General features: G+C 74.4%; 59 protein-coding genes, 1 other RNA gene and 2 pseudogenes. 31 read left to right on the top strand and 31 right to left on the bottom strand.

Features of this window, described 5'->3' with window-relative positions; all coding sequences use genetic code 11:
* Window positions 1–1102: ATP-binding protein (locus tag PH191_RS14350; RefSeq protein WP_274195304.1), on the bottom strand; the 1102-nt coding region annotated here is incomplete at its 3' end.
* Between the two features lie 50 nt (window positions 1103–1152).
* On the opposite strand from PH191_RS14350, the gene PH191_RS14355 reads away from it, so the two are divergent.
* Entirely contained in the window at window positions 1153–1491 is a 339-nt protein-coding gene (locus PH191_RS14355) for a DUF3140 domain-containing protein (RefSeq protein ID WP_274195305.1), read from the top strand.
* Between the two features lie 60 nt (window positions 1492–1551).
* Here the strand turns inward: PH191_RS14355 and npdG are convergent, their stop codons facing one another.
* Window positions 1552–2250, bottom strand: a complete 699-nt coding sequence (gene npdG, locus PH191_RS14360) for an NADPH-dependent F420 reductase (RefSeq protein ID WP_274195306.1) — start codon at window positions 2248–2250, stop codon at window positions 1552–1554.
* A 43-nt stretch (window positions 2251–2293) separates the two neighbouring features.
* Window positions 2294–3208, bottom strand: coding sequence for an alpha/beta hydrolase fold domain-containing protein (locus tag PH191_RS14365; protein WP_274195307.1), 915 nt, complete (start codon window positions 3206–3208; stop codon window positions 2294–2296).
* Window positions 3209–3524: 316 nt separating this feature from the next.
* Between PH191_RS14365 and PH191_RS14370 the strand changes: the two genes are divergently transcribed.
* The 8 genes and pseudogenes from PH191_RS14370 to PH191_RS14400 all read left to right on the top strand — a co-directional run bounded on the left by PH191_RS14370 (window position 3525) and on the right by PH191_RS14400 (window position 8970).
* A complete protein-coding gene (locus tag PH191_RS14370; RefSeq protein WP_274195308.1) occupies window positions 3525–3806 on the top strand; it encodes a hypothetical protein in 282 nt (93 codons plus the stop codon).
* Window positions 3807–3932: 126 nt separating this feature from the next.
* Window positions 3933–4481, top strand: a complete 549-nt coding sequence (locus PH191_RS14375) for a hypothetical protein (protein WP_274195309.1) — start codon at window positions 3933–3935, stop codon at window positions 4479–4481.
* A 411-nt stretch (window positions 4482–4892) separates the two neighbouring features.
* Window positions 4893–6059, top strand: a complete 1167-nt coding sequence (locus PH191_RS14380; RefSeq protein WP_274195310.1) for an alpha/beta fold hydrolase — start codon at window positions 4893–4895, stop codon at window positions 6057–6059.
* A gap of 77 nt (window positions 6060–6136) precedes the next feature.
* A pseudogene (locus PH191_RS30105) lies at window positions 6137–6316 on the top strand (catalase); the annotation flags it as partial.
* 22 nt (window positions 6317–6338) lie between these two features.
* Complete coding sequence (locus PH191_RS14385) at window positions 6339–7205, top strand: catalase (RefSeq protein ID WP_274195311.1); 867 nt, start codon at window positions 6339–6341, stop codon at window positions 7203–7205.
* 181 nt (window positions 7206–7386) lie between these two features.
* Complete coding sequence (locus PH191_RS14390; protein ID WP_274195312.1) at window positions 7387–7836, top strand: DUF6918 family protein; 450 nt, start codon at window positions 7387–7389, stop codon at window positions 7834–7836.
* 92 nt (window positions 7837–7928) lie between these two features.
* Complete coding sequence (locus PH191_RS14395; RefSeq protein WP_274195313.1) at window positions 7929–8225, top strand: EthD family reductase; 297 nt, start codon at window positions 7929–7931, stop codon at window positions 8223–8225.
* A gap of 106 nt (window positions 8226–8331) precedes the next feature.
* Window positions 8332–8970: a class I SAM-dependent methyltransferase gene (locus PH191_RS14400; RefSeq protein WP_274195314.1), complete on the top strand. Its 639-nt coding sequence runs from the start codon at window positions 8332–8334 to the stop codon at window positions 8968–8970.
* A gap of 1 nt (window position 8971) precedes the next feature.
* On the opposite strand, the gene PH191_RS14405 is transcribed toward PH191_RS14400, so the two are convergent.
* Window positions 8972–9631, bottom strand: a complete 660-nt coding sequence (locus PH191_RS14405) for a biliverdin-producing heme oxygenase (RefSeq protein ID WP_274195315.1) — start codon at window positions 9629–9631, stop codon at window positions 8972–8974.
* Between the two features lie 102 nt (window positions 9632–9733).
* On the opposite strand from PH191_RS14405, the gene PH191_RS14410 reads away from it, so the two are divergent.
* A complete protein-coding gene (locus tag PH191_RS14410; protein ID WP_274195316.1) occupies window positions 9734–10609 on the top strand; it encodes an NAD-dependent epimerase/dehydratase family protein in 876 nt (291 codons plus the stop codon).
* A gap of 20 nt (window positions 10610–10629) precedes the next feature.
* Here PH191_RS14410 and PH191_RS14415 read toward each other — a convergent pair whose 3' ends face one another.
* A complete protein-coding gene (locus PH191_RS14415; protein ID WP_274195317.1) occupies window positions 10630–11310 on the bottom strand; it encodes an MmpS family transport accessory protein in 681 nt (226 codons plus the stop codon).
* A 156-nt stretch (window positions 11311–11466) separates the two neighbouring features.
* Here PH191_RS14415 and PH191_RS14420 point away from each other — a divergent pair, with 156 nt between their 5' ends.
* Window positions 11467–11754: a putative quinol monooxygenase gene (locus PH191_RS14420; protein ID WP_274195318.1), complete on the top strand. Its 288-nt coding sequence runs from the start codon at window positions 11467–11469 to the stop codon at window positions 11752–11754.
* A 57-nt stretch (window positions 11755–11811) separates the two neighbouring features.
* The gene (locus PH191_RS14425) at window positions 11812–12303 is read left to right on the top strand and encodes a pyridoxamine 5'-phosphate oxidase family protein (RefSeq protein WP_274195319.1); all 492 of its coding nucleotides are present in this window, start codon (window positions 11812–11814) and stop codon (window positions 12301–12303) included.
* A 15-nt stretch (window positions 12304–12318) separates the two neighbouring features.
* Here PH191_RS14425 and PH191_RS14430 read toward each other — a convergent pair whose 3' ends face one another.
* Complete coding sequence (locus PH191_RS14430; RefSeq protein WP_274195320.1) at window positions 12319–13200, bottom strand: polysaccharide deacetylase family protein; 882 nt, start codon at window positions 13198–13200, stop codon at window positions 12319–12321.
* 166 nt (window positions 13201–13366) lie between these two features.
* Here PH191_RS14430 and PH191_RS14435 point away from each other — a divergent pair.
* Window positions 13367–13558, top strand: a pseudogene (locus PH191_RS14435) (MOSC domain-containing protein); the annotation flags it as partial.
* Window positions 13559–13613: 55 nt separating this feature from the next.
* On the opposite strand, the gene PH191_RS14440 reads toward PH191_RS14435, so the two are convergent.
* Window positions 13614–13754: a hypothetical protein gene (locus PH191_RS14440; RefSeq protein WP_274195321.1), complete on the bottom strand. Its 141-nt coding sequence runs from the start codon at window positions 13752–13754 to the stop codon at window positions 13614–13616.
* A gap of 85 nt (window positions 13755–13839) precedes the next feature.
* Here PH191_RS14440 and PH191_RS14445 point away from each other — a divergent pair, with 85 nt between their 5' ends.
* From PH191_RS14445 to PH191_RS14455, 3 genes are read left to right on the top strand one after another with little or no spacing between them, the layout of a single operon-like run.
* On the top strand, window positions 13840–14703 hold the full coding sequence (locus PH191_RS14445; RefSeq protein WP_274195322.1) for a dioxygenase family protein: 864 nt from the start codon (window positions 13840–13842) through the stop codon (window positions 14701–14703).
* Window positions 14704–14762: 59 nt separating this feature from the next.
* A complete protein-coding gene (locus PH191_RS14450; protein ID WP_274195323.1) occupies window positions 14763–15077 on the top strand; it encodes a metalloregulator ArsR/SmtB family transcription factor in 315 nt (104 codons plus the stop codon).
* Window positions 15074–15499, top strand: coding sequence for an SRPBCC family protein (locus tag PH191_RS14455; RefSeq protein ID WP_274195324.1), 426 nt, complete (start codon window positions 15074–15076; stop codon window positions 15497–15499). Before PH191_RS14450 ends, PH191_RS14455 begins: the two co-directional genes overlap by 4 nt.
* Here PH191_RS14455 and PH191_RS14460 read toward each other — a convergent pair.
* Window positions 15484–16062 carry a dihydrofolate reductase family protein gene (locus PH191_RS14460; protein ID WP_274195325.1) on the bottom strand — a complete coding sequence of 193 codons (579 nt, stop codon included), beginning with the start codon at window positions 16060–16062 and terminating at the stop codon, window positions 15484–15486. The two genes, PH191_RS14455 and PH191_RS14460, sit on opposite strands and share 16 nt — an antisense overlap.
* Window positions 16063–16164: 102 nt before the next feature.
* Here PH191_RS14460 and PH191_RS14465 point away from each other — a divergent pair, with 102 nt between their 5' ends.
* Entirely contained in the window at window positions 16165–16653 is a 489-nt protein-coding gene (locus tag PH191_RS14465) for a pyridoxamine 5'-phosphate oxidase family protein (protein WP_274195326.1), read from the top strand.
* Window position 16654: 1 nt separating this feature from the next.
* On the opposite strand, the gene PH191_RS14470 is transcribed toward PH191_RS14465, so the two are convergent.
* Both PH191_RS14470 and PH191_RS14475 read right to left on the bottom strand, forming a co-directional pair.
* On the bottom strand, window positions 16655–17197 hold the full coding sequence (locus PH191_RS14470; protein ID WP_274195327.1) for a dihydrofolate reductase family protein: 543 nt from the start codon (window positions 17195–17197) through the stop codon (window positions 16655–16657).
* A gap of 65 nt (window positions 17198–17262) precedes the next feature.
* Window positions 17263–17952, bottom strand: a complete 690-nt coding sequence (locus PH191_RS14475) for a helix-turn-helix domain-containing protein (RefSeq protein ID WP_274195328.1) — start codon at window positions 17950–17952, stop codon at window positions 17263–17265.
* 775 nt (window positions 17953–18727) lie between these two features.
* Between PH191_RS14475 and PH191_RS14480 the strand changes: the two genes are divergently transcribed.
* Window positions 18728–19105 carry a cupin domain-containing protein gene (locus PH191_RS14480; protein ID WP_274195830.1) on the top strand — a complete coding sequence of 126 codons (378 nt, stop codon included), beginning with the start codon at window positions 18728–18730 and terminating at the stop codon, window positions 19103–19105.
* 184 nt (window positions 19106–19289) lie between these two features.
* On the opposite strand, the gene rnpB is transcribed toward PH191_RS14480, so the two are convergent.
* An RNA gene (rnpB, locus tag PH191_RS14485) (RNase P RNA component class A) lies at window positions 19290–19709 on the bottom strand.
* A 48-nt stretch (window positions 19710–19757) separates the two neighbouring features.
* Here rnpB and PH191_RS14490 point away from each other — a divergent pair.
* Both PH191_RS14490 and PH191_RS14495 read left to right on the top strand, forming a co-directional pair.
* Window positions 19758–20516, top strand: coding sequence for a sulfite exporter TauE/SafE family protein (locus PH191_RS14490; protein WP_274195329.1), 759 nt, complete (start codon window positions 19758–19760; stop codon window positions 20514–20516).
* Between the two features lie 4 nt (window positions 20517–20520).
* Complete coding sequence (locus tag PH191_RS14495) at window positions 20521–21774, top strand: SLC13 family permease (protein ID WP_274195330.1); 1254 nt, start codon at window positions 20521–20523, stop codon at window positions 21772–21774.
* A gap of 19 nt (window positions 21775–21793) precedes the next feature.
* Here PH191_RS14495 and PH191_RS14500 read toward each other — a convergent pair whose 3' ends face one another.
* Both PH191_RS14500 and PH191_RS14505 read right to left on the bottom strand, forming a co-directional pair.
* Entirely contained in the window at window positions 21794–22189 is a 396-nt protein-coding gene (locus tag PH191_RS14500; protein WP_274195331.1) for a nuclear transport factor 2 family protein, read from the bottom strand.
* Between the two features lie 72 nt (window positions 22190–22261).
* Entirely contained in the window at window positions 22262–23110 is an 849-nt protein-coding gene (locus PH191_RS14505; protein ID WP_274195332.1) for a helix-turn-helix domain-containing protein, read from the bottom strand.
* A 102-nt stretch (window positions 23111–23212) separates the two neighbouring features.
* Between PH191_RS14505 and PH191_RS14510 the strand changes: the two genes are divergently transcribed.
* Both PH191_RS14510 and PH191_RS14515 read left to right on the top strand, forming a co-directional pair.
* Window positions 23213–24073: an oxidoreductase gene (locus PH191_RS14510; protein ID WP_274195333.1), complete on the top strand. Its 861-nt coding sequence runs from the start codon at window positions 23213–23215 to the stop codon at window positions 24071–24073.
* 61 nt (window positions 24074–24134) lie between these two features.
* Complete coding sequence (locus PH191_RS14515) at window positions 24135–25268, top strand: DUF2332 domain-containing protein (RefSeq protein ID WP_274195334.1); 1134 nt, start codon at window positions 24135–24137, stop codon at window positions 25266–25268.
* 33 nt (window positions 25269–25301) lie between these two features.
* On the opposite strand, the gene PH191_RS14520 is transcribed toward PH191_RS14515, so the two are convergent.
* The 11 genes from PH191_RS14520 to PH191_RS14570 all read right to left on the bottom strand — a co-directional run bounded on the left by PH191_RS14520 (window position 25302) and on the right by PH191_RS14570 (window position 38922).
* A complete protein-coding gene (locus PH191_RS14520; protein ID WP_420791809.1) occupies window positions 25302–25967 on the bottom strand; it encodes a histidine phosphatase family protein in 666 nt (221 codons plus the stop codon).
* Complete coding sequence (locus PH191_RS14525; RefSeq protein ID WP_274195335.1) at window positions 25964–26713, bottom strand: zinc ribbon domain-containing protein; 750 nt, start codon at window positions 26711–26713, stop codon at window positions 25964–25966. The genes PH191_RS14520 and PH191_RS14525 overlap by 4 nt, the downstream gene beginning before the upstream one ends.
* Window positions 26710–27555 (bottom strand): Nif3-like dinuclear metal center hexameric protein, encoded by an 846-nt coding sequence (locus PH191_RS14530; RefSeq protein WP_274195336.1) that lies wholly within the window; start codon window positions 27553–27555, stop codon window positions 26710–26712. Before PH191_RS14530 ends, PH191_RS14525 begins: the two co-directional genes overlap by 4 nt.
* A 47-nt stretch (window positions 27556–27602) precedes the next feature.
* The gene (locus PH191_RS14535; protein WP_274195337.1) at window positions 27603–27761 is read right to left on the bottom strand and encodes a hypothetical protein; all 159 of its coding nucleotides are present in this window, start codon (window positions 27759–27761) and stop codon (window positions 27603–27605) included.
* Entirely contained in the window at window positions 27758–29350 is a 1593-nt protein-coding gene (locus PH191_RS14540; RefSeq protein ID WP_274195338.1) for a TRAFAC clade GTPase domain-containing protein, read from the bottom strand. The genes PH191_RS14535 and PH191_RS14540 overlap by 4 nt, the downstream gene beginning before the upstream one ends.
* A 3-nt stretch (window positions 29351–29353) precedes the next feature.
* On the bottom strand, window positions 29354–31966 hold the full coding sequence (locus tag PH191_RS14545) for a GAP1-N2 domain-containing protein (protein WP_274195339.1): 2613 nt from the start codon (window positions 31964–31966) through the stop codon (window positions 29354–29356).
* Window positions 31963–33156 (bottom strand): zinc ribbon domain-containing protein, encoded by a 1194-nt coding sequence (locus PH191_RS14550; RefSeq protein ID WP_274195340.1) that lies wholly within the window; start codon window positions 33154–33156, stop codon window positions 31963–31965. Before PH191_RS14550 ends, PH191_RS14545 begins: the two co-directional genes overlap by 4 nt.
* Window positions 33156–35831, bottom strand: coding sequence for a SaeA-related protein (locus PH191_RS14555; protein ID WP_274195341.1), 2676 nt, complete (start codon window positions 35829–35831; stop codon window positions 33156–33158). The genes PH191_RS14550 and PH191_RS14555 overlap by 1 nt, the downstream gene beginning before the upstream one ends.
* Window positions 35831–37483, bottom strand: coding sequence for an Hsp70 family protein (locus tag PH191_RS14560; RefSeq protein WP_274195342.1), 1653 nt, complete (start codon window positions 37481–37483; stop codon window positions 35831–35833). Before PH191_RS14560 ends, PH191_RS14555 begins: the two co-directional genes overlap by 1 nt.
* A complete protein-coding gene (locus PH191_RS14565; protein ID WP_274195343.1) occupies window positions 37476–38108 on the bottom strand; it encodes a hypothetical protein in 633 nt (210 codons plus the stop codon). The genes PH191_RS14560 and PH191_RS14565 overlap by 8 nt, the downstream gene beginning before the upstream one ends.
* A gap of 154 nt (window positions 38109–38262) precedes the next feature.
* Complete coding sequence (locus tag PH191_RS14570) at window positions 38263–38922, bottom strand: DUF1345 domain-containing protein (RefSeq protein ID WP_274195344.1); 660 nt, start codon at window positions 38920–38922, stop codon at window positions 38263–38265.
* Between the two features lie 83 nt (window positions 38923–39005).
* On the opposite strand from PH191_RS14570, the gene PH191_RS14575 reads away from it, so the two are divergent.
* The 3 genes from PH191_RS14575 to PH191_RS14585 are packed head-to-tail and all read left to right on the top strand — an operon-like array spanning window position 39006 to window position 41167.
* Window positions 39006–39479, top strand: a complete 474-nt coding sequence (locus PH191_RS14575) for a low molecular weight protein-tyrosine-phosphatase (RefSeq protein WP_274195345.1) — start codon at window positions 39006–39008, stop codon at window positions 39477–39479.
* Complete coding sequence (locus PH191_RS14580) at window positions 39476–40312, top strand: fructosamine kinase family protein (protein ID WP_274195346.1); 837 nt, start codon at window positions 39476–39478, stop codon at window positions 40310–40312. The genes PH191_RS14575 and PH191_RS14580 overlap by 4 nt, the downstream gene beginning before the upstream one ends.
* A 9-nt stretch (window positions 40313–40321) precedes the next feature.
* A complete protein-coding gene (locus PH191_RS14585) occupies window positions 40322–41167 on the top strand; it encodes an SURF1 family cytochrome oxidase biogenesis protein (protein WP_274195347.1) in 846 nt (281 codons plus the stop codon).
* A gap of 34 nt (window positions 41168–41201) precedes the next feature.
* On the opposite strand, the gene PH191_RS14590 is transcribed toward PH191_RS14585, so the two are convergent.
* Window positions 41202–42170 (bottom strand): cobalamin biosynthesis protein, encoded by a 969-nt coding sequence (locus tag PH191_RS14590; RefSeq protein WP_274195348.1) that lies wholly within the window; start codon window positions 42168–42170, stop codon window positions 41202–41204.
* A gap of 153 nt (window positions 42171–42323) precedes the next feature.
* Here PH191_RS14590 and tenA point away from each other — a divergent pair, with 153 nt between their 5' ends.
* Window positions 42324–42986 carry a thiaminase II gene (gene tenA / locus PH191_RS14595; RefSeq protein WP_274195349.1) on the top strand — a complete coding sequence of 221 codons (663 nt, stop codon included), beginning with the start codon at window positions 42324–42326 and terminating at the stop codon, window positions 42984–42986.
* Here tenA and PH191_RS14600 read toward each other — a convergent pair.
* Together PH191_RS14600 and PH191_RS14605 are read right to left on the bottom strand one after the other, a co-directional pair.
* Entirely contained in the window at window positions 42983–43156 is a 174-nt protein-coding gene (locus PH191_RS14600; RefSeq protein WP_274195350.1) for a hypothetical protein, read from the bottom strand. The two genes, tenA and PH191_RS14600, sit on opposite strands and share 4 nt — an antisense overlap.
* 149 nt (window positions 43157–43305) lie before the next feature.
* Window positions 43306–43680, bottom strand: a complete 375-nt coding sequence (locus PH191_RS14605) for a hypothetical protein (RefSeq protein ID WP_274195351.1) — start codon at window positions 43678–43680, stop codon at window positions 43306–43308.
* A gap of 126 nt (window positions 43681–43806) precedes the next feature.
* Here PH191_RS14605 and PH191_RS14610 point away from each other — a divergent pair, with 126 nt between their 5' ends.
* From PH191_RS14610 to PH191_RS14625, 4 genes are all read left to right on the top strand, one after another.
* Window positions 43807–44046 (top strand): hypothetical protein, encoded by a 240-nt coding sequence (locus PH191_RS14610; protein WP_274190297.1) that lies wholly within the window; start codon window positions 43807–43809, stop codon window positions 44044–44046.
* 58 nt (window positions 44047–44104) lie between these two features.
* Window positions 44105–44659: a GNAT family N-acetyltransferase gene (locus PH191_RS14615; protein WP_274195352.1), complete on the top strand. Its 555-nt coding sequence runs from the start codon at window positions 44105–44107 to the stop codon at window positions 44657–44659.
* A 652-nt stretch (window positions 44660–45311) separates the two neighbouring features.
* Entirely contained in the window at window positions 45312–46736 is a 1425-nt protein-coding gene (locus PH191_RS14620; protein ID WP_274195353.1) for an MFS transporter, read from the top strand.
* 101 nt (window positions 46737–46837) lie between these two features.
* On the top strand, window positions 46838–48256 hold the full coding sequence (locus PH191_RS14625) for a glucose-6-phosphate dehydrogenase (RefSeq protein WP_274195354.1): 1419 nt from the start codon (window positions 46838–46840) through the stop codon (window positions 48254–48256).
* A gap of 1 nt (window position 48257) precedes the next feature.
* Here the strand turns inward: PH191_RS14625 and PH191_RS14630 are convergent, their stop codons facing one another.
* Complete coding sequence (locus PH191_RS14630; protein WP_274195355.1) at window positions 48258–49031, bottom strand: bestrophin-like domain; 774 nt, start codon at window positions 49029–49031, stop codon at window positions 48258–48260.
* A gap of 98 nt (window positions 49032–49129) precedes the next feature.
* Entirely contained in the window at window positions 49130–51505 is a 2376-nt protein-coding gene (locus tag PH191_RS14635; protein WP_274195356.1) for a xanthine dehydrogenase family protein molybdopterin-binding subunit, read from the bottom strand.
* A gap of 331 nt (window positions 51506–51836) precedes the next feature.
* Here PH191_RS14635 and PH191_RS14640 point away from each other — a divergent pair, with 331 nt between their 5' ends.
* Window positions 51837–52772 carry an SCO6745 family protein gene (locus PH191_RS14640; RefSeq protein ID WP_274195357.1) on the top strand — a complete coding sequence of 312 codons (936 nt, stop codon included), beginning with the start codon at window positions 51837–51839 and terminating at the stop codon, window positions 52770–52772.
* 1 nt (window position 52773) lies between these two features.
* On the opposite strand, the gene PH191_RS14645 is transcribed toward PH191_RS14640, so the two are convergent.
* A complete protein-coding gene (locus PH191_RS14645) occupies window positions 52774–54828 on the bottom strand; it encodes an NAD(+) synthase (protein WP_274195358.1) in 2055 nt (684 codons plus the stop codon).
* A 71-nt stretch (window positions 54829–54899) separates the two neighbouring features.
* Window positions 54900–55172: a PspC domain-containing protein gene (locus PH191_RS14650; RefSeq protein WP_274195359.1), complete on the bottom strand. Its 273-nt coding sequence runs from the start codon at window positions 55170–55172 to the stop codon at window positions 54900–54902.
* Window positions 55173–55377: the final 205 nt, after the last annotated feature.

Raw genomic sequence — 55377 nt, forward strand, 5'->3', positions numbered from 1 at the left:
CGGCGGCGAGCACCGAGCGCTCGGGGCCCGTCAGGGCCGCGAGCACGGCGTCCTGGGTCAGCGCGTGGCGCCAGCGCAGCCCGCCGTCGGCCGTGGCGACGAGCAGGCGGGCGTCGACCGCGCGACGCAGGGCCGCGGCAGCTGTCGCCGCGTCGGTCCCGGTGGCCGCCGGCAGCAGGTCCCACGGCAGGTCCCGACCGAGCAGGGCGGCGACGCGGACGACGTCGCGATCACCGGGGGCGAGGGTGGCGACGCGGTCGGCGACGGCATCGGCGAACGCCTCGGGCACCTCCGTCGCGAGCGGGCCCGATGCGTGCCAGCGGCCGTCGCGCCGCACGATCGCCCCCGAGTCGGCGAGGCGGGCCGCGAGCTCCTCGACCAGCAGCGGCAGCCCGTCCGCGGCGGTCAGGACGTGGTCGCGGACGTCGTCGGCGGCCTCGTCGCCGAGCACCGCGCGTGTGAGGGCGGCGGCGTCGGACGGGCCGAGGCGCCCGAGGTCCACCGTCGCGACCCGGGCGCGGCGCAGCGGCGTCAGCCCGTCCGGCGGTCGCTCGTCGGAGCGCATCGCGCCGAGCACCCGGACGTCGGTGGCCGCGAGGCGCCCGGCGAGGTACTCGAGGACCGCGAGGGTGTCGCGGTCGGCCCAGTGCAGGTCGTCGAGGACCACGACGGCGCGCCCCGACCCGGCGATCACCCCGAGCAGCTCGCCGACGGCCTCGCCGAGCACCAGGACGGGGTCGACGAGGTGGGGGCCGGCGCCACCGTCGGCCGGGCCCGCGCTCCAGGCGGGCAGGAGGCGGGCGAGGACGGCCCGGAACGGTGCGATCCGCTCGTCCTGCGCGAGGGCCGGCCCCGCGGCGGCCGTCAGGGCCTCGGCGAGCGGGCGGAAGGGGCCGCCCCCGGGCACCGCGTGCCCGCGCAGCACCCGCGCGCCCGCCGCGGCGGCCCGGCCGGCGACCTCGTCGAGCAGCCGGGTCTTCCCGCTGCCCGCCTCGCCGGCGACGAGGGTGACCCCGCCGGGCCCGGACAGGGCCGCGCCCACCAGGACACCGAGCTCGTCGTCGCGTCCGACGAGCGGCGCCGCTCCGGGCCCGACCCGCATCGACCCAGTATCCGGAGGTGTCGAGGCCCGGACCCGGGTACACGCGGGCCATGGCCGGAAAGGACACGCAGCAGATCCGTGACGAGTTCGACGAGGTCGTCAACATGGACCCCGGGGAGCTCGAGAAGTGGTTGGGGACCGACGAGTCGCAGTCGGTGGGCCAGTCGTCGGGCGACTCCGACGAGTCGACGGGCCACTACATGGGCCGGCGCATCGTCGAGATCCAGAAGAAGAAGGCCGACGACCTCGACGACGACGACCTCGCCGCCATGAAGAAGGTCCACGGCTACGTCGCGCGGCACCTGAAGCAGAAGCCGTCGAAGGAGGACGTCGAGACCTCGAAGTGGCGCTACTCGCTCATGAACTGGGGCCACGACCCGCTGAAGTGAGGGCCTCCGGCCCCGGGAGGGATCCGGGTCGTCGGGACGACCCGGATCCCTCACGTGGCGTCAGCCATCGAGATCGGTGATCTTGATGCCGGCGTGGACCTTGTAGCGGCGGTTGATCGCGATGAGGTTCGCCGTCAGGCATTCGACCTGGTAGGCGTTGCGCAACCGCCCGCCGAAGACCCCGCGCACGCCGGGGATGGCGTCGGCGAGGGCGCGGACGACGTCGGTGGCCTCGCGGTCGTCGCCGAGCACGAGGACGTCGCAGTCGACCTTCGGCTGGTCGAGGTCGGCGAGCAGGACCGCGGAGACGTTGTGGAACGCCGCGGTCACGCGAGTCTCGGGCAGCAGCTGTTCGGCCTGCTGGGCGGCGCTGCCCTCCTCGACGGGCAGGGGGTAGGGCCCCTTCTTGTCGAAGCCGATCGGGTTGACGCAGTCGATGAGGATCTTGCCCTTGAGGGGCTTGGTGAGGCCCTGGAGCGTCTCAGCGTGCGACTCCCACGGGATCGCGGCGAGCACGACGTCGGCCTCGGTGGCGCACGTCGCGTTGTCCGTGCCGCGCACGTGATCGACGCCGGTGGCCTCGCAGTACTCGCTCGCCGAGTTCTCGGCGCGCTCGGCGACCCGGGAGCCGATGATCACGCGGATCCCCGCGGCCGCCCAGCGCAGGGCCAGGCCCTTGCCCTGGTTGCCGGTGCCGCCGAGCACTCCGACGGTCAGGGTCGTCGGGTCGATGGCCTCACCGGATGACGGTGCACTCACGGGGTCGCTCCCTGCTGCAAACGGTCAGAATGGACTGTTCCTATCACGCCAAGACCTGCGCCAGCTCGGCGTGCAGCGCCGACACCGCCGCGTCCGCGGCCGGCACGGCGGTGAAGCCGTAGAAGCCGTGCACGAGGCCCGGGTGCTCGCGGCGGCGGGCGTCGACACCTGCCGCGATCAACGCGTCGGCGAACGCGTGCCCGGCGTCGCGCAGCGGGTCGAAGCCGGCCGTCGCGACGATCGTGGGCGGCAGCCCCGCCAGCGAGGGCGCACGCAGGGGCGAGAGCCGGGCGTCGCCGCGGGGATCGTGGCCGGCGAGGTAGAGCTTCGAGCACGCCCGCACGTCGCGGGCGGAGATCCAGTAGCCCTCGGCGTTCTCGGCCAGCGAGGGGTAGCGAGCCTCGAAGTCCGGCGGCGGGTAGACGAGCAGGAGCGCGTCCGGGGCCCGGCCCTCGTCGCGCAGCGCCAGGGCGGCCACGGCGGCGAGGTTGGCGCCGGCGCTGTCGCCGACGAGGGCGTAGCGCTCCGAACCGTGGGCCACCAGCGCCCGGACCGCGGCGAGGACGTCGTCCAGGGGCGCCGGGAACGGGTGCTCGGGGGCGAGCCGGTAGTCGACGGCCGCCACGACCGCGCCCAGGTCGTCCGCGAGCCGGTCCGCGGCCGCGTCGTACACGTCGCCGCCGCCCAGCACCCAGCCGCCACCGTGGAGGAACACCACGAGGGCGTCCGACGTCCGGGTCGCGGGACGATGCGTCCGCACCGGCACACCGCCGGCCTCGCCCAGCTCGGGCTCCCGCGGCGGGGCTCCCCCGGCCTCGCGCATCTGCGTGACGAACCGGGCGCGGGACTCGTCGATGGTGCCGTCGAACATCTCCGGCTCGTCGGTCCACCGGTCGAGCAGGGCGCGGATGCCGGGGTCGAGGGCGGGCTCGGCGGCGGGCTCGGTCTGGGCGCTCATCGAGGCCAGCCTAGGAGGATTCAGGATCACCTTTCCGGGTCATCCCGTCCGTTCGGGTGAGGGACGAAGATGTCGTCCGGCGGCGGGCCCGAACCCGTCGTTGCCGAATCGATACCGAAACCGCGGAACCTCCCTGGGGCCGCAGGCGTCATCCCGGTGTCGATCCCCGCGACGCCCCGGAGTTCCCCCCGGCCCCACGGCCGGTCACCCCGGCGCGGCACCCGACTCGCCCCCGCTGGATCACGAACCTCGAAGGACCGGACCCACCCCGATGGCTCTCCCCTGGCCGCACAGCACGCCCACCCTGCCCCGTCCCGTGCCCGCCGCACCGCAGCCCGCGCCGGCCGGACGCGCCGCGAGTCTCGCCGGTGTCGCAGATCGCGTCGGCACCGCCGCGCGTCGCCACCCGGCGCTCGTCCGCCTCGGCGCCCTCGCGACCAGTCCGGTCACCGCGCTCGTCGTCATGCTCGTCGGCCTGGCGCTGCTGTTCGTGCTGCCGATGGTCGGCCTGCCGTTCGTGGCCCTCGTCGTGCTGCCCGCCGTGGTCTACCACCTGCAGTCCGAGCGCCGGACCAACCTGCGCCGCCCGCGCCGCTGACCGGACCGCCCCGCCGGGAGCGCCACGGATCAGACGAACGGCCCCGCCCCGTGAGGGAGCGGGGCCGTCGGCGTCTCCGGCGGCGCGCCGCCGTCTCAGCCCTCCCCGTCCCCCGACGGTGAGGTCGTGCTGCCCGACGAGGGCGAGCTGCTGCTCGGTGTCTCGCTGGGTGTCTCGCTGGCTGTCTCGCTGGGCGATTCGCTCGGCGCCTGGGTCGTCGGCTGGGTCGACGGCTCGCTGCTCGCCGGCGGCTGGGACGGGGACGAGGCCGGCGGGGAGGACGGCGATCCCGTCCCCGTCGAGGTCGACGGCGCCCCGCTGCTCGTCGAGGTCCCGGACGTCGGGCGCCCGCCGCCACCGCCCCCGCTGCGGACCACCGACGACGGGCCGGCGGCTGCGTCGGCAACCGGGCGCGGGGCAGACACACCGGGACCTGGCACACCGGGACCTGGCACACCGGGACCGGGCACACCGGGACCGGGTGCCGCGGGCTGCGCCAGGGGCTGCTGCTCGGAGCGCAGGGCGAGGTCGGCGACGGTCGGTGTGATCGTCGGCGAGGAGGTCACGGACCCCACCGGCGCCGCGGCCGGGGCGCCCCACGGCAGCGGGGTGTCGAGCTCGGTGACGGCCCCGGGCATCGCGACGGTCGTCGAGGACTGGCTGATCGTCTGGTAGACCGCCGTGCTCAGCGACGCCGCGCCCATGAGCCCGACACCGAGGGTCGCCGCGAGCCGGGTGCGCCGCGCCGCCCGCCCGCTCTCCGCGGTGGGCACCGGGTCGCAGGGCGTCTCGGACGGGGGCTCGAACACGGGGGTCCTCTCGTCGCGGGGCGCCACGCCGCCCCGAGCAGACATCTCGGGGCGGCGCCACTCCGTCCAACGCACCGGAGACGTGACCGTGGCTCGGACGATCGGGCGGAACGACCGAAGCCCGGACGGCCCAGCGCCGATGGGCCGGATCACCCCGTCGAGCAGCGCGAACGCCGAGCAGGCCGCCTCGATCGGGTCACCCACCGTGAGCGCGCATCACGACGCGTGAGTGACGGCGCGCGGCCGCCCGCCACGGGCGGCCCTACGATCGGCCCGTGTGACCGCCGACCAGCTGCCCGACGACGAGGCCTCCGCGTCCGCGAGCGGGGACACCGCGACCGGGGCCACCACGAGCGGGGCCACCACCAACGGCAGCGTCCTGCCGGCACCGGCGCGCTCCGCCTCCCACGCGTGGGACAACGTCCGGCGCCTGGTGACCGACGGCCACCTCGCCGACACCCGCCGGATGCCGCGCCTGCCGGTGCTCACCGCGGACGGTTACACGGTCCACCGCTACGAGCCGACGGTCGCCCCGGACGCGTCACTCGCCCCGCTGCTGATGGTGCCCCCGCTCGGGGCCCCGGACTTCGCGTTCGACCTGCGGCGCGGCGCGAGCCTGGTCGAGGACCTGCTCGCGTCCGGTCGCGAGATCTACATCGTCACCTACGAGGCGTCCGGACGGGCGGCCGACCGGCGCGGCCTGGAGCTGTGGGTGGACGAGATCCTCCCGGCGGCCCTGTACGCCGTGTCGGACCGCCACGGGGGCACGGCCGTCCACCTCGCCGGGTGGAGCCTCGGCGGGCTGTTCACCCTGCTCTGCGCCGCCAGCGGTGTCTCCGGCGCCCCGATCCGCTCGGTGACGGCCTTCGCGTCCCCGGTCGACGTGTCCGCGGTGCCGCTGGTGGCCCCGTTCCGGTCCGTCGCCGAGTACACCGGCGGGCGGATCTTCTCCACGGCCTACCGGACGCTCGGCTCCTTCCCGGCGACGGCGGTGAGGTGGGCGTTCCAGCTGACGAGCGTCGAGCGCTACCTGACCAAGCCGGTGACGCTGCTGACCCACCTCGACGACCGGGAGCTCCTCGAGCAGATCGAGGCCGTCGACCTGCTCATGGCCAACATGACCGCCTACCCCGGGCGCGCGTTCGGGCAGATCTACCACCACGTCGTCCGGTCGAACGACCTCGCCGAGGACGACCTGCGCCTCGCCGGCCGCCCCGTCCGGCTGGCCGACGTACGGGTGCCGGTGCTGCTGGTCGCCGGTGCCGACGACGTCATCGCGCCGGTCGCCGCCGTCGAGCGCGCGACCGACCTCCTCACCGCGAGCCCCGACCTGCGCTTCGTCGTGCGCCCCGGCGGCCACCTCGGCGTGCTCGCGGGTCGCCGGGCCCGCGAGAACTCCTGGCGCGACCTCGAGCAGTTCCTCGCGGCCCACGACGGCGACTGAGGCCACGGGTTGGGGCTCGTGGGCGGTCGGGTAGGCCCGCCCGGTCCGTGGCAGTCCCACCACCACGAGGAGTCCCCATGACCGACGTGTCCGGCCAGGGACCGACGTCCGACGACGACCGATCCGTGCTGACCACCAGGCAGGGCCACCCGGTCTACGACAACCAGAACCAGCGCACCGTCGGCGCCCGCGGGCCCGCGACGCTGGAGAACTACCAGTTCCTCGAGAAGATCAGCCACTTCGACCGCGAGCGGATCCCCGAGCGCGTCGTGCACGCCCGTGGCGCGCTCTCGTACGGGTACTTCGAGTCCTACGGAGCCTGGGGCGACGAGCCGATCGCACCCGGAGCTGGACTTCGACCCCCTCGACGACACCAAGACCTGGCCGGAGAACGAGTTCCCGGCCAAGCCCGTCGGGAAGATGGTGCTGAACCGCAACGTCGAGAACCAGTTCGCCGAGAACGAGCAGATCTCGTTCGGCACCGGCGTGCTCGTGGACGGTCTGGAGTTCTCCGACGACAAGATGCTCGTCGGCCGCACGTTCTCCTACTCCGACACCCAGCGCTACCGCGTCGGACCGAACTACCTGCAGCTGCCGGTGAACGCCCCGAAGACGCGGGTGGGGACGAATCAGCGCGACGGGCAGATGGAGTACACCGTCGACCACGTGCCGGGGACGAACCCTCACGTCAACTACGAGCCGTCGATCCACGGCGGCCTGCGGGAGGCGCAGGCGCCGCACGCCGACGAGATCGGCCCGGAGATCTCCGGCCGGCTGACCCGCAGCCGCATCCCGCTGACGCAGGACTACAAGCAGGCGGGCCAGCGCTACCTGCTCATGGAGGACTGGGAGCGCGACGACCTCGTCGCCAACTTCGTCACGATGCTCGGTCAGAGCGAGCGGGACGTGCAGGAGCGCATGGTCTGGCACTTCTTCCTCGTCGAGGACGACCTGGGCAACCGGGTCGGTGACGGCCTGGGCATCAAGGCGTCCGACGTCTCGCACCTCGAGCCGCTGCAGAGCCAGACGCTCACCGAGGAGGACCAGCAGCGCCTGGCGAACCTCGGCAGCAACGGGACACGGGACGTCGGCGGTCTCGTCATGACCCACTGCGTGCCGGACGACCGGTTCGTCACCAGCCGGTGACACCCGACCGGCGTCCGCACTGACCGGAGGGCCCCTTCGCTCGACTCCTCCGAGCGGAGGGGCCCTTCGTTCGCCTCCGGGTGAACCACACCGGTGTCGTCCACGGCCCCCTGCCGATTCGTGGACGCCTCGCCTCCCGTACGGTCGGCGCCGCTCCCTGGCACCCCGAGGAAGGACCCCGATGGCCGAGACCCTCAAGGCTCGCCTTCTCGACTCCGACCGCCGCGGCGCCGTCGTCGACGACCTGCAGCTGCTCGTCGACGCGGAGGTCGCGAACAAGAGCGGCCTGTCCGGCGGCATCGTCAAGACCGGCTACGCCGCGGTGAAGAAGGTCAAGCCGGGCATCATCCCGGAGGCGATCGACAAGATGCTCGACGAGTTCGTCGAGCAGCTCGAGCCCTTCTGGGCGACGTTCACGACCGAGGCCGCCGGTGACTTCGGCACCTTCCTGGGCACCCGCCCGCAGGAGGCCTCCGAGGCCCTCCTGACCGTCACCGACCGTCGCGCCGAGCGCAGCAACCGCGCCGCGATCACGTCGGTCTACGGCAAGCTCCGCCCGAAGGCCCGGGAGAACGTCATCGAGGCGCTCCCGGGCCTCGGCGCCGTGATCGAGAAGCACGCCCGCGCCTGAGCTCCCCAGCTCCCCACGACGGCCCCGGGGCCGCGGACCATTACCCGACGGTTCCGTGGACCCGGGGCCGTCGCGCGTGGTGGAGTGATCCAATGCACATCCTCACGGTCCTCTACCACCACCCCGACGACCCGGCGGCGTTCGACAAGTACTACGAGTCGACGCACGCGCCGATGGTCGGGCCCATCCCCGGCGTCAAGTCCTTCACGTACCGGCACTGCTCCTCGATGGACGGCACCACGCCGCCGTACTACCTCATCGCCGAGCTCGGCTTCGACTCGCTCGAGGACCTCCAGGGCGGGATGGAGTCGGACGCGGGCCAGGCGGCGGTGGCCGATGTGCCGAACTTCGCGGGCGCCGGCGTGACGATGTTCGTCGCGCACGACTAGTCCTCCTGCACTCCACCTCCACGGCGGGACTCGAGCCTCTTGACCTCGAGTCCCGTCGAGGTCGGACGCTCGGTCCCGGCACCGAACCCGATCTCCGGAGGACCCCATGTCGACCCCCGCACCGTCCCGCTTCCAGGACGCCTACCTCACCGGCGAGCCGCCGTGGATCATCGGCGAACCGCAGCCCGCCGTCGTCGCCGCGGAGGCCGAGGGGCTGCTCCACGGCCGTGTGCTCGATCTCGGCTGCGGCACCGGGGAGAACACCCTCCTGCTCGCCGCCCGCGGCTACGACGTCGTCGGCGCCGACTCGGCCCCGGCCGCCCTCGACCGCGCCCGCGCCATCGCCGCCGCCCGCGGCGTGGCGGCGACGTTCGTCGAGGCCGACGCCCTGCACCCGTCGGAGCTGCGGGGATTCGACACCGTGCTCGACAGCGCCCTGTTCCACATCTTCGACACCGACGACCAGGGCCGGTACGCCGACGCCCTGCGTGACGTCGTGACCGACGGCGGGCGCGTCGTCGTCCTCGGCCTGGCCCCCGGCCCGGCGTTCGGGCCCGAGGTGTCCGACGACGACCTCACGCGGGCGTTCTCCCGTCCGGGCTGGACGCTCGAGGACCTGCGCGAAAGCACCTACCGCGGGCGCGTTCCCGACGAGGAGCAGGCCGAGATGCTGCGCGTGCCGGTCGGGGGGCACGTCGACCTGCCCGCCTGGCTCGCGATCGCCCGACGCGTCTCCTCGGGCTGAGTCACGCCGCGAGGTGCTCCGGCCGCACCGTGCCGGCGAGCTCGGCGAGCATCGCGATGTTGAGCTCGAAGGCGTGGCACGCCTCGTCGGCGACGCGGACGCGCTCGACGTCGTCCCACGGGGCGGCGTCGAGCAGCGCGCGGTAGCGCGTGCGGAACGGCGGGACCGGGCCGAGCGCGGCGAAGTCGTAGAACCGCGACCCGTCCCCGCTGACCCCGTAGGTGCGCCTGAGCAGCCCGCGGACCGCCTGCCCGCCGGCGAGGTCGCCGAGGTAGCGCGTGTAGTGGTGGGCGACCCACCCGGCGGGCCAGTGCTCGACCGTCTCGCGGATCCGCGCCACGTAGCCGGCCGTCGCGGGGAGCGCGGTGAGGTCGTCGGCCCAGTCGGGTCCCCGGAGGTACGCCAGGTCGGCCGCGATGGCGTCGCGTCGCCGCAGCGCGTCGACCACGAACCCGCCGGCGACCGGGTGGTCGCGCAAGCGGTCGGCTCCGTCCTCGAGGGAGCCGTAGATGTGCCAGTACTGCACGACCAGCGTCGCGTAGTCGTCCAGCGGCAGGCGCGCCCCGAACAGGGCGGCCATGTACGTGGAGTGGTGCGCGCGGTCGTGGGCCGCGGCGGTCGCCCGACGCAGGACCTGGGAGAAGGGCTGGTGCTCGCTCACGGTCCGCCTCCGGTGTCGCCGGGTTCCGTGACGACACTAGGGTCCGCGCACGGGTAAGGCTAGCCTCACTCGCGCCCGGGCCCGGTCTGGGAGGCTCCTGCGGTGCGGGTCGCGGTGACGGGGGCGAACGGGTTCGTGGGGCGCGCGGTGGTGTCCGCGCTGGTCGGGGCGGGTCGCGACGTCGTCGCCGTGACCAGGTCCGGGACCGTGGCCGGCGTCGACACCCGGACCGCGGCACTCGACCGACCCGACGAGGTCGCCGCCGCCCTCGCCGACGTCGACGCCGTCTGTCACCTCGCGGCGGTGGTGCGCGTCCGGGGCTCGCTCGCCGACCCGCTGGGCACCTGGCGTACGAACCTCGGCGGCACCCTCGCCGTGCTCGGCGCCCTGCGCCCCGGGGCGAGGTTCGTGCACGCCTCCACCGCGGCGATCGGCGACGACCACCGTCCGCCGCCCCACCCCTACGGCGCCGCCAAGCTCGCCGCCGACCTCGCCGCCCGCGACGCGACGGTCGGCGGAACGGTCGGCGCGATCTCGCTGCGGGTCGCGAACGCCGCCGGGCCGGGTGACGCCGACCGGACCCGGCTGGTCCCGGCGATCCTCGCAGCCGCCGACGGGGCGGGCGAGTTCGTCGTGAACGGCGACGGATCGGCCGTGCGCGACCTGGTGCACGTCGCCGACGTCGCGGACGCCGTCGTCGCCGCGCTCGACGCCGCGGAACCCGGCTCGTACCGCGCCATCCCCATCGGCAGCGGCCAGCCGGTGTCGGTCAACGCGATCCTCGCCGCGGCCGGGCGGGTCCTCGGCCGACCGGTCCCCGTCCGCCACCGTGAGGCCGCCGCCGAACCCGCGGCCGTCACGGTCGACCCCACCCGCGCCCGCGAGGTCCTCGGCTGGGCGCCCCGGCGCTCGGGGCTCGACCGGATCGTGCGGGACGCGTGGGAGGCCCCCGGCGGACGACCCCGCGTCCCGCTCTGAGCCCGAGCTGACGACCGCGATCAGAAGCCGGTGTCGCTCCCGCTGCAGGAGACGACGGCGTACTGACCGGTCGAGGTCTGGCGTGCGATCTCCTCGCCGTCGACGGTGATCCGGCAGGTGATCTCGCCGGACCCGTTCGACTGCGCCGTGAGCGAGTAGATCCCGAAACCGTCGGACGCCTCGACCGACTCGGTCCAGGGCAGGCGCTCGCCGTTGGCCTGGGAGACCCCGCCGTTCGTCCCGTAGGAGATCGACGTGGCACGACCCGACCCCGTCACCTCGAAGACCACACCCGACGCCGCGGACGCGGAGGTCTCGGCACCGCCGCCGGCGGCCGACGGCGCCGAGGACGGAGCAGCGGACGGTGCCGCGCCCGTCGTCCCGGTCGGGGCCGGCGAGCCCCCGCTACCGATCGCGGAGATGAGGATGATCAGCAGGACCACGCCGCCGACGATCCACGGCCACTTGCGGGTCTTCTTCGGGGCCGGCGGAGGCGGCGGCCACTGACCGGTCGGCTGCCCGTAGCCGGCCTGCGGAGCGCCGTACGCCGGGTTCTGGCCGCCGTGCCGGGGACCGCCGGGCGCTTGACCGTGGCCGGCCGGGGCCTGCGCGTAGCCGGGCGGCGGCGCGTACTGCGCCTGCTCCGGCAGGACCCAGCGGCCCTGCTGCGCGTCCCATTGCGGCGTCGGTGGCTGCGACAACTCGTCCCCCCGGTCTACGAATGAAGCGGGCGATCGTGCCAGGCGTGACAGATCGGTCACCCGGCGCTTCACTCGGACCAACGAGCCGCCATCCCCCCACGGTGCGAGGACCGCTACAGTCCTTATGAAGGACTCGTAAGTATCGAAGGAGAACCGATGGTCATCGTCGCCGGCCACCTCGAGGTCGAGCCCCGCAACCGCGCGGCCTATCTGGACAAGTGCACGACCGTCGTCACGCAGGCGCGGTCGGCCCCCGGATGCCTCGACTTCGCGCTGAGCGCCGACATCGTCGACCCGGGCCGGATCAACATCTTCGAGCGCTGGGAGTCGCAGGAGGCCGTCGAGGCCTTCCGCGGCAACGGGCCCAGCGACGAGCAGGGCGCCGCGATGCTCTCGGCCGAGGTCGCCGAGTACGACGTCGCCGACGTCCGGTCCCTGACCTGAGATTTCCACCTGCGAGGCCCTGAGGACTGTCGGGGGGCCGCTATACCGTCCGGTGCCATGGCTCTCTGGACCGACTTCGCCGCGGCCGCGCCCCGCATCGCCGAGGTCTTCACCCGTCGTCACGCCGCCACCGGCAACCTCTGCATGCTCGGGACGCTGCGCCCCGACGGCTTCCCCCGCATCAGCCCGATGGAGCCGCGCTTCCTCGAGGGCGACCTGTGGCTCGTGGGCATGCCCGACACCGCCAAGTTCGCCGACCTCGCGGCCGATCCGCGCTTCGCCCTCCACACCGCGACGGTCGACACGCAGGTCGGCGACGGCGACGCGAAGATCTGGGGACGGGTCGAGGACGTGCGCGACGAGGCGCTGCACCAGCGGTTCGCCGTGGCGGTGTACGAGGACATCGGGCTCGACCTGCGCGGCGCGACGTTCGACCAGTTCTTCCGGGCGGACATCGTCGGGGCGGCGTCCGTGGCCGTCGGGAACGACCAGATGCACGTCACCACGTGGCGCGAGGGCGGGAAGGAGACCGTCATCCAGAAGCACTGAGGGCCGGATGAGGCGTCAGCTCGGCAGCACGAACTGGTAGCCCTGCTCCTGGAGCCAGGGCAGGAGCTGGCGCACGGCCTCGACCGTCTGGTCGCGCGGGCCACCGCCGTCATGGAAGAGCACCACCGCACCGGGGTGCACCCCCTGCTGCACGCTGGCGACGATCGCGGCGGTGCCCGGCTGGGTCCAGTCCAGGGTGTCGACCGACCAGCCCAGCGGCCGCATGCCCGTCTCCGCCGCGACCTGGTCGAGCGCCGGGGTCCACGCACCCTCCGGTGCGCGGAAGTAGTCGATCGTGGCCGGAGGGTCGACCACTGCGGCGATCGTGTCCTTGCTCGTGCCGAGCTGGCGGCTCATGAGGTCGTGGGCGTTGAACCCGACGGTGGCGTCGTGGGTCATCGTGTGATCGCAGAGCCGATGACCCTCGGCGAGGATGCGGCGCGTCAGGTCGGGGTAGGCGATGACCTGGTTGCCGATGGTGCAGAACGTCGCCTTCACCCCGTACTGCGCCAGGAGGTCGAGCACCTGCGGCGTGTACTCCGGGGTCGGGCCGTCGTCGAACGTGAGCGCGACCGCGGGCCGGTCGGTGCCGGTGTCGGTGACGGTCAGGAGCGAGGACGTGATCGCGGGCCGCGCGAAGCCGGGCATGCCGCGTGCCGGGGCGTCCTCCGCCGTGCGCGCACGGATGCCGGCAGGCGCGCCCGCGGAGACCGCGGGAGCCGCACTCCCGGCGAGCACGGTCTCGCGCCCCGCATCGGCGAGCACGACGACCGTGACCCCGACGACGAGCCCGATCGTCGTGAGCAGCCCGGCCCATCGATAGATGTAGGGCGGACTGACGATCTGGCGCAGGATGACGCGCTGCCGTTCGGTGAGCATGAGCACCATCCGTCCCATCAGTCACAAACACCACACGCGTCACAGCGCTCGTCACCATAGAGGGCCTTCACACGCAGCCGCGAGCGACCCTCTACCTCTGATCGAGTGAATGTGTCGCCCGAACTGCTCGTAGCCTGGAGCGGTGTCGTCCATCGAGTCGGTGAACGTCGGGGTCCTGCGGGCCATGGAGGCCACCACCGGCGTCAGCGGCATCGACAAGCGGCCCACGTCCGGGGCGGTCCGGATCGCGGCCCCCGCTCCGGGGACGAGCGGGGTGGCGGGCGACCCGATCGGCGACCCCGAGCACCACGGCGGCCTCGACCGCGCGGTCTACGCCTACGCCCGGGAGGACCTCGACGCCTGGCGCCCGACGCTGGGCGACCTGCGGGCCGGGGCGTTCGGGGAGAACCTCACGCCGCGCGGGCTCGAGGTCACCGCACGATCGCCTCACGTTCCGGGCGATGACCCTCGAGCCGGACCTCCTCCCCCGCCTGCTCGGCGTCGACCCACTCCCCGACGAGGTCCGCGAGCTCGCCCGGCGCCGCACCGGGGAGCCGGTCCGCGCCGAGCACCGAGTGCACAGCGCGCCGACAGCGTTCGCACAGGCTCGACGTCCACGCTGGAGGCGCGCCCCACCACGACGTGTTCGGAGGACCCGTGGACCGCCACCGCTGGCCGACCCACCAGGGCAGACCGCTGCCCCGCCCCGCCGACGACCTCGAGGACCAGGGCCTCGGCTTCGACCTCGGCACGCTCGGACGACGACGCATGCTGCGCGTCCTCGGCCTCGGGGCGGTCGCCGTCGGCGTGGCCGCCTGCGGTGGCACCACGTCCGCCGCGGCGCCGACCACCGCCCCCGGCGAGATCCCCGACGAGACGGCGGGCCCCTTCCCCGGCGACGGGTCGAACGGCGCGAACGTGCTCACGCAGAGCGGCATCGTCCGCAGCGACATCCGCGCGAGCTTCGGCGGGCCCACCGGCGTGGCCGAGGGCGTCCCCATGACCCTGGAGCTCACCGTCGCCGACCTCGCGCGCGGCGGGGTGCCGTTCGCCGGCGCCGCGGTCTACGTCTGGCACTGCGACCGCGCCGGGGAGTACTCCCTCTACTCGGAGAACATCGCCGGCGAGAACTACCTGCGCGGGGTCCAGATCGCCGACGCGTCGGGGCTCGTGCGGTTCACCAGCATCGTCCCGGCCTGCTACGCGGGGCGCTGGCCGCACGTCCATCTCGAGGTCTACCCCGACGCGGCGGGCATCGTCGACGCGGACAACGCGGTCGCGACCTCGCAGGTCGCCCTGCCCGAGGACACCTGCCGCCAGGTGTACGGGCAGCCGGGCTACGAGCAGTCGGTCACCAACCTCTCCGACGTCACCCTGGCCGGCGACAACGTCTTCGGCGACGACTCCGGCGCGAGCCAGCTCGCCGCCGTCACCGGTGACCTGACCCGCGGCTACACCGTCGCCCTGCCCGTCCGCGTCGACACCCGGACGACACCGGTGGCGGGTGGACCGCCCCGCTGAGGAGGACGACGCGTAGGACATCGTTGACATGTCGGTAATCTCCTACATATCGTGACCCCGTGTCCACGGACGTCTTCCTCGCTCTGGCCAACCCGGCCCGGCGCCGGCTGCTCGAGCTGCTGGCCGACGGTCCGCGCACCGCGGGTGATCTCGCCGCCGAGTTCGACATGAGCCGGCCGTCGGTGGCGGAGCACCTCGCGGTCCTGCGTCAGGCGTCCCTGGTCACCGACGAACCGCGCGGGCGGCAGCGCTTCTACTCGCTGAACCCGGATCCGCTCGAGCAGGTCGGGGCCTGGCTGCACCCGTTCGAACGCTTCTGGCGCCACCGCCTGCGCGACATGGCCGATCTCCTGGAGAGCGAGGACGAGCAATGAGCTACCGACGGACGGGCTCGATCGAGGTCGACCAGTTCATCCGGGCGACGCCGGCACGGGTGTGGGCGGCGCTCACCGACCCCGAGACGCACGCCCGGTGGTGGGCGCCGGGCGACGTCGCCGCAGTCGTCGGCCACGAGTTCCACCTGGAGATGCCGGGCTTCGGCTCCGTGCCGTGCTGGGTGGTCGCGTCCGAGCCCCACGAGCGCTTCGTCTACACCTTCAACGAGGTCTGGACCCTGACCTGGCGCCTCGTCCCCGAGGGCGACGGCACCCGGCTCCTGCTGGAGCACTCGGGCTTCGACCTCGATGACCACCGCCAGCGCGACGCCTGCGAGCGCATGGGGCCGGGCTGGCGCGACACCGTCCTCCCCCGCCTCGCGGAGCTCGCGGAGGACCTCGCCGCTCACGGCCGCGTGTAGGTCAGGAGCACCACCCCGGTCGACGTGGTCGTCGACGCGGTCAGCCTGAGGTGGGTGAGCGGGCTCCGGTCGCCGAACATCCGCTTGCCGGCGCCGAGGATCACCGGGACGAGCAGCAGGCGGTACTCGTCGACGAGGTCGTGCTCGGCGAGCGCGCCGAGCAGGCCGCCGGACCCGAAGACCACCAGGTCGCCGTCGACCTCGCCCTTGAGACGGGCCACGTCGTCCGGTCCGCCGAGGCGACGGGAGTTGCCCCACGCCAACGGCACGTCCGGGGATCGCGTGACCACGTACTTCGGCATCCGGTTCATCGCGGCGACGGCCGGGTCCGACTGGTCGGCCCCGGACCACGCGGTCGTGAAGATCTCGTACGACCGTCGACCGAGCAGCATGCCCGCGGCCGCGGTGGTCGCCCCGCTCATGAACGACGCCATCGTGTCGTCGCCGTAGGGCGGGACCCAGCCGCCCGCGGCGAACCCGCCGTCGGGATCCTCGTCGGCCGACAACGGCGACTGGATCACGCCGTCCAGGCTCACGAAGTTGATCACCAGCACCCGAGCCACGGCGCCGAGGCTAGCGGCCGATCGTGTGGGCCACCGTGTCGAGACGGCACGATCGGCTCCGTCTCCCGGTCGAGACCGCGCACACCGAGGAAGGGACGACCGATGGACGCACAGGAGATCGCCAGCGAGCTCGCGCAGCCCGGTGCGCAGGAACTGCTCGCCACGACCGCGGCCCACCTCGCCTACACGGTGGCGGACGGCACGCCCCGGGTGATCCCGGTCGGTTTCCTCTGGACCGGCGACCAGGTGGTGATCGCCTCGGCCACCTCCTCGCCGAAGGTCGCGACGCTGTCGGCCCGCCCGGACGTCGCCGTGAGCATCGACGGCGACGCGGCGTCGGGAGCACGGGCGCTCTCGATCCGCGGCCGGGCGAGCGTCGAGATCGTCGACGGCCTGGTCGAGGAGTACGTCATGGCCGCCCGGCGCAGCATGGACGACGAGACGGCGGAGCGGTTCGTCGAGCAGTGCCGGAAGACCTACACGCAGGGGATGGCACGGATCGCGATCACGCCGAGCTGGGCGCGCTTCTACGACTTCGGCGCGGGCCGGCTGCCGCGGTTCCTGCAGGAGCTGGTCGAGGCGGCGGGCTGACTCACCGACGGGGCGTGTAGGCCAGCACCACCGCGCCGTTGCCGAGGTCGGTGACGCCCATCAGGTCCAGGGCGGTCGTGCCGATGCCGGCCAGCAGCGACTCCCCGGTCCCCGCGACGAACGGGGAGATGCTCAGGTGCAGCTCGTCGAGGAGACCCGCCTCGACGAGCGCCCGGCTGAACGGGCCGTTGCCGTACTTCACCAGCGTGCCGTCGCCGGAGTCCTTGAGCCGGGCGACGGCATCGACGGCGTCGCCGACGAGGACCTCGGCGTTCCAGGTGGTCTCGGTCAGCGTGGTGGAGGCGACGTGCTTCGGCAGCGAGTTGATCGTGTCCGCGATGCCGCCGGTCATGCTCGGCCACGTCGCGGCGAAGCCCTCGTAGGTCTCGCGTCCGAGCACGAGACCGACGGCCGGTTCCAGGAGCCGGCGTTGGTACTCGAGGTGCTCGTCGTTGGTGGGGATCGCCATCTGCGCGGCCCAGAAGCCGTCCCCGGAGATCCTCCCGTCGATCGAGAGGTGGTCGTACTCGATCAGTTTTCGCATGGCCGGAGTCGACCATCACGGCGACCGGCCGGTCTTGTATCGAACCGAAATCCGCGCAGTAGGGATCAGAACGCGAGGAACGAGACGCCGGACCTCAGCTCGCCCGGGGTGTGGCCGGTCGCCCACCGCATCGCCCGCGCGAGCTGCGGCTGGTCGTAGTAGCTGCCGGCGGTGACCGCGTCGGCGATCGACCCGCCGGCCGCGAGGAGCTGCGCGGCGTGCCGTGCCTGCTCGATGCTCGCGAGCTTGCGGCGCGAGATCCCGACGGCCCGACGGAACCGGAGCTGCGCCGTCCGTTCCGACATCCTTCGTGGCCGCACGCCGTGGCGAATCCCGTCGACGAGCGGATCGAAGGACAGCAGTCCCGCCCGCACGAGCCGGTTGACGAAGACGTCGACGTTCTGCTCGGTCGGCCTCTCCCAGTCCCGGCCGGCGAGCACGATCCGGTGGCCCGGCAGGGTCGGAAGGAGCGCGTCGTTCAGGTCGGCCAGACCGGCCGGCGGGAACAGGGGCAGATAGGCACCGAGCTGCAGCTCGACGCCGAAGAACTCCCAGCCCTCCGGACAGGTGAGTGGCGTGGCCGCGGTCTCCGGCCCCCGGAGGTGCGCCGTCATCTGGTTGCCGTGCTGCGCGAACACCATCATCGAGGCGCCCTTGGCGGCTGACATGAAGCTGGTCGTGGCGTCGCAGCGCGCCGACCACACCCGCTGCACCAGCGGGAACTCGCCGGCGACGGTGTCGAGGCTCAGACCCACGACGGGAGTCTAGGGACAGTTCGCCGTCGTCCGAACCGTCTGATCCGGGTCGATGGGTGTGGGCGGACGAGTCGACCTGTCAGCCGATGCGAGTTCAGGGGGGAGGCGCCCAGCGCTGCTGAGGCTCGCATGGGCTCGACCTGGCTGTTGACCTTCTGGCGCCTCGGGGCTCGTCGAGGGCTCGCGCGCCCCCGGCGGCCCCGAGAGTCGATCTCCGGACCAGCCGCGGGCGACCGCCCGTACCCAAGCCAGCGACCCGCGCGACGGAGGGCAAGCCATGTCCGGAGAGGTTTCGCAGCGATAGAGGCGGGAGCAGCGAGCGCGCTGCCGTCCATCAGAGCAGTTCGAGACTCGCAGCGAGCGCTTCGCAGTCAAGGACACCTCGCTCGTTCGTCGGGAATCACCAAGAGCCGTCGTTGACCCGCGGACCTGAGGTTTCGCTGTGCCCTGGTGCCTCCTCGCGCCGTGCCCGTCTGACGATCATGTCGTCCTCGATCCGCCGACGCTGCCCGCGCTGCGCCGGCTCGTTTGCGGCAAGTGGAGCTGGCTGCAACATCAGGGTCTTGGCTGCGGTACGTCGGGCGAGCAGGCTCTCCGCCGAGAAGGGCTGCGTCTCTCGGGGCTCGGCGCTCGGGTGGTTCAGGTCGGAGGTCGGATGACACAGCCGTTTGTGATCCCGCCCGACGGGGGTCGCGCCACGTGGACGGACGGCCTCATCTTGTTCAAAGCGGTAGCTCGCGACACCGGTGGTGCGCTCTCTGTGTGGGAGTCACTCATGCCTCGCGGCTCGTCTCCACCCCTCCATGTCCACGAGCGAGAGGATGAGGCGTTCTACGTGCTCGACGGCGAGATGACGTTCCGGGTCGGGGACGATCACCTCCCGGCGCCGGCGGGGACGTTCGTCTGGGGGCCCCGCGATGTTGCCCACCAGTATCGGGTCGAGAGTTCGGTAGCTCGGCTGTTGACGTGGTTCGTGCCTGCAGGCGGGGAGGAGCTGTTCTTTCACATGTCCCGCCCGGCTGAAGCGCGGACCCTGCCTCCGGCCTCGGGCGAGCCCTCGACGGGTCCCACAGCCGAGCAGGTGGCGATGTTCGAGCAGCGTTATGGACAGAGAGTGCTCGGCCCTCCGATGGGACCCTCCGCGACCCCTTAGCCCCCAGGACGAGGAACGACGCGGTTCGATAGGGCAAGCAGAGTTGATCTTCGATAACTCGATCATGGCCGGGAAGGAGCGTTCCGCGCCGGACCCGGCGCTGTTCTGCCCGGTCTGGACGGCGAGCGGAGACGGTCGAGGAGCTCCGTCCAACCTGTCCGATTCGGATCGAAGGATGCGGGGGCGGACGAGTCGGCCTGTAAGCCGGATCCTGTCCCCACGGGCCTCGCGGTCCCGTGGGTGGCGACCATCCATCTCGGCCCGCCGTCGCCGACGGGCTCCAGCGGTCTACCCGCAGGTCTCGGGCGGGCAGCCCTCGAACGACCTGCGCAGCGCCCCGCGGACGGGGCACCTTCTTGACCTTGCTCCGGGTGGGGTTTACCGAGCCGTCCTGGTCACCCAGGACGCTGGTGGTCTCTTACACCACCGTTTCACCCTCACCACCGGGCCAGAGCCAGGAGCTCGAGCCCGATGGCGGTCTGTTCTCTGTGGCACTGTCCCGCGGGTCACCCCGGGTTGCTGTTGGCAACCACCCTGCCCTGTGGAGTCCGGACTTTCCTCGACGGACCCTCGTGGGGTCCGACGCGGTCGCCCGGCCGACTCGTCCGCGTCGCCGAGCCTACAAGGACCCGGACCGTTAGCGTCGCGCACCGTGTCGGACCCGTCGGTGCTCCAGATCGTGCTGCTGGCCGCGCTCGGGCTGCTGGCCGGTGCGGTCAACGCGGTGGCTGGCGGCGGGTCGCTGATCGTCTTCCCCGCCCTGCTCGCGGTCGGGCTGCCGCCGCTGCCGGCGAACGTCACGAACTCCGTCGCGCAGTGGCCGGGCTACGCCGGCTCGACGGTCAACGCGCGCCGCGACCTCCGGGGGCAGCGACCACGGCTGATCAGCACGAGCATCGTCGCCGCGCTGGGCTCCGCGCTCGGCTGCGGGCTGCTGCTGGTCCTCCCGCAGTCGGTGTTCGACGCCGTGGTGCCGGTCCTCGTGCTGCTCGCGAGCCTCGCGCTGGGGGCGCAGCCGTGGATCAAGAAGTGGACGGGCCGGGCGGAGCGCACCGCCGACAACCCGAAGGTCCTGCTCCCGACGATCTTCTTCGCGGCCGTCTACGGCGGCTACTTCGGCGGGGCGCTGGGCGTGGTGCTCATCGCCGTGCTCTCGCTGCTCGCCCACGACACGCTGCAGCGGCTCAACGCCGTGAAGGTGCTGCTCTCGCTGGTGACGAGCACGGTGACGGTGGTCCTCTTCGCCCTCTTCGCGCCCGTCGACTGGCTCGCGGTGCTGCTGCTCGCGCCGACGACGCTGCTCGGCGGGTACCTCGGCATGGCCGTCGCCAAGAAGATGCCCGACGGGGTGCTGCGCTGGAGCGTCGTGGTGCTCGGCGTGGCCGTGGCGATCTACCTCTGGCTCCGCTGAGGGTATGAGCGTGGCGGGGGTGAGCACGGCCCTCGCGGTCGGCCTCCTCGCCGTCGTCCTCGTCGTCGCGGTCACGCGGCCGCGGGGGCTCCCCGAGGCCGCCGCGGCGGTGCCCGCCGCCACCGTGGTGCTGGCCGTCGGGCTCCTCACGCCGGCGGCGGCGTGGGACGAGGTGCGCGAGCTCGGCCCGACCGTCGGCTTCCTCGCCGCGGTGCTCGTCCTGGCCCACCTCGCCGACGCCGAGGGCGTGTTCCGCTGGGCCGGCGGGGTGCTGGCGCGGCGCTCGCACGGGCGCCCGCAGCGGCTGTTCGCCCTGGTGGTCGTCGCGGCGGCGGTGACGACGGCGGTGCTGAGCCTCGACGCGACGGTGGTGCTGCTGACCCCGGTCGTGCTCGACACGGTGCGACGGCTCGGCGCGCGCCCGGCGCCGCCGGCGTTCGCGTGCGCGCACCTGGCCAACAGCGGCTCGCTGCTGCTGCCCGTCGCGAACCTGACCAACCTGCTCGCGTTCCGGGCCACCGGCCTGGACTTCCTGGGCTTCGCCGCGCTGATGCTCCTGCCTCAGCTCGCGGTGCTGGTCGTGGAGTACGTCGGGCTGCGTCTGACCTTCCGCCGAGAGCTCGCCGAGCCCGCCGGGCCCGACGAGGAGGGCCGGGGCGCCGCGCTCCCCCGGTTCGCCGTCGGGGTCCTGGCCGCCACGCTCGCCGGGTTCGCGGTGGCGTCGCCGCTGGGTGTGGAGCCGGTGTGGGTGGCGGTGGCGGGCGCCGCGGTGCTCGCGGTCCGGGCGCTCGCGGCGCGTGAGACCGGGGTGCGCGACCTCGTCACCGCGGCCTCGCCGGGCTTCTGCGTGTTCGTCCTCGGCCTCGGCGTCGTCGTCGCCGCGGTGACCGAGCGGGGTCTCGGCGACGTCGTGGCGTCGCTGCTGCCCGCGGGCACCTCGTTCCCGGCGCTGCTCGGCCTGGCGGTCGTGGCGGCGCTGCTGGCCAACCTCGTCAACAACCTGCCCGCGACGCTCGTCCTGCTCGCCGCACTCGGCCCGACCCCGGCGACGGGCGCCGTGCTGGCCATCCTGATCGGCGTGAACGTCGGGCCGAACCTCACCCCGGTCGGCTCGCTGGCCACGCTCCTGTGGCGCCGGGTGCTGGCCGTCCGCGGCGTGCCGGCGCCGCTCGGGACGTTCACGCTCGCCGGGCTGGCCACGGTCCCGGCGTGCCTCGTCGCCGGGACCGGCGCGCTGGCCCTCGTGCTGTCGTGGTGAGTGCTGTCGTGGTGAGCCCTCAGCGCAGCGCAGCGTTGAACGACTCGGTGTTCGCGATCTGCTCGAAGTGCACGAGCCGGCCGTCGCGCATCTGCCAGACGTGGGCGAAGCGGGCCGTCATCGACGTGCCGGTCGCACGGCTGGTCCCCCGGTACGTGCCGACGGCGACGACGAGGTCTCCCTGGGCGACCACACGCTCGGGCTCGACGAGGAAGGTCTCCCACGCGTTGCCGATGGGCGCGAACACGCCGTCGACGACGCCCTGCGGCCCGTGGAAAGTGCCCGCGTTGGGCGCGGTGGACTCGACCCAGACCAGCTCGGGATCGAAGTGCTCGAGAACGGCAGGGATGTCGCCCCGGCCGAAGGCGTCGTAGACCGCGCGGGCGATGGTCGCGTTGTCGGTGGTGGTGGTCATGGTGCTCCCCTGCTCGGTGCGGGCTGCAGGAGAAGCGTGGGACCGCACCAGGGGCGCCGGACAGGGCGCGAACTACGTACGGGCCGTCATCGCCTGCGTGCCCACGGCCGCCAGCAGGTCGAGGCGGCTGCGCGCGTCGCTGCCCGGGGTGGGCGTGAAGACGAGCAGGCGCAGGTCGTCCTCGGCGGTGGTGAGGGTGTCGCAGTCGAGCTCCACGTCGCCGACGTCGGGGTGCACGACCGTCTTGTGGCTCTGGTGGTGCCCGGCGACGACGCCGGAGTCCCACAGCCCGGCGAACTCGTCGCTGGCGCGGTACAGGTCGTCGACGAGCGTGCTCAGCTCCGGGTCGTTCGGGTAGCGGCTGGTGCTCCCGCGCAGGTCGGCGACCAGGGACGCGGCGAGGGCGTCGCGTTCCTCGCGGGTGTGGCGCACGCGGTCGCCGGCCTCGCCCTCGGTGAAGATTCGCCAGAGCGTGCTGCGCCGGCGATCCTCGAGCGCCGTCGGGTCACCCATGAGCGCGGCGTACAGCGGGTTCCAGGAGATCAGCGTCCAGGTGACGTCGAGGACGCCGATCGGGCTGTCGTGCAGCGCCTCGACGATCCGGCGCACACCGGCCGGGATGCGCCGGGAGATCCGCCCGCGGTCGGCGGCGTGCCCGGCGAGGCGGAACAGGTGGGCCTGCTCGGCGTCGGAGAGGCGCAACGCCCGGGCCAGCGAGGCGCAGACCTGCGCCGACGGGGTGCGCGTGCGGCCCTGCTCGAGGCGCACGACGTAGTCGATCGAGATGCCGGCGAGCAGCGCGAGCTCCTCGCGGCGCAGGCCCGGGGCGCGGCGCGGCGCGTTGACGGCCATGCCGACCTCGGCGGGGTCGGTGCGGTCGCGCCAGGTGCGCAGGGACGCGGCGAGTTCACCGGTGCTCACGGCCCCGATCATCCGCCTCGCCGCCACCCCGTGGGGGGTACGGGATGTACCAGGACGACCCGGCACTCCCCACCGGCGGGCCGCCTGGCGCAGGGTGGGGACATGACCACACCGGCACTCACCGACCGCCTCGCGCTCGCCGACGACCTCGTCCTCACGCGCATGGGCTACGGCACCATGCAGCTCGCCGGCCCGCACGTGATGGGCCCGCCGCGCGACCGCGACGAGGCGATCGCCGTCCTGCGCGAGGCCGTCGACCGCGGTGTCACCCACATCGACACCAGCGACTACTACGGCCCGTTCATCGTCAACGAGATCCTCCGCGAGGCCCTCCACCCCTATCCGGACGACCTGCGGATCGTCACCAAGGTCGGCTGCCGGCGCGGGGAGGACGGGTCGTGGAACCTCGACACCTCGCCCGACGAGCTCGTCCGCGAGGTGCACGAGAACCTCGGACGGCTCGGCCTGGAGAGCCTCGACGTCGTGAACCTGCGCGTGTCCGACGACCACGACGAGTCGCTCGCCGAGGCCTTCGCGACGCTGGCGAAGCTGCAGGAGCAGGGCCTCGTCCGTCACCTCGGGGTCAGCAACGTCTCCCCCGCCCAGCTCGCCGAGGCCCGGGCGATCGCGCCGGTGGTGTGCGTGCAGAACCACTACAACCTGGTGCACCGCACCGACGACGACCTCGTCGACCACTGCGCCGCCGAGGGGATCGGGTACACGTCGTTCTTCCCGCTCGGTGGGTTCAGCCCGCTCCAGTCGGACACCCTCGCGCGCGTCGCGCAGGACGTCGGGGCGACGCCGCAGCAGACCGCCCTGGCCTGGCTGCTGCAGCGCTCGCCGACGATGCTGCTCATCCCCGGGACGTCGTCACGGGAGCACCTGCGCGAGAACCTGGCCGCCGCCGACCTGGCCCTCCCGCCCGAGGCCGTGGCCGAGCTGGACTCGATCAGCCAGGGCTGAACGACCGGCCCGGGCCGGCCGCGTTGCGCGACCGGCCCGGTGCTCGGCAGGCTCTGCCGACGTGACGACCCCCGAGGCGGCCGACCGTGCCCACGTCCGCGAGCAGGCGCTGGGCATCGCGGCGGGCTGGTCGCCGCCCGACGCCCCGCCGACCTGGGAGCTGACGGCGGAGCTCTTCCGCGCGATCGCCACCGAGCCCGAACTCCTCGGGATCGCCGCGGGCATCCCTGCCGACCGGCTCCCGCCCCTGCTGCTCAGCGCCGCCGTCCGCTACCTCGTCGCGCGGCGGAGCCCCCACCCGCTCGCCGGCTACTTCCCGACGCCCGGGTCCGGGCAGCCGCGCCTCGACGAGGGGTTCCGGCCGGCGCTCGTCGCCTTCGCCCGCGAGCACGCGAGCGAGCTCACCCAGCTCTGCGCCGAGCACCGCTACCAGATGAACGAGGTCGCCCGGAGCGCCGACGTCCTGGCGGTTCTGGGCGCCGTCCTCGGAGCCGGGGTCGACCCCGAACGGCCCCTCGCGCTGGTCGACCTCGGCACCGGCGCGGGGCTCGGACTGCACCTCGACCGCTACCGGTACCGCTTCGGCGACCGGACCCTCGGCGACCCGGACGCCGCGCTGACGATCACCCCCGAGCTGCGCGGCCGCCCCGCCCCGCTGCCGGCGCGGATGCCGACGATCGCCGCACGCCTCGGGGTCGACGTCGAGCCCCTCGACCTCGGCGACCACCGGGTGCGCGAGTGGCTCGCCGCCTGCATCCCGCCCGAGACGACGGCCGTCGACCGGTTCGCGGCCGCCTCGGAGGTCGCCCGGGCGCACCCCGCGGACCTCGTGCGCGCCGAGGTCGTCGACGACGTCGTCGGCCTCTGCGCCCGGATGCCCGAGGACGCGCTGCTCGTGCTCGTCGACACCTACGTGCACGTGTTCCTCACCGACGAGCAGCGGGCGCGGTTCCGCCGCCAGCTCAGCGAGCTGGGCCGCGACCTCGTGTGGATCTCGGTGGACCCGCTCGTGCCGCTGGGCCCGGAGGGCACCGAGAGCGTCCAGTACCTGCCCGTCCCGCCGCGCGCGCTCGAGGCCTCGCGCGCCGGCGTCACCGGGGTCGTCGGGCAGCTCTCGGTGTCCCGCGACGGCACGGCCGAGGGCGAGGTGCTCGGGCTCGCGCACCCGGGCGGTGCGTGGATCGAGTGGCTGTAGGCGCCCAGGCCACTTTCGCTGGCTCAGGTGCCGCTAGGCCAGGTACGACGTGTCGTTGACCAGCCGCACCGAGGCGCCGCCGTCGGGCCAGAACTCGACGACCGACAGGCACGCCAGGTCGAGGTGCAGGCGGAAGAGCAGCGACGGCCCGGCGTCGAGGGCGCGGCGCAGGATCAGCTTGATCGGCGTCACGTGACTGACGACGACGACGGTCTGGCCGGGGAACCGGCGCAGGAGGTCGCCGAGGGCGGCGTCGACGCGGTGGGCGACGACATCGAAGCTCTCCCCGTTCGGCGGGCTGACGCTGCTGTCGCCCAGCCAAGCACGGTGCACGTCGGGGTCCTGCGCGGCGGCCTCGGAGAAGGTCAGGCCCTCCCAGGCGCCGAAGTCGGTCTCGGTGAGGCGCTCGTCGACGCCCACGGGCAGACCGAGCACCCCGGCCACCGGCTCGGCGGTCTGACGGGCACGCACCAGCGGGGAGCTGATCACCGCGCGGATGTTCCCGTTGCTGCCGACGTGCCGGGCCGCCAGCGCGGTCGCCGCCGCGGCGGCCTGCTCGAGCCCGTCGCGGGTGAGCTCCGGGTTGCCCCGGCCCGAGTAGCGGCGCTCGACCGACAGCGGGCTCTGCCCGTGGCGCAGCAGCAGCAGGCGGGTGGGCATCGTCGACCCGCGTCCCGTCCACGAGCCCGCGGTGGTCATACGCTCGCCTTCCCGGAGCTCTTCTCGGTGCGCACCACGATCGTCCCGCACTGCTCGCACCGCACGACGTCGTCGGGCGCGGCCGCCGCGACGGCGCGGATCTCGTTGCGGTCCATCTCGATCCGGCACCCGCCGCACCGCGCCCCGACGAGCTCGCCCGCGCCGGTGCCGGTGCGGGCGCGCAGCTGGTCATAGAGCGCGAGCAGGTCCTCGGGCAGCGTCTTCGCCAGCTCGGCGCGCTCGGCACCGCGGCGCGCCTCCAGCACGTCGATGTCGCCGAGCACGCCGTCGCGGCGCTCGACGGCGTCGGCGAGCGCGGTCTCGGCGGCGTCGAGGGCGGCCTGCTCGTGCGCGAGGTCGGTCTCGGCGGCGTCGAGGCGCTCCATGGCCTCGAGCTGGGAGTCCTCGAGCACGCCGCGGCGCCGCGCGAGGGTGTCGAGCTCGTGGGACAGGTCGGTCACCTGCTTCGCCGAGACGCTGCCGGAGTCCACCAGCCCCCGGTCGCGCTCCTCGCGCGCGGTGACCTGGGCGACCTCCTGCTCGAGCTTCGCCACGTCCCGGCCCAGGTCGCCGACCGCGGTGCGGGCGGTGACGACCGCGTCGCGGTGGGCGCGGACGGTGGTCTCGGCGTCCTCCACCGCGGTCTGCTCGGGCATGGTGCGGCGGCGGTGCTGCGCGCGGGCGAGCTCGGCGTCCAGCCCGGCGAGGTCGAGCAGACGGCGTTGGGCGGACGGGTCGGCCTTCACGAGATCACGGCTCCTGCTGAGGACGGTTCGGGCGAGGGGCTGCCGAGGGACCAGGCGTCGGTGCGGATGGTCGACACCGTGATCTCCAGGTCCGGCGCGGCCGCGGCGAGCACGGCCGCCGCCTGGGCGCACCACGGGTGCTCGGAGGCCCAGTGGGCGACGTCGACCAGGGCCGGCGCACCGGCCTCGGCGAGGTGGTCGGTGGCGGGGTGGTGGCGCAGGTCGGCGGTGACGTAGACGTCGACGCCGGCCGCGCGGGCGAGGTGGAGCATCGAGTCGCCCGCCCCGCCCGAGACGGCGACGCGCCGCACGGTGCGCTGCGGGTCGCCGCCGGTGCGCACGCCCCAGGCCGTCGCCGGCAGGGCGTCGGCGACGCGGCGGCTGAAGTCGGCGAGGGACTCGGCCGCGGCGAGCGACCCGATCCGACCGATCCCGACGGTGCCGTCGTCCTGCGGGGACAGCGGCGCCTCGACCGTCACCCCGAGCGCCTCGGCCAGCGCGTCGGACACCCCGGGGCGGGCGGCGTCGGCGTTGGTGTGTGCGGTGAACAGGGCCACGCCGTGGCGGATCAGGCGGTGGACCGCCGTGCCCTTCGGGCCGGTCGCGGCCACCCCGTGCACGCCGCGCAGCAGCAGCGGGTGGTGGGTGACGAGAAGGTCGGCCCCGACCGCGACGGCCTCCTCGATCACCTCGGGCAGGGGGTCGACGGCGACCAGGACGCGGCGGACGCCCTCGGCCGGGTCGCCCACCGCCAGGCCGACCGCGTCCCACTCCTGCGCCAGCGCGGGCGGATACGCGGCCTCGAGGGCGCGGACGCTGTCGGCGACGGTCACGGGGCGCATGGCCACCCATTCTGCCCACCGCCGCCGGGCGCCACCGGGCGGGCGGGTCAGGGATAGACCTGCCGGCGCAGGCCGTCGACCCACGGGTCGAGGGCGGCGACGATCCCGTCCCACGGGGCCTGCCACAGCGCGACGAGGACGACGAGCAGGACGAGCACCACCAGCGCCGCCCGGAACGCCCGCACGTGCGCCGGGGGCGTGCTCACGCCGGCTCCCCGACGGCGCCGACGGACACGGCCGTCCGCGCCGGCGGGAGCGGCAGGCGGCCCCGCTCGGCGAGCCAGCGCAGCGGGGCGAGGGCGGTGTGGCGGTCGTCGGGCTCCCAGCCGGTGTGCGAGGAGACGAGGAAGTACCCGACGGCGGCGAAGTCCCGCTCGGCCGCGACGACCAGCTGGTCCTGGCCGTGGTCGCACAGCCAGCGGCGCACCGCGAGACGGTCGGGGCGCAGGTCGGCGGCGATGGGGTGGTCGACGAGCAGGTCGGCCTTGACCACCACGACCGCGAGGTCGGTGCGGTCGAGGCGGGCGCCGAAATCCCGCAGCCGGGGCACCGTCGCCTGGTACGCGACCTCGGGCGGGTCGACCGCCGGCGCCGCCTCGGCCTCGTCGACCGGGCCGCGCAGCACCTCGTCGGCCACCTCGGGGATCGAGAACGGGTCGACGACCACGATCATCTGCCCGGCCTCGTCCAGGAACCGCAGGTCCTCCGTGGCCGAGCGGGTGGAGAAGAGCTCGCCGGCGGCGTCGAAGGTGTGCAGCAGCGCGCGGCGCCGGCCCTGGGTCACCGTGCACACGAGACCCACCGGCGCGGCCGCCTCGGTCTTGGCGACGCGGCCCGCGCGGACCTGCTCCACGCCCTCGCGGAAGCGCGCGGCGTCGGCCTCCCGGCGCGGCTCCAGCGTCCCGCCGCCCGCGACCGCCTGCCGGCGCAACGCCTCGAGCCCGGCGTAGATCAGGCTCGTCTTGCCGGCCGAGACGGGACCGAGCACCGGGATGCTGACGTCCGTCCAGACCCCCGAGCCGTCCTCGAGGACCTCGTCGCACTGGGGGCAGCGCGGGGCGTGGTCCCTCCCGGCGCGGGACACCGTCGTCGGCATCGGGCGCCCGCAGCGGCAGCGGTGCGCCAGCACGCCGAGCCGGCTCGGTCGCACGTCGTGGTGCACGAGGCCGCACGCGCAGGCGTAGCCGGGCAGGGTGGTCCGCCAGAAGCAGTACGGGCACCGCGCCGCCGCCCGGTTCCGGCGCCGCAGCAGGGCGTCGACGGCCCGCACGAGCCGGCCGGCCACACCCCACACGAGCGCGGCGAGCGCGAGACCGGTGACGACGAGGGCGAGCACCGCGAGCCCCGTCACGACCGCGCCGGCGGTGACCGCGAGCAGCAGCAGGAACCCGGCGATCCCGAGCGGCCAGAGGGCCAGCCACGCCTGCGGGTTCAGCAGGCCCCCGAGCGGCGACCAGAGCGCCCCGAGCGCGTCGCGCCCGCGGCGGGCCATCGCGCGGACGTCGACCCGGGCCTGCCCGGCGAGATAGTGCGGCCAGGCGCGGTCGCGCCCGTGGCCCGGGGGCGCGGGCGGGAACCAGGGCCCGTCGACGTCGTCGGGGGTGAGCAGGTCGGTGTCGGCCGCGAACGGGCCGGAGAGCAGGACGATCAGCGCGCCCAGGGCCCCGAGCAGGACGCCCACGAGCACCAGCCAGCCCGCGAACGGCCACACGACGAACCACAGGAACGCGGCGCACAGCCCGAGGTAGGCCGTGACCCCGAGGACGGCGAGGACCGCGAGCGCCACCTGCGGCACGGCTCAGCCCTTCTTCCGCCGGCCGAACCGGTCGCGCCAGGACGCGCCGCTGTGCGCGGCGAGCGACGAGGCGGGCTTCCGGCGCAGCCGCCACAGTTCCAGGACGCCGTCGTCGGCCGCCCGCTCCCGGTCGTCGGCGAGCAGATCGGTGACGGCGCGGGTGACGTCCGCGTCGAGCCCCGAGCGGAGCGCGTCGAGCTTCGTGAGGTGCCCGTGGCCGACGCGGGCACGGACGGCGGTCTCCTTCGTCGCGAACACGAAGAGGACCGCCGTGCTCCGGGGGTCCGGGGCGTGGTCGGGGTCGCCTCCGGCCCACGCGTAGAGCTGGGTGAGCATCGTGTCCCGCAGCGTGGACGGGCCGGTCGCGACCAGCACCCGCCCGCCGACGGACGGGCCGGCCCCGCGCAGGGCGCGCACCAGCCGGTTGCGGTCGGCGCGGGTGGGACGGGCGGCCTTCGCCAGGAGCAGGCCGAGATCGCCGGCCTCGTCGAGACGCGCACCCTGCTCGAGGCGCTCGACCACCTCGGTCACCGAGGCGTCCGCGGGCGGCCAGTCCTGGTGGCCCAGGGCCCGGGGCGGCAGCCCCGCCTTCTCGAGGACGTCGAGGGCGGCCCGCGCGTCCTCGTCGACGGCGGGCGCGCGGGTCAAGGAGTGGTAGGCGACCACCGCGAGCGCCCGGTCGTGTGCCTGCGGCGGGGTCGCCTCGAGGAATCGGCGCACGGCGGCGTTGTCGACCGGGTCGCGCCCCAGGAGGCGCTCCCACGTCGACACCCAGCGCCCGTTCGGCCCCGGCACCACCGCGGCGGCCAGCCCGGTGAGCGCCGCCCGGGCGGGCTCGCCCCCGGCGGCGAGGGCGGCCAGGGCCACCGCGAGGTCCAGGCGCCCGACCGCGCCGAGCACCGGGATGCGCCCGGCCAGCGGCTCCGGACGGCGCCACCAACGGCGCCCGACGTCGGCGGCGGTCCGCTCGCGGAGGTCCGGCTCGCCGAGACGGCGCTCGAGCTCGCGGTGCAGGTCGGTGACCACCGTGGGGCCGAGGGCCCATCCGTCCGGGTCGACGTCGGCGTCGGGGTGGTGGGCCCACCAGTCCACGAACCGCCGGGCCACGCCGTCCGGGACGGGCAGCGCGTGCCGGTGGGCCAGGCGCAGGGCCGCGGCCGGGTCGGCCCGTTGCGCCACGCGCTCGAGCGCGCCTACGTCTGCGGCTGCCGCCGGCTCCCCCGCCACCGGCCGCAGCGGCGTGTCGGGCACCGGCCCGCCGTCCGCGGCGAGGTCGGCCTCGCGGTCGAAGAGACGACGGCGCGCGGCCTCCGCGACCGTGTCCCAGCCGAGCTCGGCGGCGCCGGGCGCGGCCGCCCGGATCGCGGCGACCTCGTCGAGGTCGAGGAGCGCGGTGTGGTCGTGGGTCTGGGCGACGAGCGTCGCGACCAGCGGCGCCCCGAGGACGTCGACCGCCCCGGGTCCCGCCGTCCGCAGCCAGCCCGCGATCCGGACCGCGGCGCCGGGGTCGACGCCGAGGGGCAGCCCCACCGTGAGCGCCGCCGCCTCCCGCTCGACCTCCCCCGGGACGGCGCGCCCGTCGGGGTGGCCCTCGCGGGCCAGCTGGCCGGCGACCTCGACCGCGTCGACGACGTCGAGCGGGTCGTCGGCACCCAGGAACAGCGGTACCCAGAACAGGGCCTCCGCGGACGGCACGATCTCCGGCGGCACGATCTCCGGCGGCGCGATCTCCGGCGGCGCGATCTCCGGCGGCGCGATCTCCGGCGGCGCGTGCTCGAGGAGGTCGAGGACGAGGTAGCCGTCCTGGCGCCGGTACGGCCCGGCCCAGTCGGGGTGGGCGACGACGACGTCGTGCGGGCTCCGGTCCGGGTCGGTGGCGAAGATCTTGAAGCTGATCGCGAGGGCGCGCTCGCGGTCCAGGAGCAGCGTGGCCGCCGCGAGCCAGCAGGCCGCGTCGTCGCCGCGGTCGGCGATGAGCAGGACCCGACGCCGGTCCGCGCCTCCCTGCAGGGCGCCGAGGGCGGTCACGAGGGCGAGGAGCCGCTCCCGGCCGTCGCGGGCGGCGGCGATCCGCTCGCGGACGGTCTCGGTGTCCCACGGCCCGGGCTCCGGGTGGGCCGCGACGGGCGCGCACGACGTCGTCGGCGCCGGCGTCGACACCCACCACGACGCGCCCCAGAGCTGGGCGGGCCGGACGAGGCCGTACGACCCGGCCTCGCGGGTGACGACGGCGTGGGTGAACTGGTTGCCGTCCCGGTACCCGTTGGCCTCCCGGCCGAGGTAGCGGCCCCCGGCCGTCACGTAGGTCCGGGCGCGGCCGGTCCCGTCGCGGCCGGTCCCGTCGCGGCCGACCTCGTCGTTGCCGGCCCCGTCGTTGCCGGCCCCGTCGTGGAGGTGGGCCAGCGAGGGCGGGAAGTCGGCGACGGGGCGGCGGTCGCGCATCCAGCGGACGGGCACCTCGTAGAGCGCACCGCGCTGGACCAGCCGCTGCTCGTCCTCCCCCGCGCCCTCCGAGCGGGCCTGGAACCCGAACCCCGCACCGCCGCCGAGGCCCTGCCCCGGCAGGCAGTCGGTGTAGTACAGCGACGCGAACGCCGCCGGCTCGCGCCCGCTCACGGCCGGCTCCGCTCGACGACGCCGAGGCGGTGCAGGAGCCAGAGCAACGGCTCCTCGACGCGGAACGGCTGCACGCCGCCGGGGTCGACCTGCTTGACCTTGTAGTCCGGCGGCGCGCCGAGCGCCGAGACGGCGAAGTAGCGGAAGGTCCGGTAGTTCAGCCGCAGGTGGGCGTCGACGTCGTCGGCGTCGAAGCGGTGCAGCAGCGAGCCGACGTACTCGTGGACCGCCTCGCCGGCCTCGTCGTCGTACCCCGCGCCGGGCCGGATGGGCGCGAAGATCGGGTCGGACGTGCCGAGGATCGGGAAGAGCGCGTCCATCTTCGCGAAGGCGACCGCGATCGGTGTCGTCACCGCCCGGTGGGCCTTGACCCCGCCGGTGGCGCGCAGCAGCTCGGTCACCCGCATCAGCACGTCGAGCGGGCCGTCCGCCCCCGTGACGGCGGCGTCGGGGACGTCGAGGCGGTCCCGCACGCCGGGCAGGTGCCAGGGGTCGAGCAGGACGATCATGCCGTCGGCGGAGCCGAGGTAGGCCTGGGTGTGCACCGACTCCTGGGAGGTCAGGTCCTCGCCCGCGGTGTCGTAGAAGGACAGGATCGTCGTGCGCAGCGAGGTCCGCCCGAGCAGGCCGCGGCGCGGCGAGCGCCACTCGACCACCAGCGGCTCCTTGCGGCTCTCCTGCGCCGCGGGGGTGCTCTCGAACAGCTCGCCGTCCTCGAAGAGCGCCCGCTGGTAGCGCGCGAGGTACTCCTCGGTGCTCGTCTCGCCGCCCTGCCGGTCGCCGACGAGGCGCACGTCGGCGTCGAAGCGGCGGCGGACGACCGTGCGCAGCTGGTGGTTCAGCACCGTGAGGTAGACGGTCTTGCCCGCGCCCTTGCCGCCGACCATGCCCACCAGCGGGCTGCGGCTGCCGACGAACGTCGTGGGCAGCGGGGTGTGGCACACCGGGCACGCGCGCACCCCGGTGCGGCCGTGGCAGTGCGGGCACTCCGCCTGCGTCGCGGAGCGCAGGGACCGTGTCGGCACGAACGTCGGGTGGACGTCGCCGACGAAGCCGGTGTGCCGGGCGCGCTCGGGATCGGGCGCGCGGCGGCACCCCTCGACGCCCGGCGCCCCGACCCCGGTGCACTGGAAGGCGAGGGCCCAGGCGTCGATCCGGTGGTAGCAGTACGGACACGGGACCCCGGCCATCACGACACCTTGAGCGCTGACACGGGCGGGTCGACGAGGGCGACCTCGTCCCCGCAGGAGAAGCACCGCAGCCAGTACGGGCGCCGCATCCGGGGCAGCGGCGCGGAGAAGACCGTCGGTTGCGTCGAGGAGAGCTCGACGCGGTGGCGCACGAGCTCCACCCCGGCACCCGGCGTCAGCGGCATGACGCGGCCCTCGCTGGCCACGAGGACGACGTCGACGCTCCCGCTGCCCTGGCCCGGCGGCACCGAGACGACGCACTCGCGGGTGCCGCGCAACCGCGAGCCCTGCTGCGCGACGGTGTAGCGCACGGGCCGGGCCGGCGCCTCGACCCGCACGGCGACCGGTGCCGACTCGCTGCGGTCGGGGCCGGCGCCGACGACGGCGCGCACCTCGACGGCACCGGTGACGCCGGCGGGCAGGTGGAACCCGCCGGTGTCGCGGTAGCGCGCCCGCGTCGTCCGGTCGCCGCCGCCGGACCACCCGATCTCCGAGACGGCGACCCCGGTGGGCCACACCCAGGACAGCACGACGTCCTCCCCGCGGCGCTGGGCGCGCAGCTGCGTCGGCGCGGGGACGAGGTCGTGGCCGACGTCCCGGCCGCGCACCCGGCCGGCCGGCGCCCGCGTGAACGCGGCGACGTGCACCCGGCCCGGCGGCACGTCCGCGAGCAGGGTGTCCCAGCCGTCACGGGTGCGGGGCACACCGGGGATCTCGGTGCCCCAGGCCTCCACCACGCGCGCGGTGAGCAGCGCGCCGACCTCCCCGGGCGGCGGGGTGCGGGCGACGCGGATCTCGACGTCGGCCCCGCGCGGGGTCCGCCAGCTCACCCGCAGCCGGACCTCGGTGCCGTCCTGCTCCGGCGCGACCTCGAGGGCGGTGACCGGCGCCGAGTCCGCGCGGACGCCCCCGTGCCCGGCCTGCGGCTCGGCGACGAGCTCGCGGCCCTGCTCGGCGTACACCGCGGCGATCTCGTAGTGGTACTCGACGCCCTCGACCGCCGTGGTGTCGGTGAAGCCGCGCAGGGTCGCGGTCATCTCGGCGACGTCGGGGCTGTCGGCCCCGGCCTGCCGTCGCACCCGGACGGCCACCGCGTCCGGGTGCGCCCGCCAGCGCCCGACGACCGCCCCCGGCTCGCCGACGATCTCGACGTCGGCGACAGGCGGGACCACGGTGACGCTCGCGGCGACCGCCGACGACCGGGCCGCGCCGGCGGCCCGGCCGGCGAGCACCGCGTAGTGCACGGGGCGGCCCACCGGCGGCGCCGGGTCGGTGGTGAAGCGGGCGCCGGCGACGTCGGCGACGACCGTCCCGTCGTCGGCGTCGCGGGGGGCGCGGTCGGTGCGCCGCACGACCCGGTACACCGCGTCGTCGGCGTGGCTCGGCGGCGCGGTCCAGGCGATCCGCACGCCGGCCCCGTCGGGGACGACCTCCACGCGGGTGACCGGGGCGAGCGGGACGTGCGCGAGCTCCTCGGCCAGATCCTCCCGGTCGGCGGCGACCGCCAGCGCCGCGCGCAGCCTCTGCTCGGCGAGGTCCGGGCGGCCCTCGCCCAGCGCCGCGGACGCCTCGTCACGCAGCGCCTCGACCTCGCGGGTCCGTGCCGCGAGCAGGCGGCGCGCCTCGACGGCGGCCTCGTCGTCCAGCACGGCGAGCAGGCGCGCCGCCGCGACCGGACGGCCTTCCGCGAGCAGCGTCCGGAGCTCGGTGAGCGGGTCGGTGGGCACGACGGCGGTGGTCTCGGCGAGCAGGTGCACCACGATCCGGCGGGCCTCGCGGGGCGCGAGCCGCCCGGCCTCCAGGCGCCGGACGAGCCCGGAGGGCACGGCCCCGGCCGCCCGCTGCGCGCGCACCGGCTCCAGGAGCAGCACGAGGGACAGGGTGCGGAGGTCGACGCCCTGGACGGCGGCGGTCCGCAGGCGTCCGAGGACGTGCTTGGCCGGCCCGCTCGTCGCGCTGTCGCGGCCGCGGGAGACGGCCTCGATCCGGGCCTCGACGGCGGCGAGACCCAGACCGCCCGGCGCGGCGGGCGTGGCGGAGAAGGCGTCGAGCAGCGTGAACGCGCCGGCCTCGGGGTGCAGCAGCGCCGGGACGGACGGCGTGCCGGCGGCGGCGAGCCCGTCGGTGAGCGTCCGCACCGCGTCGCGGGACACCCCGCTCGCCCCGGTCACCCCGGGCAGCTCCCGCGCCGCGACCACCTCGAGGCCCGCGGCGGACGCGGCCTGCTCGGCCTGGTCGGCCTCCAGGTCCGCGTGGGCGCCCGCCGCTGCGGCGAGCTGCTCGCGGGTGAGCAGGCCGAGGTCGCCGTAGAAGCCCGACAGCTCGGCCGCGAGCTGGTCGGTGGCCCGGCGGCGCGCCCGGTCGCCGTCGCGGCGGCGCCGGCGCCAGAAGGCCGGGTCGGCGAGCTGGTCGCCGTGCTCGGCGCGCAGGCGCTCGTCGGCCCGCAGGAACGCCTGGCAGACCTGCCCGACGTGGCTCGCGCTGCGGGCCTTGTTCGTCCAGTAGGCGCGGACCTCCCGCAGCCGCTTCTCGATCTCCGGCGCGGTCATCCGGGCGTCGAGGGCGTAGCGGGTCGGCAGGTCGTCCGGGAGCTGTGCGGTCCGCCCGCGCAGGGGCCGGACCACCTCCTCCTCGTAGCGCTTCTGGTCGAGGGCCTGCTTCTGGTCGAGGGCCATCAGCCCGTGACCATCAGTCCGTGGACCACCCGGGTCGCGCGCTCGACCTCCTCAGGGCTCAGCGCGCCGATGGTCACCGCGATGTCGAGGCCCCGCCCCGAGGAACGGTGCGTCGCGCGCAGCCGCAGCAGGCCCTGCTCGTCGATGCCGAGCACGATGTCCACCGGCGCCCCGGCGGGTCCCGGCGGGATGCCCTCGATCCGGCCGGCGCCGTCCGAGACCGCGACGTTGTCCTCCATCTCCTCGCTGGCCACCGTCCCGGCCTGCTCGTAGAGGGCGATGTCCACGCTGCGCTGGCCGGCGACGACCGTGAACGCCTCGAGGGTCCGGTCGCCGGTGGGCAGCGGGTCGTTGGCGGCGACGAGGTGGTGCACGTAGACGCGGTCGTCGGGGCGCGGACCGTCGACCAGCTGCACCCCGAAGGCCTTCGAGAGCACGTTGCGGGTGGACTTCGCCGAGAGGCGGCCCAGGTCGGCCTCGCTCATCCCCGTCGCGGCGGCGATGGCCGACAGCGCCTCGCGGGCCCTCTCGTCGCCGGCCTCCGGGGTGGGCGCGGCGTCGCGGGCCCGCGCGGTCTCCTGCACCACCCGTCGGGAGAGCGCCCAGATCGCGGCCCCCTTGGCCACGGCGAGGTCCGGCTCGAAGAGCCGGGGCGTCCAGCCGAACTCCGCGGCCAGCCGCTCCGCGACCGCGGGCATGCGGGTGGAGCCGCCGACGAGCAGCACCTCGTCGATCGTCGTGCCCGGGCTCTTGTCCTCGAGGGTGTCGAGGGTGCGGCGCAGGATGGCGACGGTGGTGTCGAGGAGGTCCTCGGTCATCGCCTCGAACTCCGTGCGGCTGACGTCGAAGCGGGCGGCCGCGCCCGCGAGCTTGAGGTTGACCGGCCGCGACTCGTGCTTCGAGAGCTGCTTCTTCACCGACTCGGCGAGCAGCGCCACCTCCTGCACGAGGTCCTCGCTCTCACGCGGGTCCTCGTCGGGCGCGGCCTCCTCGACGAAGCGGGTCATGAGGTGCTCGGCGAGCCGGGCGTCCCAGTCCGCGCCGCCGAGGTCCTTGTCGCCGTCGGTGCACACCACGTCGACGGCGTTGTCGTCGATGCGGATGACCGAGGTGTCGAAGGTGCCGCCACCGAGGTCGTAGACCAGCACCGTGCGCCCGACCGCGCCCTGGCTGGTCTCGTAGTGCACGGCCGCCGCGACCGGCTCGGGCACGATCCCGAGGACCGCGAGGCCCGCGATCTCGCCGGCCTTGCGCGTCGCGTCGCGCTCCCGCATCCCGAAGTAGGCGGGCACGGTGATGACGACGTCGCGCACCTCGTCGTCGACCTCCGCCCCGGCCGCGAGGTGCTTGAGGATCAGCGCCGAGAGCGACTCCGGCGTGTGCTCCTGGCCGTGGAACGCGTAGAGCGCCGACGTCCCCATCTGGCGCTTCACGAGGCTGACGACGTGGTCCGGCTCGATCTTGGCGATCGCCTTGGCCTGCGTGCCCACGACGACGTTCGTCGGGCTCTCCAGGTAGACGACCGACGGCGTCGTCTCCTCCCCCTCGCCGTTGCGGGCGATCGACGCCCGCCCCGTCTCGTCGACGAAGCCGACCGCCGAGTACGTCGTGCCGAGGTCGATCCCGTAGACCCTGCGTCCGCGGTCAGGCATGGTGCGCCACCTCCTGGTCCTGCGTGGTCTCGGCGGGCTGCGTGTCCTCGGCGGGCTCGTGGCGGCCGACGGCCACCCCGGCGGGGGCGAGGACGCGGCCCGAGTCGCGCTCGAGCCACCCCTCGGAGAGCACGGCGACGACCCGGCCGTGCGACTCGGGGCCGGTGGCGACGGGGCGGCGCACGCGGTGCGCGGACGCGTCGAAGACGTCGCCGACGGCGACCGTCACGGGCTCGCAGCCGCAGCCCTCGAGCACGGAGGCCACGCTGTCGGCGTAGTAGGTGAGGGTGTCGCGGTGTCGGGTCGAGGACGTATCGGCGGCGGCGTCCTCAAGCAGCTCGGCGCGGAGCTTCGCCAGCCCGACGACGAGGGGCCGCAGGTGCCGCCCGCGGCGTTCGTCGCGCAGCGCGTCGAGCTCGGCCCGCTGGTGGGCGATGACCTCCTCGCGAGCCCGTGCCCGCTCCTGCTCGGCGCCCAGCCGGCGACCGAGGTCGTCGAGCCGGGCGAGCACCCGGTGCAGGACGTCCGGATCCGACACCGGCACCTGCTCGTCCTGTGCCTGCTCGTCCTGTGCCTGCTCGTCCTGGACCGCCTCGTCCTGTGCCGGGCGTCCGTCGTCCCCCACGTCGATCCCCCTCGACCGTGCAGGCGCCCCCGCCCGCGGGCGCTCAATCTATGACGCGCCGTAGCACGATCGGGGAAGATCGCCCGATCAGCCTAGTGATGTGCGAGCAGAGCGTGACCGCCGTGCCCGTCGGCCCGGCGCCGTCCCCCCGACGTCACTGCCCCAGGTTGGTCACCAGGTTGACGGCCACGGCCAGGACTCCGGTGCCGAAGGCATAGGAGAGGAGGGCGTGCCCGAGGGTGACCTTCCGCGCAGCGGTCGTGGTGGGTTCGGTCTCCGGGACGGCGAAGGACATCCCCACGGTGAACGCCAGGTAGGCGAAGTCGCCGTAGGTCGGGGGCCGACGCTGCTTGAAGTCGATGCCGCCGTCGGCGTCGGTCTCGTCCTTGTAGTAGATCCGCGCGTACTTCAGCGCGAAGACCGTGTTCACCAGGGCCCAGGCGAGGACCACGGCGATCACGCTCAGGATGACCAGGGTGACCGCGACGGCGTCCCGGTTGCTGCTCGCGCGGGTGAGGGCCTGAGCGACGGCGCCGAGGCTGACGACCGCACCGATCAGGACCGCGGCATCCGTGGATCGGTGTCGGCTCTCCATCTCGGCCAGCCGTTTGGTGCCCTGGTCGTCCTGCGGCCAACTGATCCGCCACACCCAGGTCAGGATGACCGTCGTGGCCGCGGTCCAGCCGACCAGCGGGATCAGCTCCGGCGCCCCGGCGATCCCGACGATGCCGCCGACGACGAGGCCGACCGCCACCGAGATCAGTGCCCGGCGCGCGGAGAGGATGCGCCCCTCGGACCGGTCGTCGGAGAGCATCGCGCGTGGTACCCGCCCGCACCCACAGGGACACCACCACAGCACCGCGGGTCGCTGTGTGCCGGCCCGGCAGACTCGACGCCGTGAACCCTTCGGAGAGATGCTCCTCGGTCGTCTTCATCTGCTCGGGCAACATCTGCCGCTCCCCCGTCGCGGAGAAGGTCTTCCGCGCCCGCCTCGCCGACGCCGGGCTCACCGACGCCGTCGAGGTCTCGAGCGCCGGGATCGGGTCGTGGCACGCCGGCGAGCCGATGGACCGGCGCGCCGCCGCGACGCTGGAGGGTCGCGGCTACGACACCGCGCACCGGGCGCAGCAGGTCGACCGCCGTCAGCTCGACGCCGACCTGCTCGTCGCCGCGACCGACGACCACGTGCGCGACCTCGTCGCCGCGGGCGCCGCGCCCGAGCGCGTGGTGCTGCTGCGCTCGTTCGACCCGGACGCGCCCGAGGGCGCCGAGGTGCCCGACCCCTACTACGGCGGCCCCGACGGCTTCGACGAGGTGATCGGGATGGTCGAGGCCGCGATGCCCGGGCTGGTCGACCGGGTCCGCCCGTGACGTCGGTGGAGTCGCTGCTGGCCGGGAGCGGTCGCGGCGTCCAGACGGCCACGCTGGACGACGGCACCGAGGTGGTGGTCAAGAGCGGCGAGCCGTCGTCGATCGCGGCCGAGGCCGCCGGGCTGCGCTGGCTCGCCGAGCCGGGCGCCGTGGCCGTGCCCGAGGTGCGAGGGACCGCCGAGGGGCGGATGGTCTCGACGCGCGTGCCCTCGGGGCGGGCCGACGCCGGCACCGCAGAGCGCTTCGGCCGCGACCTGGCCGCCCTGCACGCTGCGGGCGCCCCGGCCTTCGGGTCGCCCCCGCCCGACGGCCCGGTGCACGCGTGGATCGGCGAGGCGCGGATGGTCAACGAGGCCGGCGACGACTGGCCGTCCTGGTACGCCGAGCACCGCGTCCTGCCCTACGCCCGGCAGGCCCGCGACCAGGGCACGTTCTCCGCCGACGACGTTGCCCTCGTCGAACGGGCGTGCACGTCGTTCCCCGACGTCGCCGGCCCGGCCGAGACCCCGGCGCGGCTGCACGGCGACCTGTGGACCGGGAACGTGCTGTGGGACGGCGACCGCGCGTGGGTGATCGACCCCGCGGCGCACGGCGGGCACCGCGAGACCGACCTGGCGATGCTGGCGCTGTTCGGCGCTCCGCAGCTGGAGACGGTGCTCGCCGCGTACGACGAGGCGGCCCCGCTCGCGGACGGCTGGCGCGACCGCGTCGGCCTGCACCAGCTCTTCCCGCTGCTCGTGCACACCGTGCTCTTCGGCGGCGGCTACGGCGCCCGGGCCCTCCGGATGTGTGAGCGATATTCGTCGTCATCGCCACGAAATCCACTCACGTAACCTGAGCCCGTGCGGTTCCTGCTCCGACCCGGATGGATCGCGCTGACCCTCGTCGTGGCGGCGTTCGCCTTCGCCTGCGCCTACCTGCTCGCGCCCTGGCAGTTCCACCGCAGCGACGAGCGCGACGGGGTCAACGCCGCGCTCACGCGGGCCGTGGCGACGGCGCCGGTGCCGCGGACCGACCTCGTCGCCCCCGGCACCGAGCCCGCCGACGACGTCGCCTGGCGCCGGGTCACGCTCACCGGTACCTACCGCCCGGAGGGCGAGGTCCTCGTCCGGCTGCGCAGCATCGAGGGCAAGCCGGCGGTCGAGGTCATGACCCCGCTGACCACGACGACCGGCGAGACCGTGCTGGTCGACCGCGGCTACGTCCGCTCCGAGGACCAGGGCGGCCTGGCCGCGATCCCACCCGCCCCGGCCGGCGCGGTCTCCCTCACCGGGTACCTGCGCCGCGACGAGCCCCTTCCGGACCGGCCGGCGGTCGTCGCGGACGGACGCCGGCAGGTCTACTCCGCGAACGCCGGGGCGATCGCGGCCGTCGGCGACGTGCCGACGAGCCCCGGCTACGTCCAGCTCAGCGACGGCCCCGGCGTCCTCACCGCCGTCCCCCTCCCCCAGCCCGACCCGAACCCCTCGTACTCCTACGCCTGGCAGTGGCTGATCTTCGGGCTGATGGCGATCGGCGCGTGGATCTACTTCGCGCGCCTCGAGTACCGCCGCGCCCACGGCCTCGAGCCCCACGCCCGCCGCGACGCCGACGACCAGGACCCCCGCGACGCCGCCGACGGCACCCCGTGGGACGCCCGGGCGACGAGCACGGAGGAGAAGCTCGCCGACCGCTACGGACGGCGCTGAGCGCGTGAGATGGGGGCTTTCCTGATGGTGGACGTCAGCGTGGCCCCCAGGCTGACACGAGCACCACGGCCAGAGCCCCCGTCGCCGCGCTGACGACACGGGACAGCCGCACCGCCCGGGGCAGGTCCGCGACGGCGGGGGCGCGACCGTCGCCGAGCACCGGGCGGTCCTGGACGCCGTAGGGGTAGACGGTGCGCCCGCCCAGGCGCAGCCCCAGCGCGCCCGCGAACGACGCCTCGACCGGGCCGGCGTTCGGGCTCGGGTGCGCGGGGGCGTCGCGGCGCCAGGCACGGACGGCGTCACCCGGTCGTCCGCCGACGAACGGGGCGCAGGCGGCCGTGACCAGCGCCGACACGCGCGCCGGCACCACGCCGGCGACGTCGTCGGCGCGCGCCGAGGCCCACCCGAAGCGCTCGTACCGCGCCGAGCGGTGCCCGACCATGGCGTCGAGGGTGTTGACCGCGCGGTGCCCGAGCAGCCCCGGCACGCCCGCGAGCGCGCCCCACACCAGCGGCGCGACGACGGCGTCGGCGGTGTTCTCCGCGACCGACTCCAGCGCCGCGCGGGCGAGGCCGTCGGCGTCGAGGGCCGACGGGTCCCGGCCGCACAGGTGGGGCAGGCGTTCCCGGCCCGCCGCGACGTCCCCGGCACCCAGGGAGGCCGCCATCGCCGACCCCTCGGCCGCCAGCGACGTGCCGCCGAGCACCGTCCACGTGGCCGCGGCGGTCATGAGGGTGCGCGCGAGCGGACGTCCGGCCGTCGCCCGCTCGAGCAGCATCCCCACGCCCACCGCCCCGCCGACGAGCACCGCCGCGTACGCGACGCCCGGGCCCTTCCGGTCGGCCCACCAGCGCCGCTCGAGCGCGCCGGCCAGGGTGCCGAACGCCGCGACGGGGTGACCGCGGCGCGGATCGCCGAGCACCGCGTCGGCGAGCACCCCCAGCGCGAGGCCCGCGGCCCGCGCGAGGGGCACGTTCGGCAGCAGCCGGGCCCTGTCGATCATGCGGAACGTGCTCCTCGCCGCGCGACGCGGGCCCCGGCGTCCCGGCGAGGGGCGGCCCTCGCCGACCTGTCCGCGCGAAGGTGCCCTTCGGTCAGAACCCGGCGCGCCAGCACCTGCCGATGATCCCACCCGGCCCGTGACAGGGTGATCGCCGTGGCCTTCAGCGACGAGCTCTGGAACGCGGGCGCCGGGGTGTACGCCGACGTCCGCGCGCACCCCTTCCTCACCGGCCTGGCCGACGGGACCCTGCCGCACGCGGCGTTCCGTCACTTCGTCGTGCAGGACGCGCACTACCTGCGCGGGTACGCCCGCGCCCTCGCGCTGCTCGCGGCGCGCGCCCCGTCCGCGGACGACACGGTGATGTTCAGCGCGCACGCCGCCGGCGCGATCGCGGCCGAGCAGGAGATGCACGCCGAGCTCGCCGGGGCGCTGGGACTCACCGCGGAGCAGGCGGCCGCCGAGCCGGTCGCGCCCACGACCACCGCCTACACCAGCTACCTGCTCGCGACCTGCCACGGCGGCTCGTTCGCCGAGGGCCTGGGCGCGGTGCTCCCGTGCTACTGGGTCTACGCGAAGGTCGGCGAGGCGCTGCTCGGGGCCGGCTCCCCCGACCCGCTCTACGCCCGCTGGATCGCGATGTACGGCGGCGAGGAGTTCCAGGCCGTCGTCGACGCCGTGCTGGCGCTGACCGACCGGATCGGGCCGACCCTCGCCGACACCGAGCGCGCACGCGTCCGGGAGCACTTCGTGACCACGTGCCGGTACGAGTGGATGTTCTGGGACGCGGCCTGGCGGCAGGAGACCTGGCCGGTCTAGCCGTCCTGACCCGCGGCGGGCCGCCGCAGCACGAACCGGGTCTCGACGACGTGGGAGGCGCTGGCGGCGGCACCCCCGGGGACGCTCGGCACCAGCGCGTTCTGCGGACCGGCGAGGGCCACGACCTCCCAGCCCTGGCGCCCCAGCAGGTTCAGCTGCTCGGCGTACACCCGGGCCCAGGCCACGCGGTACGGGCGGAACTCCTCGAGGATCAGCTCGCCCGCCGGGCCGATGGCGTAGATCTGCCACTCGGCCTCGGCGTCCCGTGCCCCGGAGAGGCCGACCGCCGAGATCTCCAGCGTCGCGTATTCCCAGGCGGTCAGGATGCCCGCCGTCCCCGCCCGCGGCGGGCCGCCTGCGACGGGTCGAGCGCCACGGTGCGGGCGGCCTCGGTGGCGCGGGCCGTGGCCCGCTCGGCGCGCGCGGAGCGGGCGCGGCGCAGCGCGGAGATGCGACCCGAGGCCGTCCCGGTGCGGCTGCGTTCCGCGGGCGCCGTGCCGAGCGTCGTCACCGTGCGGCCCGACGGGGACGGCGGGGTGTCCCCGGTGAGCACGAAGCCCGCGATCTTGACCAGGACGCCGGCCACGATGAGCGCGGGCCCGACCACGAGGGCGCCGGGCATGCCCGTCGCGAGCACGACGATCCCGGCCCCGAGGAGGACCAGACCACCGAGCAGGAGGAGAGCGGACCGCACAGAACCACGCTACGTGGTCGAATCCGCCCGAGCAGTACACCGATCGGTGCAATCGCCCCGGGCGAGGCGACGATGACCATTGCGCGCCGGGGTCGTAGGGTGCACCGAACGCGCCAGGGAGGGCACATGAGGGAGTTCGCGGTCCGGTACGTCAACGGCCCCTTGCAGGGGGTCGGGGAGATCACGCAGCCGGACGAGGCCGGAGACCAGCCGCCGCTGGTCCAGCGCATCCCGCTCCCGAGCTCCGAGCACGGGGTGCGGCGCACGATCTCGGACGTCGTCGGCAACCAGCAGCACGCGATCTACGAGCGGACCGGGCACAACGACGCCGGCGAGTGGGAGTTCACGCTCGTCCGCGTCGAGTAGGCAGACCCCACCGGGACGGCCCGGGACAGGAGAGGGCGTCGAGGTCCAGAATCGCCCCGTGGCCGCCGACCGCTCCTCCCCCAGCACCGCCACCTCGCTCTCGCTGCGCCCGGCCGAGGCCGGAGACGCCGAGCGGGTGGGTGCGATCTTCGCGGGCTACGTCCTGCACTCGATCGCGACGTTCGTCGAGACCCCGCCGACCGACGAGATGTGGCGCGAGCGCATCGCCGAGGCCCGGTCCGCGGGGCTGCCGTTCCTCGTCGCCGTGGTCGACGGCGCCGTCGAGGGCTTCGCGCACGTCACCCGGTTCCGGCCGCACGCGGCCTACCGCTACACGGTCGAGGACTCGATCTACATCGCGCCGGAGGCCTCCGGGCGGGGCGTGGGCTCCCGCCTGCTGGCGGGGGTGCTGGACGGTCTGCGGGGCACCGAGGTGCGCCAGGTGGTCGCGGTGATCGCCGCGCTCGCCGGGTCGCAGCACGACACCCCGTCCATCGTGCTGCACCGCCGGCTGGGGTTCGTCGAGGTGGGCCGCATGCCGTCGGTGGGCTACAAGAACGGCCAGTGGGCCGACACCGTGCTCATGCAGGCCGACCTGCGTCCCGACGGCTGAGACCCCGGACGCGCTGGCAGGCCCCGGCCGCGCTGACAGGTCCCGAGCGCGCTGGCAGGCCCCGGACACGCGAACGGGCCGCCCCGCGCGGTGCGGGACGGCCCGTCGGAGCGTGATCGGGGAGCGGCTCAGGCCTCCGCGGCCACGGAGCGACGGCCCCAGTTCCGCTGGGCGTGCCGGGCGAGGGCCGAAGCCACCCCGACGCCCGCTCCCGCACTCACGATCATGCCGATGAACACTGCCGCCATGACGGCTCCTCCTCACCACGTGCACGCGTCCTGGCCGGTGACCGGATCCGGTTGATCCGAGCGGTCCGCGGACGCTTGCGAAACGTCGGGCGCTGTCTGCACCCGTTCTGTAGGACGCGTCGGGCCCGGGGTGTGTTCCACGGCGTCGGCGACACGGCGAATGACCCCACTCACAGCGACGGCACCGTTTCACCGTGTGGGGTCGACCTCCATTCAGTAGTGTCCGGTGACCACGAGAAGTAAACGGACGTTAACGACCTTCGGGGTTGTTTCCGTCAAATCGGACAGAATGCGTTCCCTGTCGGGGCAGCCGGGCCGGCGACGGTCCGGCCGGAGGACGCGGGACGTTTCCGACGGCGCTCCGGCGTGCCGTCGGGAGCTTCCGCGTCATGAGGGGAGACCACATGACGACGACCGATCCCGGCGGGGGCGGCGGGGTGCCCGACACCCCCGAGAACATCACCGTCACCGACGACGCCACGATGAAGCGCGCCGTCGGCGCGGCGGCGGTCGGCAACATCACCGAATGGTTCGATTTCGGCGTCTACGCCTACCTGGCGACGACGATCGAGGAGAACTTCTTCCCGCCCGACAACCCCACGCTCGCGCAGGTCGGGGTGTTCGCCGGCTTCGCGGTGTCGTTCCTCGTCCGGCCGCTCGGCGGGCTGTTCTTCGGGCCGCTGGGCGATCGGATCGGGCGGACCAAGGTCCTGTCGATCACGGTCATCATGATGGCGATCGGGACGTTCCTGCTCGGGTTCATCCCGCCGTACGACTCGATCGGGATCTGGGCGCCGATCCTGCTCGTCCTCTGCCGCGTCGTGCAGGGCTTCTCCACCGGCGGCGAGTACGCCGGCGCGATGACGTTCATCGCCGAGTACTCCCCGGACAAGCGGCGCGGGTTCTTCGGCAGCTTCCTCGAGTGCGGGACGTTCATCGGCTACGCACTGGGCGCGACCGTCGCGACGGTCATCCCGCTGGTGTCCTCGCCCGAGTTCGCGTCCACCTGGGCCTGGCGCATCCCGTTCTTCATCGCCCTGCCGCTGGGCGTCGTCGGTGTCTACCTGCGCGTGAAGCTCGAGGAGACCCCGTCGTTCCAGACGCTGCTCTCGGAGTCCGAGGAACGCGAGGGTCAACAGGCCGGCGCCGGGCTCAAGGAGCTGTTCGGGAAGTACTGGCCCGCGATGCTCGCCGCCGGCGGACTCGTCGTGGCGTGGAACATCCCGAACTACATGCTCACCAGCTACATGCCGACGTACCTCGAGGACAACGTCGAGGTGGTCGGGGGCACCGCGATCGACAGCACGACGTCGCAGTGGCTCCAGATCGGGGTGCTCTGGGTGGCCGTGCTCATCATCCCGTTCCTGGGGCGGCTCTCCGACCGCGTCGGCCGGAAGCCGATCCTGTGGGTGGGATCGATCGGCACGGTCGTGCTCGCCTTCCCGATGATCCTGGTGCTCAAGAGCGGCTCGGTGCCGCTGGTCGGCATCGGCCTCGCCGTGATGGGCCTGCTGCTGATCCTCTTCTCGGCGACCTGCCCGTCGACGCTGCCGGCGCTGTTCCCCACCGAGATCCGCTACGGCGGGCTGGCGATCTCGTTCAACATCTTCGTGTCGGCCTTCGCCGGGACGACGTCGCTGATCATGACGGCCGTCGTGCTCGGGACGGGCTGGGCCTACTGGCCCGCGGTGTACCTGGTGTTCGCCGGTGTGGTCGGCGCCGTGGTGCTGCTGTCGTTGCGGGAGACCGCCGGGAAGCCGCTGCCGGGCTCGCACCCGGCCGTGTCGACCGAGCAGGAGGCCCGGGAGCTGGTCGCGTCCCAGCAGTGATGTCACAGCAGTGACGTCGCAGCAGTGACGTCGCAGCAGTGACGTCCCCGATGGTGGTGGCCCGGGGTGTCGGGCGCGACGATCACGGGCACGATGGCCCCGTGTCCGCACCCGACTCCCCCGGCCCCACCGTCTTCGTGCTCTTCGGTGCCACCGGGGATCTGGCCAAGCGCCTGGTCCTGCCGTCGTTCTTCCGCCTGGTGCAGGAGAAGCTCCTGCCCGACGAGTGGCGCCTGATCGGTAGCGGACGCCGCGAGAAGACCGACGACGAGTTCCGCGACGACGTCCGGGCGGCGCTCGAGCAGTTCGGCGGCCTGACGCCCGAGGACGGCCCGTGGGACGAGTTCTCCGCGGGGCTGCGCTTCGCGGGCGGCGGCTTCACCGCCGACGACCCGGGTCAACTGCTCGACCGCATCGCCGAGGCGCGGGGCGAGATCGGGCAGGACGCCCAGCTCGTGCACTACCTCGGCCTGCCGCCGACCACCTTCGGCGACTACACGCGCGCCCTCGGGGCGCACGGGCTGGCCGAGGGTGCCCGCGTGGTCTACGAGAAGCCCTTCGGCACGTCGCTGGAGAGCTTCCGGGAGCTCGACCGGGTCGTGCACGAGGTGCTCGACGAGTCGCAGGTGTTCCGGATCGACCACTTCCTCGGCAAGGAGGCCACCCAGGAGCTGCGGGCCCTGCGCTTCGCCAACGGCCTGTTCGGCAGCTCCTGGGACCGCCACCACGTCTCGGCCGTGGAGATCGACGTGCCGGAGACGCTCGACGTCGCCGACCGTGCCGAGTTCTACGACGCCACCGGCGCCGTGCTCGACATGCTCGTCACCCACCTGTTCCAGGTGGCGGCCGAGGTCGCGATGGAGCCGCCCGCCTCATTCCGCGCCGACGACGTCGCCGCCGCCCGCGACGAGGCCGTGCGCCGGTTCCGCCCGCTGCAGCGCGACGAGGTGGTCCGTGGGCAGTTCGAGGGCTACCGCGACCTCGAGCACATCGCCGACGACTCGACCACCGAGACCTTCGTCGCCGCCCGCCTCTGGATCGACAGCGACCGCTGGCGCGGGGTGCCGTTCCTCCTGCGCACCGGCAAGCGGATGGCGGAGAGCCACCAGAAGGTCAACCTGATCTTCCGGGACCCCGACGACGGCCCCGTCGACCCGGACGACCTGCCGACGCGCGGCAACGTCCTGTGCTTCGACCTCGCCGGTGACGGTGCCCTGGCGCTGTCGATGAACGTCAAGACGCCCGGCGCCTCGATCGACCTGGGCACGACGTGGACCCAGATCCCGCTCGACGGCCTGTCCGGCGGCGACCCCCTCCCGCCGTACGTGCGCCTGATCCACGACGTGCTCACCGGCGACCGCGCGCTGTTCACCCGCCCCGACGGCCTCGAGGACGTCTGGATCGCGGCCGCGGAGGTGCTCGACGACCACCGCCGGCCCGAGAGCTACGCCCCGGGCTCCTGGGGCCCCGAGTCGGCGGTGCGTCTCGCCGACCCCGTCGGCTGGGTGCTGCCGGGCTGACTCACGGCGCGGGGCGCACCTGCAGCAGGAGATCGGGGTCGATCGCGAAGTAGCCCGCGAAGGGTGCCGCCTGCGCGCAGAGCAGCGTGAGGGCCAGGGCCATCGCCGTGCCGAGCAGGACGAGGGACACCGCGGCGCGGCGCGGCCGGTCGGCGTGGACGCAGGCGGTCGCGGCGAGCGTCGTGACCGCGACCAGGAACAGCGCGGTCAGCCGCAGCGGGTCGATGGCCGAGCCGCTGAGCACGAGTCGGGTCCGGCGGGCCTCGAGGGCGGCGTCGACGGCCGTGACGAGCCGATCCTCGGCCACGCGCTCGCCCTCGGTCCGCACCGGCAGGGAGAGCACGACGTCCTGCACCTGGACGAGCCCGCCGGGCGCGACGCTGATCGTGGCCTGCCCGTCGGCCATCTGCGGCCACTCGACGGCGACGTACTGCTCGATCTGGCCGCGCAGCAGCGCGCGGACCTGGGGCTGCTGGGCGGGGAACGTGCCCATGAGCAGGTCGATGTCGCGCAGGGCGCTCGCCTCCTGGCTCACGGACGCCGCGGCGTCGTCACGGTCGGCCCACACGTCGGCGACGAGGAACCCGGTCAGCAGGCCGAAGATGAGGCCCATCGGGGCCAGCAGGCCGGGGCTCAGCGGGCCGAGCACGTCGCCGTACCCCCACCGCCGCGCCAGGACCAGCACGGCGATGACCAGCGCGCAGGCGATGTAGACCGCGAGGAAGACCGCCGCCGTCAGCAGCGCCAGGGGGGCGTCCCCCAGCCACGCGATCATCCCCGGCCCTCCCCGCGCCCGCCCGTCCCGACCGAGGCAGGAGGCTACGTGAGCGATCCTCGGGCCCATAGGCCCGAAGATCGCTCACGCAGTGATCGTCAGTGCTGGGAGCCCGGCTCGCCGGCGTACTCCGGGCCGGCGGGCGAGCGGTCGGCCGGGTCGCCGGCGGACGCGCCCGCGATCGCGCGCCACACCGCCTCCGGGGTCAGCGGCATGTCGATGTGCCGCACCCCGAGGTGGGACAGCGCGTCGATCACGGCGTTGTGCACCGCGGGCGTCGAGCCGATCGTGCCCGACTCCCCGATCCCCTTCGCCCCGATCGGGTTGAGGTGGGTCGGGGTCTCGGTGTTCGACGTCTCGAACGACGGCAGGTCCGCCGCCGACGGGATGGTGTACGAGGCGAGGTTGCCGCTGGTCGGGTTGCCGTCCTCGTCGAACGTCACCCGCTCGTAGAGGGCCTGCGAGATCCCCTGGGCGATGCCGCCGTGCTGCTGCCCGGCCACGAGCATCGGGTTGAGGATGCGGCCCGCGTCGTCGACGGCGACGTGGCGGCGCTGGCGGACCATGCCGGTGTCGAGGTCGACGTCCACGACGGCGATGTGGGAGCCGAACGGGAAGCTGGACTGGCCCTGCTTGAAGTCGAGCTCCTGGAGCATCGGGGCGGCGGCGCCGTCCTCGGTGCCCGACCCGTCCTCCGACGCCGTCGCCACCTGCGCCCAGGTGATCTCGCGGTCGGCGATGCCCTTCACGCCGAAGCCGCCGTCGGTCTGCTCGATGTCCTCCACCCCGGCCTCGAGCAGGTGCGCGGCGATCTCCTTGGCCCGCGCCACCAGCTGCTCGGACGCGTTGTGGATGGCGCTGCCGCCGGTCTGCAGCGAGCGCGACCCGAGCGTGCCGGCGCCGCTGCGCACCAGCGCGGTGTCGGACTGGACGACCTTGATCTTCTCCATCGGCACGCCGAGGACACCCGCGGCGAGCTGGGCGTAGGCGGTCTCGTGGCCCTGGCCGTGCGCGCTCGTCCCGGCCATGACCGTGAACGTGCCGTCGGGGTGCGCCTGGGCCGAGCCGTACTCGCCGTCGAGCCCCAGCGGGGCGGTGACCTCCACGTACGACGCGACACCGATGCCCATGGCGGTCCGGCTGCCCTCGGCGCGGCGGCGCTCCTGCTCGGCGCGCAGGCCGTCGTAGTCGGCCGCGACCTTGACCGCGTCGAGCGCCTTCTCGTGCTCGGCGTTGTCGTACTCGGCGCCGGTGAGGCTGGTCATCGGGAACTTGTCGGGCTGCAGGAAGTTCTTCCGGCGCATCTCGAGCGGGTCCATGCCGATCTCGTCGGCGGCCATGTCGATGATGCGCTCGAGCAGCTGGGTCGCCTCGGGGCGCCCGGCGCCGCGGTAGGCCCCGGTGGTCGTGGTGTTGGTGACCACGGTCTTCCAGGCGAAGTCGATGGCCGGGATGTCGTAGACGCCCTGGGCCATCAGCTGGGTCAGGCTCGGCAGGATCGTCCCGACCGCCGGGTACATGCCGCCGTCGCCCACGACCGAGGCCCGCAGCCCGACGATGCGTCCGTCGTTCTTGACGCCCAGCTCGACGTGCTGCACCTGGGCGCGCCCGTGCACCATCGAGAGCATGTTCTCCGAGCGCGTCTCGGTCCAGCGCACGGGGCGCCCGAGGTCCATCGCGGCGCGGGCGGCGATCGAGTACTCGGGGTAGGCCGTGGCCTTGGGGCCGAAGCCGCCACCCACGCGCGGGGCGATCACGCGGACCTGCTCGGCCTCGAGGCCCAGGTCGCCGGCGAGCGCGTCGCGGGCGCCGTGCGGGGTCTGGACCGACAGCCACAGGGTGACGCCGCCGTTCGGCTCGCCGGGGACGGCGACGGCCGCGTTCGGCTCCATCGGCACGCCCGCGATGCGCTGGTTGTAGAACTTGCCGGAGACGACCGTGTCGGCGGTGTCGAAGATGCCCTCGACCTCACCGGTGCCGGCGCCCGCGACGACGTTGGAGCCGTGCTCCTCGAAGATCACCGGGGCGCCCTCGGCCATGGCCTCCTCGATGCCGACCACCGCGGGCAGCGGGTCGATGTCGGGGAACACCGACTCGGCGGCGTCGAGCGCCTGGCCTGAGGTCTCGGCGACGACGGCGGCGATGATGTCGCCGACGAACCGCACGCGCCCGCGGGCCAGCGGCGGGCGGGACATCGCGTCCGGCACGACGCCGGGCAGGCCGGGCCGGTCGGCGATCTGCAGGTCGCCGTCGACGTAGACCCCGACGACGCCCGGCTTCGTGCGCGCCTCCTCGACGTCCACGGAGTTCAGCGTCCCGTGCGCCATGGGCGAGCGGACGAAGACCACGTGCAGCGAGCCCTCGATCGGCAGGTCACCGGTGTAGCTCTCGGCCCCGGTGATCAGCCCCTGGTCCTCGGTGCGCTTGACCGAGTGACCGAAGATCGATCCGGACCGACTGGGGGTGATGGTCATCGGTGCTGCTCCTGAGATTCGAGAGTCATCGTGGTGGTGATCGAGGGCGGTGCTCCCGTGGGCACCGGCCGGGCCAGGCGGTCGTCGGGCCGACGGGGACGATGCCGGCGGTTCCCGGTCAGCATGGGCGTGCGGGGGCGTCCGTGCACGCCGGGCGCCCGAGCGCCGTCACCGACCTGCCCCACGCGTCCTCCTCGTCGCTCCTGTGCCGCCGAGCACAGAAGATCAGACGCCGTGGGGTCCGTCGAGTCCGGTTTCCGGTGGGCGGACCGGCCCTGCCCGGCGCAGCCCGCGGTGGACGCCCGGGAGGACCGCAGCCACGATCCGCGCCATGATCCGGGTCATGGACTTCGCGGAGGCCCGGGCCACGTTCTGCACACCCCGGACGGGGCCGGTCGCCGACCCGGCCGCGACTCCGACGCCGGCCCGCCGGCTGCGCGACGCCCTCGAGCCGCTGGCCATGGTGACCGTGTGGAGCGAGCCGGCCGCCGACCGGGCCGCGGCGGCGGGCCTCGACTTCCTCGCCGGCTACGTCGGCGGGCGCGCCTCGGTGCTCGGTGACGTCCCCGGCACGCTCGTGGCGTCGACGTTCGCCGTGTTCGAGCCGGACCTGGCCGGCGGCCTCTGGGACCAGGCGCGGGCGTCGTGCTCGGTGGCGCAGCTGCAGCAGGGGCGGGAGCGCGCGGGCACGGAGGCCCTGCGCGCCGCGCTCGCCGGGGTCGGGGAGTCCGGGGTCGACGAGGTCGAGGTGGACGGCGTGGTCGACACCCTGCGCGCCGGGCTCGCCGCCGCCGACCTCACGGGACGCCCGCTCTTCGCGGGGATGCGGGCGCTGCCCTGGCCCGACCGGGCCCACGGCCGGCTCTGGCACGCCACGTCCCTGTTGCGCGAGCACCGCGGCGACTCCCACGTCGCCGCCTGCGTCGCCGCCGGGCTCGACGGCATCGAGGCCAACGTCCTCACCGAGCTGTGGGTGGGGTTCGACCTGCTCGAGTACACGTCCACGCGCGGGTGGTCGCCGGACTCGATGGACGCCGCGATCGGGCGCCTGCGCCGTCGCGGCCTGCTCGAGGGGGACGCGCTCTCCGACGAGGGCCGCCGCGTGCGCGCCGGCATCGAGGATGCCACCGACCTCGCCCAGCAGCCGATCGTCGACCTGATCGGTGACGCCCTCGACCGCACGGTCGGCGCGCTGGCGACGTGGTCCGAGGCCGTCGTCGCCCGCGGCTGGTTCCCGCCGGACCCCTACAAGCGCGCCGCCGGCTGACTCACGACTCCGGCACGTGCCGCTCGATCTCCTCGAGCCAGATCGTCGCCGACGAGTCCGACGGGGCGCGCCAGTCCCCGCGCGGCGAGAGCGACCCGCCGGCGACGACCTTCGGCCCGTTGGGCATCGCCGAGCGCTTGAACTGTGCGAAGCCGAAGAAGCGCTGCGCGAACACCTGCAGCCACCGCCGGATCTCGGCGAGGTCGTAGGCCTCCCGGTCGCCCTCCGGGAAGCCGGGCGGCCAGGAGCCGGCGTCGGGGTCGTGCCACGCGTGCCAGGCGAGGAACGCGATCCGCGAGGGCCGGAACCCGTGGCGCAGCACCCAGTAGAGGGTGAAGTCCTGCAGGTCGTACGGCCCGATCTTCTGCTCGCTCGACTGGATCTCCTGGTCGGAGTCCGCCGGCACGAGCTCGGGGCTGATCTCGGTGTCGAGCACGTCGGACAGCACCGCGGCGACGTCGTCGTCGAACTGTTCCGAGCTGATCACCCAGCGGATGAGGTGCTGCACGAGCGTCTTCGGGACGCCGGTGTTGACCGTGTAGTGCGACATCTGGTCGCCGACGCCGTAGGTCGACCACCCGAGCGCGGCCTCGGAGAGGTCGCCGGTGCCGACGACGATGCCGCCGCGCTGGTTGGCCGCGCGGAAGAGGTAGTCCGTGCGCAGCCCGGCCTGGACGTTCTCGAAGGTCACGTCGTAGACCGGCTCGCCGGAGGAGAACGGGTGGCCGAGCTCGCGCAGCATCAGCCGGGCCGTCTCGGTGATGTCGATGGTCTCGAACGTGACACCGAGGGCCTCGGACAGGCGCTGCGCGTTGGACTTCGTGCGCTCGCCCGTCGCGAAGCCGGGCAGCGTGAAGGCGAGGATGTCCGAGCGCGGCCGGCCGGCGCGGTCCATCGCGCGGGCGGCCACGATCAACGCGTGGGTGGAGTCGAGTCCCCCCGAGACCCCGATGACGACCTTGGCGTCGCCGATCGCCCGCAGCCGCTGCAGGAGGCCGGCGACCTGGATGTTGTAGGCCTCGAAGCAGTCCTGCTCGAGGCGGGCGGGGTCGGCCGGCACGAACGGGAAGCGCTCGACGTCGCGCCGGAACCCGAGGTCGCGGGTCGGCGGGTCGAGGGTGAACTCGACGGTGCGGAACGTCGTGGAGGACGTCTGCGCCTGGCGGCGGCGGTTGTCGTCGAACGTCCCCATCCGCAGGCGCTCGGAGCGCAGCAGCCGCAGGTCGACATCGGCGACGGCGTGGCGCTCGCCGGCCGGGAAACGCTCGGTCTCGGCCAGCAGCGCGCCGTTCTCGTGGATGCTCGTCTGGCCGTCCCACGAGACCTCGGTGGTCGACTCCCCGTCGCCGGCCGCGGCGTAGACGTAGGCCGCCGAACAGCGCGCCGACGCCGACCGGGCCAGGAGCTGGCGGTCGTCGGCGCGCCCGACCGTGATGGGGCTGCCCGAGAGGTTCGCCAGCACCGTCGCCCCGGCCAGCGCCGCCTCGGCGCTCGGCGGGATCGGGACGAACATGTCCTCGCAGACCTCGACGTGCACCACGAGGCCGTCGACGTCGGTGGCGGCGAAGAGCAGGTCGGAACCGAACGGCACGTCCTCGCCGAGCAGCCGCGTGGTGCCGCCCTCGCCGGCGCCCGCGGCGAGCTGGCGGGGCTCGTAGAACTCGCGGTAGTTCGGCAGGTAGGTCTTCGGCACCACGCCCAGCACCCGCCCGCGGTGGACGGCGACCGCGCAGTTGTAGATCCGGTTCCGGTGGCGCAGGGGCGCGCCGACGACCAGCACCGGGGTGAGCTCCGCGGACGCCGCGACGACGTCGCCCAGCGCGTCGACGACCGCGTCGAGCAGGGTGTCCTGCATCAGCAGGTCCTCGATCGAGTAGCCCGAGAGCGTGAGCTCCGGGAACACGACGAGGCCGACGCCGTCGTCGTGGCACTCGCGGGCCACCGCGAGCAGCGAGGACGCGTTGGCGGCCGGCTCGGCGATCGTCGTGCGGATGGTCGCCGCGGCGACGCGCACGAAGCCCTGGTGGTACACCGACGTGAAGGGCGGGCTGGGCATGTCCGGGTGTCCTCCTGGCCTTCCTGCGCGACGACGCGGGCGAGCGTAGATCGCCCGCCCGCGCCGGGCCGTCAGACCGTGGTCGGCGCCGCCGGAGGTGTCGACGGACCGGCCGGGTCCGTCCGGTCCGAGCCCTCCTCCGGCACCAGCGCCCAGGCAGCCAGGTAGGCGATCAGACCGATCAGGTGCCCGAACACGGCCAGGAGTACCGCGGCCACACGGACGAGATTGACGTCGAGGCCGGTGCGGGCGGCGATCCCGCCGCACACGCCGGCGATCCAGCGGTCGCCGACGCTGCGCCGGAAGCCGAGGGTGGACGGGGCGGTGGTTCCGGATGTGGTCATGGCTCCGAGCCTGCTGCGGCGGCCGGCGCCCGGCCTCCGGGTGCGTCCCCGGTTCGACCCCGGACCTGACCCCTGACGTCTCGGGGTCCGGGCCCGGCGAGGCCGACATGGTCGACGCTCCGACGGCCGAGGGGCTCATGGCACACCTCGTGGACGAGGGGGTGACGACGCCGTATCGCGTCGGTGGTGACAGCCACAACGACCC

Source organism: Actinomycetospora callitridis (genome assembly GCF_028737265.1).
Lineage (GTDB): Bacteria > Actinomycetota > Actinomycetes > Mycobacteriales > Pseudonocardiaceae > Actinomycetospora > Actinomycetospora callitridis.

Coding starts and splice junctions, on each gene's coding strand:
- PH191_RS14355 (WP_274195305.1), top strand. CDS start 1,153: ATGGCCGGAAAGGACACGCAGCAGATCCGTGACGAGTTCGACGAGGTC.
- PH191_RS14365 (WP_274195307.1), bottom strand. CDS start 3,208: ATGAGCGCCCAGACCGAGCCCGCCGCCGAGCCCGCCCTCGACCCCGGC.
- PH191_RS14390 (WP_274195312.1), top strand. CDS start 7,387: ATGGCCGAGACCCTCAAGGCTCGCCTTCTCGACTCCGACCGCCGCGGC.
- PH191_RS14395 (WP_274195313.1), top strand. CDS start 7,929: ATGCACATCCTCACGGTCCTCTACCACCACCCCGACGACCCGGCGGCG.
- PH191_RS14400 (WP_274195314.1), top strand. CDS start 8,332: ATGTCGACCCCCGCACCGTCCCGCTTCCAGGACGCCTACCTCACCGGC.
- PH191_RS14420 (WP_274195318.1), top strand. CDS start 11,467: ATGGTCATCGTCGCCGGCCACCTCGAGGTCGAGCCCCGCAACCGCGCG.
- PH191_RS14425 (WP_274195319.1), top strand. CDS start 11,812: ATGGCTCTCTGGACCGACTTCGCCGCGGCCGCGCCCCGCATCGCCGAG.
- PH191_RS14430 (WP_274195320.1), bottom strand. CDS start 13,200: ATGGGACGGATGGTGCTCATGCTCACCGAACGGCAGCGCGTCATCCTG.
- PH191_RS14455 (WP_274195324.1), top strand. CDS start 15,074: ATGAGCTACCGACGGACGGGCTCGATCGAGGTCGACCAGTTCATCCGG.
- PH191_RS14465 (WP_274195326.1), top strand. CDS start 16,165: ATGGACGCACAGGAGATCGCCAGCGAGCTCGCGCAGCCCGGTGCGCAG.
- PH191_RS14470 (WP_274195327.1), bottom strand. CDS start 17,197: ATGCGAAAACTGATCGAGTACGACCACCTCTCGATCGACGGGAGGATC.
- PH191_RS14480 (WP_274195830.1), top strand. CDS start 18,728: ATGCCTCGCGGCTCGTCTCCACCCCTCCATGTCCACGAGCGAGAGGAT.
- PH191_RS14495 (WP_274195330.1), top strand. CDS start 20,521: ATGAGCGTGGCGGGGGTGAGCACGGCCCTCGCGGTCGGCCTCCTCGCC.
- PH191_RS14500 (WP_274195331.1), bottom strand. CDS start 22,189: ATGACCACCACCACCGACAACGCGACCATCGCCCGCGCGGTCTACGAC.
- PH191_RS14510 (WP_274195333.1), top strand. CDS start 23,213: ATGACCACACCGGCACTCACCGACCGCCTCGCGCTCGCCGACGACCTC.
- PH191_RS14520 (WP_420791809.1), bottom strand. CDS start 25,967: ATGACCACCGCGGGCTCGTGGACGGGACGCGGGTCGACGATGCCCACC.
- PH191_RS14530 (WP_274195336.1), bottom strand. CDS start 27,555: ATGCGCCCCGTGACCGTCGCCGACAGCGTCCGCGCCCTCGAGGCCGCG.
- PH191_RS14550 (WP_274195340.1), bottom strand. CDS start 33,156: ATGGCCGGGGTCCCGTGTCCGTACTGCTACCACCGGATCGACGCCTGG.
- PH191_RS14555 (WP_274195341.1), bottom strand. CDS start 35,831: ATGGCCCTCGACCAGAAGCAGGCCCTCGACCAGAAGCGCTACGAGGAG.
- PH191_RS14560 (WP_274195342.1), bottom strand. CDS start 37,483: ATGCCTGACCGCGGACGCAGGGTCTACGGGATCGACCTCGGCACGACG.
- PH191_RS14570 (WP_274195344.1), bottom strand. CDS start 38,922: ATGCTCTCCGACGACCGGTCCGAGGGGCGCATCCTCTCCGCGCGCCGG.
- PH191_RS14590 (WP_274195348.1), bottom strand. CDS start 42,170: ATGATCGACAGGGCCCGGCTGCTGCCGAACGTGCCCCTCGCGCGGGCC.
- PH191_RS14610 (WP_274190297.1), top strand. CDS start 43,807: ATGAGGGAGTTCGCGGTCCGGTACGTCAACGGCCCCTTGCAGGGGGTC.
- PH191_RS14620 (WP_274195353.1), top strand. CDS start 45,312: ATGACGACGACCGATCCCGGCGGGGGCGGCGGGGTGCCCGACACCCCC.
- PH191_RS14630 (WP_274195355.1), bottom strand. CDS start 49,031: ATGATCGCGTGGCTGGGGGACGCCCCCCTGGCGCTGCTGACGGCGGCG.
- PH191_RS14635 (WP_274195356.1), bottom strand. CDS start 51,505: ATGACCATCACCCCCAGTCGGTCCGGATCGATCTTCGGTCACTCGGTC.
- PH191_RS14640 (WP_274195357.1), top strand. CDS start 51,837: ATGATCCGGGTCATGGACTTCGCGGAGGCCCGGGCCACGTTCTGCACA.
- PH191_RS14645 (WP_274195358.1), bottom strand. CDS start 54,828: ATGCCCAGCCCGCCCTTCACGTCGGTGTACCACCAGGGCTTCGTGCGC.
- PH191_RS14650 (WP_274195359.1), bottom strand. CDS start 55,172: ATGACCACATCCGGAACCACCGCCCCGTCCACCCTCGGCTTCCGGCGC.